Annotated in this window: 52 protein-coding genes and 1 tRNA gene (2 of these 53 only partly in view); 25 read left to right on the top strand and 28 right to left on the bottom strand. The window is 65.0% G+C overall.

The window, feature by feature from the left end:
- The 7 genes from JKL45_RS02330 to ispH all read left to right on the top strand — a co-directional run.
- On the top strand, positions 1 to 651 hold the 3' portion of the coding sequence (locus JKL45_RS02330) for an SAM-dependent methyltransferase (RefSeq protein ID WP_201859497.1). It extends 447 nt beyond the left edge of the window; only the last 651 of its 1098 coding nucleotides appear in the window; the start codon falls outside the window, past its left edge; its stop codon occupies positions 649 to 651.
- 82 nt (positions 652 to 733) lie between these two features.
- On the top strand, positions 734 to 2269 hold the full coding sequence (locus tag JKL45_RS02325; protein ID WP_201859496.1) for a phytoene desaturase family protein: 1536 nt from the start codon (positions 734 to 736) through the stop codon (positions 2267 to 2269).
- A gap of 95 nt (positions 2270 to 2364) precedes the next feature.
- Positions 2365 to 3105 (top strand): lysophospholipid acyltransferase family protein, encoded by a 741-nt coding sequence (locus tag JKL45_RS02320; protein ID WP_201859779.1) that lies wholly within the window; start codon positions 2365 to 2367, stop codon positions 3103 to 3105.
- Positions 3102 to 4214 carry a glycosyltransferase family 2 protein gene (locus JKL45_RS02315; protein ID WP_201859495.1) on the top strand — a complete coding sequence of 371 codons (1113 nt, stop codon included), beginning with the start codon at positions 3102 to 3104 and terminating at the stop codon, positions 4212 to 4214. The genes JKL45_RS02320 and JKL45_RS02315 overlap by 4 nt, the downstream gene beginning before the upstream one ends.
- Positions 4211 to 5869, top strand: a complete 1659-nt coding sequence (locus JKL45_RS02310; RefSeq protein ID WP_201859494.1) for a squalene/phytoene synthase family protein — start codon at positions 4211 to 4213, stop codon at positions 5867 to 5869. The genes JKL45_RS02315 and JKL45_RS02310 overlap by 4 nt, the downstream gene beginning before the upstream one ends.
- Positions 5866 to 7152 carry a hydroxysqualene dehydroxylase gene (locus JKL45_RS02305; protein ID WP_201859493.1) on the top strand — a complete coding sequence of 429 codons (1287 nt, stop codon included), beginning with the start codon at positions 5866 to 5868 and terminating at the stop codon, positions 7150 to 7152. The genes JKL45_RS02310 and JKL45_RS02305 overlap by 4 nt, the downstream gene beginning before the upstream one ends.
- Positions 7149 to 8117 (top strand): 4-hydroxy-3-methylbut-2-enyl diphosphate reductase, encoded by a 969-nt coding sequence (ispH, locus tag JKL45_RS02300; protein ID WP_201859492.1) that lies wholly within the window; start codon positions 7149 to 7151, stop codon positions 8115 to 8117. Before JKL45_RS02305 ends, ispH begins: the two co-directional genes overlap by 4 nt.
- On the opposite strand, the gene JKL45_RS02295 is transcribed toward ispH, so the two are convergent.
- Positions 8096 to 9517, bottom strand: coding sequence for an MATE family efflux transporter (locus JKL45_RS02295; protein ID WP_201859778.1), 1422 nt, complete (start codon positions 9515 to 9517; stop codon positions 8096 to 8098). The two genes, ispH and JKL45_RS02295, sit on opposite strands and share 22 nt — an antisense overlap.
- 132 nt (positions 9518 to 9649) lie before the next feature.
- Between JKL45_RS02295 and JKL45_RS02290 the strand changes: the two genes are divergently transcribed.
- Positions 9650 to 10627 (top strand): amidoligase family protein, encoded by a 978-nt coding sequence (locus JKL45_RS02290; RefSeq protein WP_201859491.1) that lies wholly within the window; start codon positions 9650 to 9652, stop codon positions 10625 to 10627.
- Entirely contained in the window at positions 10624 to 11325 is a 702-nt protein-coding gene (locus tag JKL45_RS02285) for a gamma-glutamyl-gamma-aminobutyrate hydrolase family protein (RefSeq protein ID WP_201859490.1), read from the top strand. The genes JKL45_RS02290 and JKL45_RS02285 overlap by 4 nt, the downstream gene beginning before the upstream one ends.
- Before the next feature lies 1 nt (position 11326).
- Here JKL45_RS02285 and JKL45_RS02280 read toward each other — a convergent pair whose 3' ends face one another.
- On the bottom strand, positions 11327 to 12841 hold the full coding sequence (locus JKL45_RS02280; protein WP_201859489.1) for a response regulator: 1515 nt from the start codon (positions 12839 to 12841) through the stop codon (positions 11327 to 11329).
- 294 nt (positions 12842 to 13135) lie between these two features.
- Here JKL45_RS02280 and JKL45_RS02275 point away from each other — a divergent pair, with 294 nt between their 5' ends.
- From JKL45_RS02275 to JKL45_RS02265, 3 genes are all read left to right on the top strand, one after another.
- Entirely contained in the window at positions 13136 to 15346 is a 2211-nt protein-coding gene (locus JKL45_RS02275; RefSeq protein ID WP_312896899.1) for a glycoside hydrolase family 3 N-terminal domain-containing protein, read from the top strand.
- An 85-nt stretch (positions 15347 to 15431) separates the two neighbouring features.
- Complete coding sequence (locus JKL45_RS02270; protein WP_201859488.1) at positions 15432 to 16223, top strand: YoaK family protein; 792 nt, start codon at positions 15432 to 15434, stop codon at positions 16221 to 16223.
- An 84-nt stretch (positions 16224 to 16307) separates the two neighbouring features.
- Positions 16308 to 17150, top strand: a complete 843-nt coding sequence (locus JKL45_RS02265) for a DUF1206 domain-containing protein (RefSeq protein WP_201859487.1) — start codon at positions 16308 to 16310, stop codon at positions 17148 to 17150.
- Between the two features lie 20 nt (positions 17151 to 17170).
- Here the strand turns inward: JKL45_RS02265 and JKL45_RS02260 are convergent.
- Positions 17171 to 17247, bottom strand: a tRNA-Arg gene (locus tag JKL45_RS02260).
- Positions 17248 to 17402: 155 nt separating this feature from the next.
- On the opposite strand from JKL45_RS02260, the gene JKL45_RS02255 reads away from it, so the two are divergent.
- The 4 genes from JKL45_RS02255 (at position 17403) to JKL45_RS02245 (ending at position 20282) form a co-directional block, all read left to right on the top strand.
- The gene (locus tag JKL45_RS02255) at positions 17403 to 17615 is read left to right on the top strand and encodes a sugar phosphorylase (RefSeq protein ID WP_201859486.1); all 213 of its coding nucleotides are present in this window, start codon (positions 17403 to 17405) and stop codon (positions 17613 to 17615) included.
- A gap of 130 nt (positions 17616 to 17745) precedes the next feature.
- The gene (locus JKL45_RS30435) at positions 17746 to 17880 is read left to right on the top strand and encodes a hypothetical protein (RefSeq protein ID WP_281401666.1); all 135 of its coding nucleotides are present in this window, start codon (positions 17746 to 17748) and stop codon (positions 17878 to 17880) included.
- A gap of 152 nt (positions 17881 to 18032) precedes the next feature.
- On the top strand, positions 18033 to 18854 hold the full coding sequence (locus tag JKL45_RS02250) for a thermonuclease family protein (protein ID WP_201859485.1): 822 nt from the start codon (positions 18033 to 18035) through the stop codon (positions 18852 to 18854).
- A gap of 6 nt (positions 18855 to 18860) precedes the next feature.
- Complete coding sequence (locus JKL45_RS02245) at positions 18861 to 20282, top strand: M48 family metalloprotease (RefSeq protein WP_201859484.1); 1422 nt, start codon at positions 18861 to 18863, stop codon at positions 20280 to 20282.
- An 81-nt stretch (positions 20283 to 20363) separates the two neighbouring features.
- On the opposite strand, the gene JKL45_RS02240 is transcribed toward JKL45_RS02245, so the two are convergent.
- The 6 genes from JKL45_RS02240 to JKL45_RS02215 all read right to left on the bottom strand — a co-directional run bounded on the left by JKL45_RS02240 (position 20364) and on the right by JKL45_RS02215 (position 27430).
- Positions 20364 to 21236 (bottom strand): RNA polymerase factor sigma-32, encoded by an 873-nt coding sequence (locus JKL45_RS02240; RefSeq protein WP_201859483.1) that lies wholly within the window; start codon positions 21234 to 21236, stop codon positions 20364 to 20366.
- A 164-nt stretch (positions 21237 to 21400) separates the two neighbouring features.
- Positions 21401 to 21982, bottom strand: a complete 582-nt coding sequence (locus tag JKL45_RS02235) for a CarD family transcriptional regulator (protein WP_190845493.1) — start codon at positions 21980 to 21982, stop codon at positions 21401 to 21403.
- A 358-nt stretch (positions 21983 to 22340) separates the two neighbouring features.
- Complete coding sequence (gene fdxA / locus JKL45_RS02230) at positions 22341 to 22679, bottom strand: ferredoxin FdxA (protein WP_201859482.1); 339 nt, start codon at positions 22677 to 22679, stop codon at positions 22341 to 22343.
- A 165-nt stretch (positions 22680 to 22844) separates the two neighbouring features.
- On the bottom strand, positions 22845 to 23147 hold the full coding sequence (locus JKL45_RS02225; protein ID WP_201859481.1) for an RNA-binding S4 domain-containing protein: 303 nt from the start codon (positions 23145 to 23147) through the stop codon (positions 22845 to 22847).
- 12 nt (positions 23148 to 23159) lie between these two features.
- Positions 23160 to 26366 carry a helicase-related protein gene (locus JKL45_RS02220; RefSeq protein ID WP_201859480.1) on the bottom strand — a complete coding sequence of 1069 codons (3207 nt, stop codon included), beginning with the start codon at positions 26364 to 26366 and terminating at the stop codon, positions 23160 to 23162.
- A 203-nt stretch (positions 26367 to 26569) separates the two neighbouring features.
- Positions 26570 to 27430 (bottom strand): DUF3108 domain-containing protein, encoded by an 861-nt coding sequence (locus JKL45_RS02215; protein ID WP_201859479.1) that lies wholly within the window; start codon positions 27428 to 27430, stop codon positions 26570 to 26572.
- 234 nt (positions 27431 to 27664) lie between these two features.
- Between JKL45_RS02215 and rpmB the strand changes: the two genes are divergently transcribed.
- A complete protein-coding gene (gene rpmB / locus JKL45_RS02210) occupies positions 27665 to 27955 on the top strand; it encodes a 50S ribosomal protein L28 (RefSeq protein WP_201859478.1) in 291 nt (96 codons plus the stop codon).
- A gap of 94 nt (positions 27956 to 28049) precedes the next feature.
- Positions 28050 to 28673 carry a queuosine precursor transporter gene (locus JKL45_RS02205; protein ID WP_201859477.1) on the top strand — a complete coding sequence of 208 codons (624 nt, stop codon included), beginning with the start codon at positions 28050 to 28052 and terminating at the stop codon, positions 28671 to 28673.
- A 9-nt stretch (positions 28674 to 28682) separates the two neighbouring features.
- Here the strand turns inward: JKL45_RS02205 and JKL45_RS02200 are convergent, their stop codons facing one another.
- The 5 genes from JKL45_RS02200 to JKL45_RS02180 form a co-directional block, all read right to left on the bottom strand.
- Positions 28683 to 29624, bottom strand: coding sequence for a D-alanyl-D-alanine carboxypeptidase family protein (locus JKL45_RS02200; protein ID WP_201859476.1), 942 nt, complete (start codon positions 29622 to 29624; stop codon positions 28683 to 28685).
- A gap of 262 nt (positions 29625 to 29886) precedes the next feature.
- On the bottom strand, positions 29887 to 30891 hold the full coding sequence (locus tag JKL45_RS02195) for an esterase-like activity of phytase family protein (protein ID WP_201859475.1): 1005 nt from the start codon (positions 30889 to 30891) through the stop codon (positions 29887 to 29889).
- Positions 30888 to 32786 (bottom strand): cobaltochelatase subunit CobT, encoded by a 1899-nt coding sequence (gene cobT / locus JKL45_RS02190; protein ID WP_201859474.1) that lies wholly within the window; start codon positions 32784 to 32786, stop codon positions 30888 to 30890. Before cobT ends, JKL45_RS02195 begins: the two co-directional genes overlap by 4 nt.
- 114 nt (positions 32787 to 32900) lie before the next feature.
- Positions 32901 to 33890, bottom strand: a complete 990-nt coding sequence (cobS, locus tag JKL45_RS02185; RefSeq protein WP_201859473.1) for a cobaltochelatase subunit CobS — start codon at positions 33888 to 33890, stop codon at positions 32901 to 32903.
- A 116-nt stretch (positions 33891 to 34006) separates the two neighbouring features.
- Positions 34007 to 34636 (bottom strand): J domain-containing protein, encoded by a 630-nt coding sequence (locus JKL45_RS02180; protein WP_201859472.1) that lies wholly within the window; start codon positions 34634 to 34636, stop codon positions 34007 to 34009.
- 89 nt (positions 34637 to 34725) lie between these two features.
- Here JKL45_RS02180 and JKL45_RS02175 point away from each other — a divergent pair, with 89 nt between their 5' ends.
- Positions 34726 to 34992 carry a BolA family protein gene (locus JKL45_RS02175; protein WP_201859471.1) on the top strand — a complete coding sequence of 89 codons (267 nt, stop codon included), beginning with the start codon at positions 34726 to 34728 and terminating at the stop codon, positions 34990 to 34992.
- Between the two features lie 128 nt (positions 34993 to 35120).
- On the opposite strand, the gene JKL45_RS02170 is transcribed toward JKL45_RS02175, so the two are convergent.
- Positions 35121 to 36287 (bottom strand): acetyl-CoA acetyltransferase, encoded by a 1167-nt coding sequence (locus JKL45_RS02170; protein ID WP_201859470.1) that lies wholly within the window; start codon positions 36285 to 36287, stop codon positions 35121 to 35123.
- Between the two features lie 135 nt (positions 36288 to 36422).
- Here JKL45_RS02170 and JKL45_RS02165 point away from each other — a divergent pair, with 135 nt between their 5' ends.
- Positions 36423 to 37001, top strand: a complete 579-nt coding sequence (locus JKL45_RS02165) for an LOG family protein (RefSeq protein ID WP_201859469.1) — start codon at positions 36423 to 36425, stop codon at positions 36999 to 37001.
- Positions 37002 to 37007: 6 nt separating this feature from the next.
- Here the strand turns inward: JKL45_RS02165 and JKL45_RS02160 are convergent, their stop codons facing one another.
- Both JKL45_RS02160 and JKL45_RS02155 read right to left on the bottom strand, forming a co-directional pair.
- Positions 37008 to 38165 carry a 2OG-Fe(II) oxygenase gene (locus JKL45_RS02160; RefSeq protein WP_246498237.1) on the bottom strand — a complete coding sequence of 386 codons (1158 nt, stop codon included), beginning with the start codon at positions 38163 to 38165 and terminating at the stop codon, positions 37008 to 37010.
- A gap of 66 nt (positions 38166 to 38231) precedes the next feature.
- Positions 38232 to 39134, bottom strand: a complete 903-nt coding sequence (locus tag JKL45_RS02155; protein WP_201859468.1) for an EamA family transporter — start codon at positions 39132 to 39134, stop codon at positions 38232 to 38234.
- 187 nt (positions 39135 to 39321) lie between these two features.
- On the opposite strand from JKL45_RS02155, the gene JKL45_RS02150 reads away from it, so the two are divergent.
- The 3 genes from JKL45_RS02150 (at position 39322) to JKL45_RS02140 (ending at position 42894) form a co-directional block, all read left to right on the top strand.
- Positions 39322 to 40722 carry a D-alanyl-D-alanine carboxypeptidase family protein gene (locus JKL45_RS02150; RefSeq protein WP_201859467.1) on the top strand — a complete coding sequence of 467 codons (1401 nt, stop codon included), beginning with the start codon at positions 39322 to 39324 and terminating at the stop codon, positions 40720 to 40722.
- 115 nt (positions 40723 to 40837) lie between these two features.
- Complete coding sequence (locus JKL45_RS02145) at positions 40838 to 41743, top strand: DMT family transporter (RefSeq protein WP_201859466.1); 906 nt, start codon at positions 40838 to 40840, stop codon at positions 41741 to 41743.
- A 5-nt stretch (positions 41744 to 41748) separates the two neighbouring features.
- On the top strand, positions 41749 to 42894 hold the full coding sequence (locus JKL45_RS02140) for a CobW family GTP-binding protein (protein WP_201859465.1): 1146 nt from the start codon (positions 41749 to 41751) through the stop codon (positions 42892 to 42894).
- Here the strand turns inward: JKL45_RS02140 and JKL45_RS02135 are convergent.
- The 3 genes from JKL45_RS02135 to JKL45_RS02125 form a co-directional block, all read right to left on the bottom strand.
- Positions 42891 to 43658 carry an ABC transporter permease gene (locus tag JKL45_RS02135; protein ID WP_201859464.1) on the bottom strand — a complete coding sequence of 256 codons (768 nt, stop codon included), beginning with the start codon at positions 43656 to 43658 and terminating at the stop codon, positions 42891 to 42893. The two genes, JKL45_RS02140 and JKL45_RS02135, sit on opposite strands and share 4 nt — an antisense overlap.
- Before the next feature lie 7 nt (positions 43659 to 43665).
- The gene (locus JKL45_RS02130; protein WP_210345647.1) at positions 43666 to 44457 is read right to left on the bottom strand and encodes an ABC transporter ATP-binding protein; all 792 of its coding nucleotides are present in this window, start codon (positions 44455 to 44457) and stop codon (positions 43666 to 43668) included.
- 158 nt (positions 44458 to 44615) lie between these two features.
- Positions 44616 to 45653, bottom strand: coding sequence for an ABC transporter substrate-binding protein (locus tag JKL45_RS02125; RefSeq protein ID WP_201859463.1), 1038 nt, complete (start codon positions 45651 to 45653; stop codon positions 44616 to 44618).
- 297 nt (positions 45654 to 45950) lie between these two features.
- On the opposite strand from JKL45_RS02125, the gene JKL45_RS02120 reads away from it, so the two are divergent.
- Positions 45951 to 46958 (top strand): TerC family protein, encoded by a 1008-nt coding sequence (locus JKL45_RS02120; RefSeq protein WP_201859462.1) that lies wholly within the window; start codon positions 45951 to 45953, stop codon positions 46956 to 46958.
- 43 nt (positions 46959 to 47001) lie between these two features.
- Here JKL45_RS02120 and JKL45_RS02115 read toward each other — a convergent pair whose 3' ends face one another.
- Positions 47002 to 47463 (bottom strand): Lrp/AsnC ligand binding domain-containing protein, encoded by a 462-nt coding sequence (locus tag JKL45_RS02115; protein ID WP_201859461.1) that lies wholly within the window; start codon positions 47461 to 47463, stop codon positions 47002 to 47004.
- Positions 47464 to 47577: 114 nt separating this feature from the next.
- Here JKL45_RS02115 and putA point away from each other — a divergent pair, with 114 nt between their 5' ends.
- Complete coding sequence (gene putA, locus JKL45_RS02110; RefSeq protein WP_201859460.1) at positions 47578 to 50676, top strand: bifunctional proline dehydrogenase/L-glutamate gamma-semialdehyde dehydrogenase PutA; 3099 nt, start codon at positions 47578 to 47580, stop codon at positions 50674 to 50676.
- Positions 50677 to 50803: 127 nt separating this feature from the next.
- Here putA and JKL45_RS02105 read toward each other — a convergent pair whose 3' ends face one another.
- From JKL45_RS02105 to JKL45_RS02075, 7 genes are all read right to left on the bottom strand, one after another.
- Positions 50804 to 51352: a 2'-5' RNA ligase family protein gene (locus tag JKL45_RS02105; protein WP_201859459.1), complete on the bottom strand. Its 549-nt coding sequence runs from the start codon at positions 51350 to 51352 to the stop codon at positions 50804 to 50806.
- 59 nt (positions 51353 to 51411) lie between these two features.
- On the bottom strand, positions 51412 to 51813 hold the full coding sequence (locus JKL45_RS02100; RefSeq protein ID WP_201859458.1) for a F0F1 ATP synthase subunit epsilon: 402 nt from the start codon (positions 51811 to 51813) through the stop codon (positions 51412 to 51414).
- 112 nt (positions 51814 to 51925) lie between these two features.
- Positions 51926 to 53368 (bottom strand): F0F1 ATP synthase subunit beta, encoded by a 1443-nt coding sequence (atpD, locus tag JKL45_RS02095; RefSeq protein WP_152710002.1) that lies wholly within the window; start codon positions 53366 to 53368, stop codon positions 51926 to 51928.
- Positions 53369 to 53391: 23 nt separating this feature from the next.
- The gene (locus JKL45_RS02090) at positions 53392 to 54264 is read right to left on the bottom strand and encodes a F0F1 ATP synthase subunit gamma (RefSeq protein ID WP_201859457.1); all 873 of its coding nucleotides are present in this window, start codon (positions 54262 to 54264) and stop codon (positions 53392 to 53394) included.
- A gap of 70 nt (positions 54265 to 54334) precedes the next feature.
- On the bottom strand, positions 54335 to 55864 hold the full coding sequence (atpA, locus tag JKL45_RS02085) for a F0F1 ATP synthase subunit alpha (protein WP_201859456.1): 1530 nt from the start codon (positions 55862 to 55864) through the stop codon (positions 54335 to 54337).
- Complete coding sequence (locus JKL45_RS02080) at positions 55864 to 56436, bottom strand: F0F1 ATP synthase subunit delta (protein ID WP_201859455.1); 573 nt, start codon at positions 56434 to 56436, stop codon at positions 55864 to 55866. Before JKL45_RS02080 ends, atpA begins: the two co-directional genes overlap by 1 nt.
- Before the next feature lie 209 nt (positions 56437 to 56645).
- Positions 56646 to 56732 carry the end of a histidine phosphatase family protein gene (locus JKL45_RS02075; protein ID WP_201859454.1) on the bottom strand. It continues 474 nt past the right edge of the window, so only the last 87 of its 561 coding nucleotides appear in the window; the start codon falls outside the window, past its right edge; it ends in the stop codon at positions 56646 to 56648.

Below are 56732 nucleotides of genomic sequence, written 5' to 3'. Positions count from 1 at the left end.
ACCCTGAGCCTCGACGGCTGGTCCCATACCGACGATGCCATCATCGAAGCGCAGGGCACCCTGACCCGGCATTGGACCACACGGGCCCTGCCGAAATTGAAGTTCCTGCCCGGCCTCGTGCCAAAGCTCGAAGCTCCCGGTGCGGCGCTTCTCGACGTGGGCGCGGGCGCCGCGGGCCTGTCCATCGCGCTCTGCCGGCAGTTCCCCCGCTTGCGCGCCGTGGCGCTCGAGCCGGCGCCGCATCCGGCGGAGATCGGCGAGAGGCATGTGCGGCAGGCAGGCCTGGCGGATCGCATCGCGATCCGCCGCGAGCGGGTGGAGGACTTAGCTGAAGACAAGGCATTCGACCTTGCCTTCCTGCCCCAGATGTTCCTGCCCGATGCTGTCATCGCGGAGGCCGTTCAGCGGATTTTCCGCGCTTTGAAGCCGGGCGGCTGGCTTCTGGTTGCAGCCCTCTCTCACGAGGGATCGGGCGCGGCCTCGGCGGTCAACCGGCTGAAGAACCTGCTCTGGGGTGGCAACACCCGCGACGTGGCTCGCATCAAGCCGCTTCTGGAATCGGCCGGCTTCGATCCGGTGATCCGGGCGCCAGGGCGGCAGTCCCTGCGCATGATCTGTGCCCGTCGCCCAAACCTGCGTGATCTGCCTTGAACTGGATCATGCCATTCCTAGAACCAACACAACTGGACACAGGCCTCGGAAAGAATAGGCTTGTGCCCTCCGGGAGGACATCGTGAGCGCTCAAGGTACTTCGGTTGCAGTCATCGGCGGAGGCCTGGGCGGCTTGGCGGCCGCCTGCGTTGCGGCCGCCCGCGGCCATAAGGTCACGCTTTACGACAAGAACGCCTGGATCGGCGGCAAGGCGGCGGTGCTGCACGAAGACGGATTCCGGTTCGACATGGGCCCGACGATCCTCACCGTGCCGCGGGTTCTGGAACGCATCTTCGCGGAAGCCGGACGTAACCTCTCCGACTATCTCGACCTCGTGCGACTCGATCCGCAATGGCGCTGCTTCTTCGACGACGGCACGCAGATCGACCTGCAGGAGAACATCGGCGCCATGGCCGAGGCCATGGACCGTTTCGCGCCCGGCAAGAACACCGGCGAGGGCTATAAGCGCTTTCAGGAGATCTCGGCTCATCTCCACGAGATCTCGAACAAGTTCTTCTTCTGGAAACCAGTGGAGGACCTGTTCGACACCATCAACATCCGGGCCAACATGAACCCCGGCACGCTGCGGGACGTCTTGTCCCTGCGCATGGGCTCATCGGTCGCCGGCACCATCCGGTCGAAGGTGAAGGACGAGCGTCTGGCGCAGATGCTCGACCACTTCACGCAATATGTCGGCTCGTCGCCTTATGGTTCGCCCGCGGTGCTCTGCGCCATCGCCCACATGCAGGCGGCGGACGGCGTGTGGTATCCCATGGGCGGCACACGCGCGGTGGCCGAAGCGCTGGCGAAGCTCGCGACCGAGCTCGGCGCCAGCATCAAGACCGACAGCGACGTGGCGTCTCTCAACATCGAGAAGGACGCCGTGACCGGCCTCGTGCTCGCCGATGGCGAAACCGTGTCTTATGACAACGTGATCTCCAACATGGATTCGATCCGCACCTATCGCGAGCTCGTCGGCGGCGAGGTGGGCGAGCATTACGCGAGAAAAGATTTCGAGCCGGCCTGCTCCGGCGTGGTGCTCTATCTCGGCCTCAACAAGCGCTACGATCACGTGCTTCACCACGACTTCGTGTTCTCGCGCGATCCGGAGGAAGAGTTCGACTACATCTACCGCCGGGGCGAGCCCGCACCGGATCCGACCTGCTATCTCGCAGCGCCAGCCGCCACCGACCCGAGCGTTGCACCGGAAGGCGGCGAGGCGCTCTACGTTCTGGTGCACACGCCATACCTTCGCCCGCACCATGACTGGTCGCAGATGTACCCGGCCTATCGTCAGGTGATCATCGACAAGCTGAAACGCACGGCCGGCATGGCGGATATCGAGGAGCGGATCGTCGTCGAGCGCCACCTCACGCCGCAGGACATCCACGACCGGTACAAGGTGCTCAACGGCGCCATCTATGGGCTCGCCAGCCACGGCAAGTTCATGGGCGCGTTCAAGCCGGGCAACCGCAGCCGCCAGGTGCAGGGCCTTTACCTCGCCGGCGGCGCGGCCCATCCCGGACCGGGCATGCCCATGGTGATGATGTCGGGCTGGATCGCCGCCGACGCTCTGGATGCGGACAGCAAGGCTGCGAATCTACGGAACGTGTCTTGAGGCAGGAAGCGAACACAGCCACCGGAGAACGCTCCCTGCCTCACCGGGCGGGATCGTCTCCCGTGGCGCGTCGCTCTCCCCTGATCCATCGCTTCATGGTCTCCACGTTCCGGCGTTATTTCACGCGGCACATGAATGCCCTGCGGGTTGCCTCATGGGGCCTGCCGGCCGTTCCGCAGAGCGGCCCGATCATCATTTATTCCAATCACCCAGCCTGGTGGGATGCGGCTATCTATATTCTGGCCGCGGACCATTTCTTTCCTGATTACGAAAGCTACGCGCCCATCGATGCCGCGATGTTGAAGCAATATGGAGTCTTCGGCCGCATCGGCGCGTTCGGCGTCGATCTCGACAGCCCTCGCGGCGCGGCGGAGTTCCTGCGCACCAGTGCCGAAATCTTATCGTCGCCGACTCATGCCCTGTGGGTCACCGCGCAAGGGCGTTTCAGTGATGTGCGCGAGCGTCCACTTGGCCTCAAAGCCGGCGTTGCGCGGCTTCCCGAACTCGCCCCCGACTGCACCGTGATCCCGCTTGCCATCGAATACGGCTTCTGGCTTGAGCGCGGAGCCGAGGCCTTCCTCGCCTTCGGCAAGCCCATGCATGGCAGGGACCTCTTAAATCTTGCGCGCCCTGCCCGCCTGGAGCGTCTCGAGGCGGAGCTCGCGACCACCCTCGACCGGCTGAGCGCCGATGTGCAGAGCCGCGACCCGGCGCGCTTCCGCGCCATGCTTGAAGGCCGCGCCGGGGTAGGCGGCATCTATGACCAATGGCGCCGGATGATGGCGACCGTGCGGGGCCGAGCCTTCGATCCGTCGCATGAGGGACGCCCCTCATGATCGTTCTCGGCCTCATCCTCTTAGGCCTCGCAGCGCTTTCCTTCGCGTTGGCTCTCGTGAACCTGAGCATCCTGCGCGCGACACCGGCGCATGCGCCCAAGGGAGACGTTCGCGTCTCGATCCTGATCCCGGCGCGCAATGAGGCGAAGAACATCGGTCCGGCGCTTGATGCAGCTCTTGCCAGTGTCGGCGTACCGGTCGAGATCCTGGTCATGGACGATGGCTCCACGGATGCTACCCCGGAGATCGTCAGACACTACGCTGCGCGCGATGAGCGCGTGCGCCTTCTCACGGCGCCTCCTCTCGCGGAGGGATGGACCGGCAAGGTCCATGCCTGCCATCATCTGTCCGAGGCCGCCACCGGCACACACTTCCTGTTCGTGGACGCCGACGTGCGCTTGGGTCCGCATGCGGCCTCACGTCTGGCAGGCCACGCGCAGGAAACGCATGCCAGCCTGGTGAGCGCCGTGCCGCGGCAGATCATGCGCACGCTCGGCGAGTTGCTGACAGTTCCGACGATCAACCTGCTGCTTCTCGGCTATCTGCCCATGGGCTTCATGCGCCTGTCGCGCGACCCCGGTCTCGGCGCGGCCTGCGGCCAGCTCATGCTCGTCGAGCGGGAGGCTTACCGTGCAATCGGCGGTCATGCGGCCATCCGCACGCGCATCCATGACGGCATTCAGCTGGCGCGGCTCTTCCGCCGCAAGGGCTTCATGACGGATCTCGTGCCGGGCGATCACCTCGCCTCCTGCCGGATGTACACACGCTTCGACGAGGCTTGGAACGGCTTTGCCAAGAATGCCCATGAGGGCATGGCGACGCCGGTTGCCCTGCCGATCTGGACAATGCTTCTTCTCGGCGGGCATGTGCTGCCCTTCGCGTTGCTTCCATTCGCCCCGACCTTTCCCATTGTGGCAGCGGCGCTCCTGTCGCTTGCAACCCGCACGCTCGTGACGGTGGCGACACGGGAGAACCCCTGGTCAATCCCCTTGCATCCCTTCACCATGCTGGTCGGGCTCGCGATCCAATGGAGCGTGCTCCTGCGGATCGGCACCACCCGCCGCGCTGGATGGAAGGGACGTCTCTATCCCGTGGGGGTGAAGTCATGATCCCGGACACCGCTCAGGCCACGAAGCGGCCGCGGGATGAGAATTTTCCGGTCGCCTCGCTGGTGCTCTCGCCCGAGCACCGGGATGCGGCACTCGCCTTCTATGCCTTCGCCCGCATGGCTGACGACATCGCCGATGCGCCCGAACTCAAAGCCGCCGAAAAGCTCAACCGGCTTGATGCGCTCGAGCAGGCGCTCGTTGCCGGCGACCCTGCGATCCCTCAAGCCGCGCGCCTGCATGCAGCCGACAGGCAGCACAAGGCCGGGATTGTGCAAGCCCGCGATTTGCTGCGCGCTTTCCGGCAGGACGTGGTGAAGGCCCGCTATAACGAGTGGGCGGAGCTGATCGAGTATTGCCGCTTCTCGGCCAATCCGGTCGGCCGTTTTCTCTTGGGCATCCACAAGGAGCGCAGCGCCGCTCAGGCTCCGGCCGACGCGCTGTGCACGGCGCTGCAGATCCTCAACCATCTGCAGGATTGCGGCAAGGACCATCGGGATCTCGGCCGCATCTACATCCCCTTACGCTGGATCATGGGAGCGGGCTCCGAGAAGGCCTTCTTCGATCCGGCCCAGACTGCTCTGCGCCGCAGCGTGGTCGATGCCATGCTCGACCGGGTCGATGCGCTGATCGATCAGGCGCAATCCCTGCCGGAGCATCTGCAGAACAGGCGCCTGCGCGCACAGAGCATCGCCACGATCGCGCTTGCCCGGCGTTTGAGCGAACGCTTGCGCAGCAAGGATCCGGTCCTGGAACGGGTGCAGGTGAGCAAGGCCGATGCCGGCATGGCGTTCCTGCGCGGACTTGCCGGCACGCTGCGCCAGCCGGTCAACACCGATCACCGCATCACCGCCGCCATGGTGCGGCGCTCCGGATCGTCTTTCCGGCTCGGCATGCAGAGCCTGCAGAGCGAGCGCCGGCGCGCCATGCATGCGGTCTATGCCTTCTGTCGCGCGGTCGACGACATCGCCGATGGCGCCGCGCCGCCCTCCGAGAAGCGTGTTTTCTTGAGCGAATGGCGGCGCGAGATCGACCGGCTGCATCGCGCGCCTGAAACGCCCATCGGGCGGGAGCTCGCCCGCGCCTCGTCTCTCTTCAAGCTGCCGGCAGGGGAGTATCTCATGCTCCTCGACGGAATGGATATGGACAGCGCGGAGCGGTTGCGGATCGCAAGCGATTACGAGCTCGGTCTTTACGGCCGCCGCGTGGCGGGTTCGGTCGGAGCCCTGTCGATCCGAATCTTCGGCGCACCCTCCGCCCATGATTTCGCGCTCAATCTCGGGCGCACCCTGCAGCTCGTGAATATCCTTCGCGATGTCGACGAGGATGCCGCCTGCGAGCGCGTCTATGTTCCGCTCTCGCGACTGGCGCAGCTCGGATTGCAGGATGCGCCGGCCACGATCCTCGTGACCGATCCACGCTTCGCCCGCGTCTGCGAAGGCTTGGCCGAGGAGGCGCATGCAGGCTTTGCGGCGGCGGACGCTGCCCTGATGCGCCTCGACCGCGCGGCATTGAAACCCGCGATCCTGATGATGGAAAATTATCGCCGCGTGCTTGTCCGATTGCAGGCGCGCGGCTGGGGCACCCGGCAGGGCCGGCTGCGCCTGAGTGCCGCCGACCGTCTGCACCTGATCACCCGCGCCATGAGGCCCGCATGACCCCACGGCGCACCCATATCGTCGGAGCGGGCGTCGCGGGCCTGAGCGCAGCCTTAGCCGTCACAGCCGACGGCGGCGAGGCCGTGCTCTACGAGGCGGCGCCTCATCCGGGCGGGCGCTGCCGCACGCTGCACCCGACCGATGGTTTCGATCACGACAATGGCACCCATGTGCTGTTCACCGCCAACGGGCGCGCGCTTGATCTCTTGCGAACGGTGGGTGCACGCGAGCGCTGGGTCGAGCCCGAGGCCAAGGGCCTTCCGCTCTATGACGGTCGCACCGGCGAAATGCGCCGCGTCGGCCTCTCGCCCTGGTCCTGGCTGCTGCCATCCCGCCGGCCGCAGGGGCTGACCCTCTCCGATCTCATGCGCATCATGCGCTTGGTTTTCGCCTCGAAGGATTGTCCGGTCGCGGCGATCATCGGCAAGCGTCCGATCATGGACAGCCTGATCGAGCCCCTGACGGTGGCGGTTCTCAACACACCGCCCGATCAGGCCTCCGCGCAGCGGCTCGCCTGTGCGCTGCGCCAGCTCATCCGCCCCGGCGCCGGTCGTCTCCTGGTGGCGAGGAACGGCTTGAGCCAGGACCTGATCGAGCCCGCCGTCGCGACCCTGCAGACCAGGGGCGTGCCCGTTCTGACGGGACAGCGTCTGCGCAACCTTCTCACCGTCAACGGGCGCGTCATCGGTTTGGCGCTGAGCGACCGCACGGTGATGCTCGGCCCCGACGACCGGGTGATCCTGGCGCTTCCCCCTTACGAGGTGGAGCGGCTCTTGCCCGCCCTTCCCGTGCCGACGCAGTTCGAGCCGATCATCAACGTGCATTACCGTATGGAAGGCCTCAAGCATCCGCGCTTCATCGGCTTCACCGGCACGCTGGCCCAATGGGCGCTGATCCGCGACAACCATGTGAGCGTCACCGTGTCTGCGGCTGACGCGGTGGTCGATCAGAACGCACCCGACGTGGCAGCCCGCATTTGGCGCGAGATCGCCCCCGCTTTGCGGTCCCTCGGCCTCGATGCGCATCCTGATCGGCAGCCTGAAATGCGGGTCGTGAAGGAAAAGCGCGCCACGATCCGTCAGGCCGCCGAGATCCTGCCGCAGCCGCCCCTGCGTCCGCTCGCGAATCTGGCCCTTGCCGGCGATTGGATCGGCTCGCTTCCCGCCACCATCGAGAGCGCCGTGATGGCAGGCGAGCACGCCGCCTCCATCCTGCACCATGCCCGCGGCACCCGGGCCACCCTGGTCAAAGATCGAGCCTTGAAGACGGAGAACGCGGCATGATTCAGGACCATCCGCCGCTCACCGTTCTACTCGCCGCACCGCGCGGCTTCTGTGCCGGCGTCGAACGCGCGATCCGGGCCGTCGAGGATGCGCTCGATCAAACGGGAAAGCCCGTCTATGTGCGCCACGAGATCGTGCACAACAACCGGGTGGTGGACGACCTCAAGCGCAAGGGCGCGGTCTTCGTCGACGACATTGCCGAGATTCCCGACGGGGCGGTTGCGATCTTCAGCGCCCATGGGGTGTCGCGCGCGGTGGAGCGTGAGGCGGCAGGACGCGGCCTCTCCGTGCTCGATGCCACCTGCCCGCTCGTGCGCCGCGTTCATCTCGAAGGGCAGCGCCATGCAAAGGCAGGCCGCGAGGTCATCGTCATCGGCCATCGCGGCCATGTGGAGATCGAGGGCACGACGGGGCAGATCGACGGGAACGTGCATGTGATCGAGAGCGTCGAGGAGGCGCTTAACGTGCCCGTCCTGAACCCGGAGCGCATTGCCTACATCACCCAGACCACGCTCTCCGTAGACGACACCCGCGAGATCATCGCTGCTCTGAAATCACGCTTTCCGGCCATCCTTGGCCCGGACGTCAAGACGATCTGCTACGCGACGCAGAACCGGCAGATGGCCGTGCGCGTCATCGCCAGGCGCGCGGAGCGGATCATCGTGTGCGGGGCGCGCAATTCCTCGAACACCAACCGCCTGTGCGAGGTGGCCATGGGCGAGGGCCGCCAGGCGCTTCTCCTGCAGGATCCGAAGGATCTGACGCTGTCCTTCATCGACGGTGCTGCCGTGATCGGCCTCACCGCCGGAGCCTCCGCGCCCGAGGATCTGGTGCAGGAGGCCCTGGCGCGGCTGGCGCAGTGGCGGCGCCTCACGGTGGAGGAAGTGACCGTGACCCGCGAGGATGCGCAGTTCGCCCCCGTGGATCTCTCGCGTCTCGTCAATCAGCTGGCGAATGCCTCCTGAACGTCGGCCGGCATGGCCGTGACCAGCCCGAGCCGGTCGCGGCGCAGCCAGCGCCACAGCATCAGCCCGGCCACGACGGCGAGCCCGCTGGCGAGCCCGATCCAGATCCCGATGCCACGTAGCGGCGTGTTGAAGGCCAGGATGATGCCGAGCGGCAGGCCGACGCCCCAATAACCCAAGGCCGCATAGACCATCGGCACCCGTGTGTCCTGGAGACCGCGCAACATGCCGGCACCGACTGCCTGAGCACCATCCACCAGCTGGAAGATGGCCGCCACCACCAGGAACGAGCGGGCCAGCTCGACCACGAGCGCATTCTTCGGATCGCTCAGGTCGAGGAAGGCGCCGAGGAGCAGGTGCGGGGCGAACATCATGAGCGAGGCCGTGATCACCATGAAGCCGGTGCCGAGCGCGAACGATGTCCAGCCGGCGCGGGTGACCCCTGGCGCATCCTGCGCACCATAGGCGCGGCCCACGCGCACCGTGACGGCCTGTCCGATGCCGAGCGGGACGGAGAAGCAGAAGGAGGCGATCTGCAGGGCCACCGCATGGGCGGCCAGCTCGCTCGCGCCGAGCCGGCCCATGAGCATGGCGGCCGCGTTGAAGATCGTCACCTCGAACATCAGCGTCAGCCCGATGGGAATGCCGAGACGCCACAGGGTGCGGTAACGCGGCCAGTCGGCGCGCCAGAAGCGACCGAAGACGTGATAGCGCCTCAGCTTCGGGTCGAGGACGATCACGAGGGCAAGCCCGAGAAACATGAACGTGCTCGACAGCACCGTGCCGAGACCCACGCCGATCAGGCCGAGGGCCGGCAGGCCGAATGCGCCGACCATCAGGGCATAGGCCGCGCCGAAATTCACCGGGATGGCGAGCAGGCCGATGAACAGCGCCCAGCCCGGACGCTCCAGCGCCGCCAGGAAGGAGCGCAGTACCAGGAAGAACAGGAACGGCAGCAGGCTCCATTGGAGCGCGCGCATGTACTGGCCGGCATTCTCGGCGAGCCGCGGCTCCTGGCCGATGGCCAGCAGAATCGCCTCTCCGTTCCAGGCCACGATCCAGATCGGGATCGCGACCGTCACCGAAGCCCACAGGCCCTGGCGAACCGTGCGCCGCACCTCGCGGACGGAATGGCGTTTACGGCCAAGCTCCTCGGCGATGATCGGCGAAGTGGCGTTGACGAGGCCGATGCCGAAGATCAGGAAGGCGAAGTAAAGATTGGTGCCGAGCGCACCCGCCGCGAGCGACTCCGAGCCCATCCAACCCATCAGAATGACGTCGGTGGTCATCAGGGCGTTTTGCGCAAGCGTAGCGAGAACAAGCGGCCAGCCGAGGGCCAAAGTCGCGCGGAGCTCCGCCAGCCAGGCGGTGCGTTCGGTCAGTGCGGTGCGGTGAATCATGGTGCGGGGCTTGTAGCCAACCTGCCGCCGGAAAGCCACCGCAGGAACCCTGACGCCGTGAAGGAACCTCACCTCAAGCGCATCCGTTCCCCTCCCTGCTCACATTTTCGTGTTGGTTTCCCGGAGTTTTTCATGGCGCAGCCGGCGCTCCTCACCGCAATCGACTTCGCCCTGCCGCCGGTCCTGCACAACGAGCGGGGCGAAATGCGCACGGTCGGGGTCGAGATCGAGTTCGTCGGCCCCTCGGCGGAGAAAACCGTGCAGGCCCTGCAGGAGGCGCTCGGGGGCCGGCTGATCGAGGAGGACCCTCATGCCTTCGCGTTGAAGGAATCGGCCATCGGCGACCTGACTGTGGAGCTCGACAGCCGCATCCTGCATCCGGGCAAACAGGCCGGCACACAGCGCGGGGTGCTGCCCAAGATCGCGGCTCTCTTCGGCTTTGCCGCAAGCTATCTCGTGCCCTGCGAACTTGTCACCGCCCCGACACCCATCGACCGCCTGGAGGAGTTGAACCGCATCCTGACGATCCTGCGCCAGCTTGGCGCCAAGGGCACGCAGGATGCGCCTTTCTACGCTTTCGGGCTGCACTTCAATCCGGAAATCCCGCGCCGGGATGCGGCCACCCTGACGGCCTTCATGAAAAGCTTCGCGCTGCTCAACTCATGGCTCCGGCGCGAGGCGTCCCCGGACGCGACCCGCAACCTCCTGGGCTTCGCAGACCCCTTCCCGGCCGAGTACGTGCGCAGGATCGTCCAGCCGGATTACCAGCCGGACATCGCCACCTTCATCGACGACTATCTCATCTTCAACCCGACGCGAAACCGCGACCTCGATCTCCTGCCGCTCCTGCACTACTTCGATGCCAAACGCGTGCGGGCCGTTCTGCCGAACGAGAAGATCAATGGCCGCCCCACGTTTCACTACCGCCTGCCCGATGCGCGGGTGAGCGATCCCGGCTGGAGCATCGCGCCGGACTGGAACCGCTGGGTCTGCGTGGAACGCCTCGCCGCCGATCGCGAGAAACTCGACGCGGTGGGCTCCGCCTATCTCACCTTCGAGGGGGAGGACAAAAGCTGGGCCAACGTGGTGGAGCAGGTCGTCCGCTCATGACCAGTCCCCTCATCGGCGTAACCACGTCTCGCCGCGGTGGCTGGCGCAGCTACCTCATGCACCGGCTGGCGCTGTATCGCGCAGGCGCGCGCTCCATCCGGCTCGTACCGGGCAGCTCGCTGCCGGAGGAGCCGCTCCATGGCCTCGTCATCGGCGGCGGCGACGATATCGGGGCGGAGATCTATGGCGGAAAGGTTCTGCCCGACGTGCGCATCGACCCCGAGCGCGACAAGCTGGAGCTCGGGCTGCTGAAAGCGGCTCTGCCGGTCGGCTTGCCGGTGCTCGGCATCTGCCGAGGATCTCAGATGATCAACGTGGCGCTCGGCGGCACGCTGCACACGGACATCTACGAGGTTTATGTGCAGGCGCCGAAGATGCGAACAGTTCTGCCGCGCAAGACGGTAACCGTCGAACCGGGATCGCGCCTCAACGGCATCCTGCGCTGCAACCCCTGTCTCGTGAATGCCCTCCATCACCAATCGGTGGACCGGCTCGGCCAAGGCCTCAGGATCGCGGCCCGGGACGAGAGCGGCATCGTGCAGGCCATCGAGAGCGAAAGCGCGCCGTTTCTGCTCGGCGTGCAATGGCATCCGGAACTGCTGGTCTGGAAAAGGCCGCAGCAGCGGCTGTTCGCGGCTTTGACCGAGGCCGCCCGCGAGGCGGCACTTCCTCTGTCAGCAGCGCCGCTTGCCACCTAGATCAGCGGGCACGTTTCGATGCGCGAGGGAAAAGCGGGATCACCTTGCCGTTGCTGGGTGGATTCAGGTGCCGCTGGATCGCCGCGTGCAGGTCGCGGCTGACGATGGGCTTCTGCAGCAGCGGGAACTCGCTCTCCTCGCCGGCTGCTCCGGGATTGCCCGTGATCAGCAGAACGGGCAGAGCGGGTGCGATCTGCCGCACCTCACGGGCCAGCATGACGCCGTTCATCGTGCCCGGCATGGCGATGTCCGCCAGTACCAGCGCTGGCCTGCGGGTATTCAGAGATCGAATCGCCTGCGCGGCATCGGTGGCGATGCTGGCCACGTAACCGAACTCCTCCAGGCTCGACTGCAGCGCGAGCGCCACTTCGAGTTCGTCGTCCACCACGAGAACCTCGGTGTGGTTCGGCACCGGCTCTTCGGGTGCCTCGTCTTCGCTCGGCGGGCCGGGCGGCAGCAGGGTCGCGGCCTCGGCCCGCGGCAGGTAGAGGATGATCGCCGTGCCGGTTTCGTCCCGACGCACCTCCGAGGCGCCGCCGAGGCCCTCCAGGAAATGCAGGCTCTGCCGCAGCGACAGCCAGGACGAGAGATCGAGATTGCGCAGCACGAAGGCCTGCTCGAGATCGGCCTCGGGTGCGTGGCGCCCGTCCTCGGGTCCTGAGCTGCGGATCGTCAGCTGCACGAAATCGCCCTCGCGCGACAGGTCCGGCAGCGATCCTCTCTCGACCGCAACATTATGAGCCTCGAGCGTGATGGTGCCTCCCTGAGGCAGGGCATCCCGGACATGTCCGCTGAGCGTCACGATGGCCGTCTGGATATCGTCCGGATCGGCCTCCACGGGCCAGAGATCGTCCGCCAGGGACAGCCGCATGTCGACGGTATCGCGCAAGAGCGAACGGCTCATCAGTTCGGCCACCGAACTCACCTGCTCGGCGATGTTCACATACTGAACCTTCGCCTCGCCCTGACGGGCAAAGGCCGTCGACCGGGCGATGAGCTTGGCGGCCTGATCGGCGGCCACGAGGGCCGACAGCAGCTTGCGCTGCAGGATCGGCTGCTCCTTCAGCTGGCGTGCCGCAGCGTCGATATTGGCGCTGATGACCATGAGGCGGTTGTTGAGGTCATGGGTGATGCCGTCGCGCAGCCGATCCACGGCCTGGGCCTTCTGGAGGCGGCGCAGGGCGTCGTCCTCATCCGATGCGGGCGTCACTTCGGGAAACGCATCCTCGGCAAAAGCGAACGGGACGGCGGACTCCTCGATCAGGTCGGCCGTGACATCCTCGAACACGGAGAATTCGTCGGCCTCGTCAGCCCCCTTGCCCCGCAGAGCCTCCCGGATCTGCCGCCCAATCAGCAGCGGAGCACCGGCCGCCAGCAGCAGGAAGAACCCGGCCGCTGCGGCGATCAAGGTGGAATCCCTGAAGAAGGCAGCACCGGCCAGCGCGAACCCCGACAGGATCACGGCGCAGGACACTGCCAGCAGAGACAGCTTCAACAGGGCAGGCAGCACAGGCACTCAAGCTTCCCGAAAATATGAATTGACCCGGCGCCCCTCAGACGCCACTTGCAACGGCTATCTTGTGTAACACGGACCGAGGGCAAGCGCGGTTGCCTCGCGATAAAGTGTTACTACCTGACAAAGGAGATGATTGTGCGGCTTTCTGATGTCCATGGATTGGCGCGGCTAGAGCATCGTGCGGAAAAGTGGACCCGGTTTTCTGGTCACACGATGCTCTCATTCAAGAAGAAAGCTTCGGATTGGTCCCAAAAGTGCAAATCCACTTTTGGGTCCGATGCTTTAGCGCTTGCGGTGGTTTTGACGGCCTCTTTCGTCCCGCAGGCCAAGGCTCAGGAAACCGCCGCGCAAACCATCGAACGCCGCGTCAACGAACTCCTCGGGCAGATGACCCTGGAGGAGAAGGTCGGCCAGCTGAACTTAGTGTCGCACGGTCCGCCCCTACGCTGGGAGGACATTTCCGAGGGCAAGGCCGGGGCCCTGCTCAATTTCAACAGCGCTCCCGATGTCGCTCGCGCCCAGGCGCTCGCGCGCCAGAGCCGCCTCAAGATCCCGCCGCTCTTCGGCCTCGACGTGCTGCATGGGTTTCGTACCCAGTTTCCGCTCCCCTTAGGGGAGGCGGCAGCCTTCAGCCCCCGGGTCTCGCGCCTCGCATCCGAATGGGCCGCCAAGGAAGCGGCCTATGTGGGCGTGAACTGGACCTTCGCGCCGATGGCCGACCTCTCCCGCGACAGCCGCTGGGGCCGCATCGTCGAAGGTTTCGGCGAGGATCCCTATCTCGGCTCCGTTCTGACGGCTGCCCGCGTGGAAGGCTTCCGCCAGGGGGGCCTTGCCGCCTCGACGAAGCATTTCGCCGGCTACGGCGCACCGCAGGGCGGGCGCGATTACGACACCACCTACATCCCGCGCGCTGAGATGTACGACACCTATCTGCCTCCCTTCCGGGCTGCTGTGGAGGCGGGTTCGGCAAGCTTCATGGCCGCGTTCAATGCGCTCAACGGCGAGCCCTCCACGGCCAATCCCTGGCTGCTGACGGACGTGCTGCGCAGGCAATGGGGCTTCGACGGCTTCGTCACCTCCGATTGGGTGGGCATCGGCGAGCTGATCAACCACGGCATCGCGGCCAATGGCGCGGAGGCCGCCCGCAAGGCAATCCTCGCCGGTGTCGACATGGACATGATGGGGCTCCTCTACATCAAGCACCTGCCGGACGAGATGCGCGCCGGCCGAGTGCCGGAGAGCGTGATCGACGAGTCCGTGCGCCGCGTGCTGCGCACCAAGTTCCGCATGGGCCTCTTCGATAAGCCGGACATGGACCCGTCCCGCTCCGACACGGCCTTCCCGAATGCGGAGTCGCGCCAGGCGGCACGCGAGGTCGCACGAGAAACCTTCGTACTGCTGCAGAACCGCGGCGACGTGCTGCCCTTAGCCTCCAGCGCCCGCTCCATCGCGGTCATCGGCCCGCTCGCCGATGCGCCGCACGACCAGATGGGGCCGCATGCCGCCCGGGGGCACAAGGAGGACAGCGTCACCATCCTGGAGGGCATCCGCCGTCGCGCGCAGGGTGCCGGCATCACGGTGCGCCACGCCCCCGCGTGCGATCTCTTCTGCCGCGATACGGCGGGCCTGCCCGCAGCCCTTGAGGCCGCTCGCCAGTCGGATGTCGTGATCGCCGTCTTCGGCGAGCCGCAGGAGCTCTCTGGCGAGGCCGCTTCCCGCGCGCATCTCGAACTCAACGGAAAGCAGATCGAGGTGCTGGAAGAGCTTGCCAAGACAGGCAAGCCGGTGGCGCTCGTGCTGATGGGAGGACGGCCGCAGGTGCTCGGACCGGTGGCCGAGCGCATCCCGGCGATCCTGATGACCTGGTATCCGGGTACGGAAGCCGGACCGGCCGTGGCCGACGTGCTGTTCGGCGACGTGAGCCCGAGCGGCAAGCTGCCGCTCACCTGGCCCCGCGCCACCGGACAGCTGCCGCTCTACTACAACCGACTGCCCACCGGTCGGCCGACGAAGCCGGAGAATCGCTTCACCCTGCAATACATCGACGAGGCGATCACGCCGCTCTACCCCTTCGGCTGGGGCTTGAGCTACACGCAGTTTTCCTACTCGGATGCCGCGATGGCGCAAAAGCAGCTCAACCAAGGCGGGGTGCTGGAGGTCTCGGTGAGCGTGAAGAACACTGGCGCCCGTGAAGGCCAGGAGGTCGTGCAGCTCTACACCCGGGACCCGGTGGCAAGCCGCAGCCGACCTTTGCGCGAGCTGAAGGCCTTCGAGAAGATCGCGCTGAAAGCCGGTGAGACGAAGCGCGTGACCTTGCGGGTGCCCGTGGAGTCGCTCGGCTTCCATCTCGACGACGGCACCTATCTGGTCGAGGCCGGCGCCATCGAGGTCTTTGTCGGCGGCTCGTCGCTTGCCGAACCGGCCGGGCAGGCCGAGGTCATGCAAACCTTCCGGATCCCGCCCATGGAGCGGCGCGCCTCCGCGTCGACAAGCGTCGCTCAGTGATGGAGCATCGGCTGCCCGATCAGCGACGTTCGGGCAGCCCTCTGCCGCATTGGATCTCTTAAACAATCGGCGCTAGGCTTGCGCCATGAACGCCCAGTCGTCCAAGCCGGAGCCCCGGGACTTCACCATCCGTTCGGTGAAGGCCATTGTGGCCCATGAGCGGACGGGCGCAGCCGATACCCTGCTCGGCATGGCTCTCACCTTCGTGGCGGGCGCGATCAACGCCGGCGGCTTCCTGGTCGTCGGCCAGTATACGTCGCACATGTCGGGCATTCTTTCGGGCGTGGCCGACAATCTGGCCCTCGGCTCCATCAAGCTTGTTGGGTTCGGGCTCATGGCCTTCCTGCCCTTCGTCGCAGGAGCCGCCTGCTCGGCCATGCTGATCAACTGGGGGCGGCGCCATCATCTCGGCAGCCGCTATGCCATGCCGCTGATGCTTGAAGCCTTTCTGCTACTCGGCTTCGGCATCCTGGGTTGGCTCGCCCATCCCTCGCCGGCCTTCGTGACGCTCGCCGTGCCCCTCCTGTGCTTCATCATGGGCCTGCAGAACGCCACCGTCACCAAGATCTCGGGCGCCCGCATGCGCACGACCCACGTCACAGGGATCGTCACCGATATCGGCATCGAACTCGGAAAATTCCTGTACTGGAACCGGAACCCGGACAATCCGGACCGGGTTCTGGCGGACCGGGCCAAGCTGCGCCTGCTCGCCCTGCTCCTCGCCTCCTTCTTCATCGGCGGCGTGACCGGCGCCATCGGGTTCAGCCAAGCGGGTTTTCTGTTTGCCCTACCTTTCGCGCTCCTGCTGCTCGTGCTCGCCGGGCCTCCCCTGGCCGAGGACACCTCCACCCTGGTCCGGCAACTGCGGAAGCGCTGAAGCCCGTGCGCCACGTCTCCTTCGCCGAACGGAACATCGATGGAGGCTTGGCGGTTCACTCCTGACAGAGTGGAGCCGTCACCCATGCCCGATCTCAGCCGCAATCCTGTCGAAACCCTGGCCCGGTTCGGCTATGGGGCAAGAGGCGTGGTCTATGGCCTCGTCGGTGCCCTGGCGCTTCTCGCCGCCATCGGTTCCGGCGGACAAACCGGCGGCAGCCGCAGCGCTCTGCAAACCCTCGTGTCACAGCCGTTCGGCAAGGTCTGGCTCGTCCTGATCGCCATCGGGCTGTTCGGGTTCTGCGCCTGGCGCGTGTGGGAGGCACTCACCGATGCCGACAATCGCGGCTCCGACATGAAGGGCTGGGCGATCCGGGGCGCACATCTCATCAGCGGCGTCATCTACGCAGGTCTTGCAATCTCTGCCCTGAACCTCGCCCTTGGGCGCAGCCAGGGAGGCGGCGGCGAGGATCAAGGCGCCCAGGACTGGACGGCCTGGCTCATGAGCCAGCCCTTCGGCCGGTGGCTGGTGGGCCTCGTCGGCTTTGTCGTGATCGGCGTGGGCCTCGCCTTCATCGTGAAAGCCTGGCGCGGCCGCGTGGCGGACCGCCTGTCCCTGCCGACCGACAAGCGGGATTGGTTCATCACGATCGGTCGCATGGGGTTTGCAGCGCGCGGCGTCGTGTTCCTGCTGATCGGCGGCTTCCTGGTTCTTGCCGCCCTCCACGCCTCGTCGTCCGAGGTGCACGGGCTCGGCGGGGCGCTGGAGGCCCTGCAGCAGCAGCCCTATGGCTGGGTGCTCCTGGCGCTCACCGCGCTCGGCCTCTTCGCCTTCGGCCTCTTCGGCCTCATCCAGGCCCGCTACCGCCACATCGACGCCCCGGATCTCGACGACGCGAAAGCCGCCGTCGCGCGGGTCGGGCGATAAGCAGATTGCCACGGAAAAACTGGCGATCCCGGGAAGACTCGAACTTCCGACCTTCGGTTTAGGAAACCGCTGCTCTGTCCTGCTGAGCTACGGGACCGCTGAAGATGCGGGATTTAGCACGGTCGGCAGGGGCATTCCAGTGGGTTGCATCAGCGAAGGCAGGATCAGGCGGATCCTTGGCATGATTGCAGCGCCAGGCTGACGGAACTCCCCACGGCCAAGCCGGTTGGTGAAGGCAACTGGAGGCACATCATGGCGCAGACGCTTCGCGATTTCCTGAAACAGGTCGAGAACCGTCCCCCCGACACCCTGGTCTGCGTCGCTGAGGTGGATGAGGCCTTCGCCGCCCATGTGGCGGAGATCGAGGTCATCGAGGACGCGAAGTCTCAGAACCCGAAGGCGGAGGGAATCGAGGCGGTGGAACTCGGCAACGGCAAGGAACGGGTTGTGGTGATCCGCTGGTAGCCTGCAACGAGGTGGGTTTTCGCCCGAAATACCCTTGATCTGGCCGCAACATTACTTTGACTTTGCAACTGGCCCCTGAGGCAGCACCCCCGCCCCTCCAGGAGGCAATATGCGTCGGTCAGGATCGTTCATGACGGAGAACATCTCAAGGCCCCCGCAGGAGGGCCATGGCGGCTCGAACACTCGCGGCACGCAACCGCAGCAATCCGAACCAGACGCGCATCGCGAGCACGATGGGCCCAACGTCAACATGAGCGGTCAGTAGGGCGATGGGTCCCATGGGGAGAGCCGCGACCACAACAAGCACAACGACTCAGGGCAGAGCGGGCGCAGGCCGCAGCAGCACGAGCAGGAAAAGCACTGATCCGGCTCTTCCAAGCGTAGCCGTTTCGGCCTGAGCGGGTATGATCCCGTTCCATGACGGGATCGATCTTGCGGATGCTGCTGGCCCTGTGCTTCGGACCTGCCCTGGATATTGCCATCCAAGAGGCCATCGCACAGCCATTGCCGGCGCCTCGCCGGACTGCCGTATGCATCGGCGAGGCTCGGAGCGACCGGCTGCAGGGCCTCACGCCGGAAGGCGACCTCATCCTGGGCGCAGGGCAACTGGCCCGTCTGGCCGGGATCCGCCTTCCCGACGCTCCTCCTCATCGCGAGAATGCCCTCTCCTGGCTCAAAGCGCGAAGCGGTGAGCCGGCCCTCGTCCAGGGGACTGACAAGCACGACCGCTGGGACCGAATCTCCATGCGGATCAAGTCGCCCGGCGGCCCGCCGCTCGATTGGGCCCATGGATTGGTCGAGGCCAGCCTCGCTCTGGTCGATGCCGGGCTGGACAGCGTATTCTGCCAGCCCGAACTCCTTGCCCTCGAGGCCACGGCCCGCGAACGACGCCTTGGTGTTTGGGCCGATGACCGCTATAAGCCTCTCGATGCAAATCAATCCGAGCGCCTGCGCGAACGGGTCGGCAGCTTCGTGCTGGTCGAAGGCCGCGTCAGGAGCATCGGCGAGCGCAGGCAGCGCGTCTATTTGAACTTCGGGGGGCTCTGGGCAGAAGACTTCACGATCATCATCCCTAGGACAACCTGGAAGCAGATGCTGGATCGCGGCCTGGGCGTTGAGGCGCTCAAAGGCCGGCGGATCAGGGCCCGAGGCATTTTGCAGCCTTGGCAAGGGACGGCTTTCTCCATTGGAATGCCGGATATGATCGAACGTCTCGAGGGCGACCGCCCGGCACGATGAACGAGCATGAGCAGAACAGGTCGAACAGGTAGCTTCGGGATTGTCGGCAGCGTGATGCTCGCAGCCGTCCTGGCCGGCTGCTCGGGTTTTGGCGGGGATGTGTCGCTCCCGGCGAACGCCCCGCGGGTGATCGGCCCGGATCGCGACCGGGATCATGTGCGCCTCGTCAGGGCCTTCGGCGGCGAAGGCCGGGCACCGCAGCTCCAGCAACTCCTGACCGATGTGACGAACCGGCTCGTCATGGCCACCGACCGGCCGGACGAAGCCTTTCAGGTCACGATCCTGAACTCGCCCGTGGTCAATGCCTTCGCGCTGCCGAACGGTCGCCTCTACGTGACCCGCGGCTCGCTGGCGCTCGCCAACGACACGTCCGAGGTGGCGGCCGTCCTGTCCCATGAGATCGCCCACGTCACCCTGCGCCACGCCTCCCAGCGCAGCGAGCTGCAGGCCCGCTCGGCCCTGATCGAGCGCGTGGCCGAGAACGTGCTGAACGATGCCGAGGAAGCGGCCATGGCGCAGAACCAGGCCCGCTCGACGCTTGCCAGCTTCTCGCGGGCGCAGGAGCTCGAGGCGGACCAGACCGGCGTGAAGGTTCTGGCCCGCGCCGGTTTCGATCCGTTCGGAGCCCCGCGCTTCCTCACGTCGCTCGGGCGGTCGGGCACGAGTTCCGACGGACAGACAGGAGACCGGCTGGCCTCGCATCCGAGCACCAACGATCGCGTCTCACGGGCCCTGCAGGCCGCACGGCGGACGGAACTGCCAAACGGCGAGACCGGGCGGCTTGCCTATCTCAGCGCCCTCGAAGGGCTCTCCTATGGCGACGATCCGGCCGATGGCGTCGTGAAGGGCCGCCGCTTCGTTCATTCCCGGCTCGGCGTCGCTTTCGAGGCTCCCGATGGCTTCAGCCTCGAGAACACCTCCCAGGCCGTGCTCGGATCCTCCGCCGACGGCGATCGCCGCCTGCTCTTCGATGCCGCCGATACGCCCGAGGGCCAGAGCCTGGAGGACGTGTTGCGCTCCACCTGGACCGACACCATCGAGCCCGGCACCCTCACGACGGGCACGGTGAACGGCCTTCCCGTGGTCACGGCCTTGTCCAACGGCAAGGAGTGGACCTTCCGTCTCTCGGCCGTTCGGATCGGCAGCACCACCTTCCGGCTCATCATGGCGACCCGGGGCAACAGGGGCGATCTGGAGTCCATCTTCCAGCAAACCCTGAACAGCGTCCGTCAGGTGCAGCCCGAGGAGGCCCGGCGGATCAGACCCCTGAAGCTGCAGATCGTGGTGGCCCAGCGGGGCGACACCGCGCAGAATCTTGCCGCCCGCATGCCCATCGACCGGCCTCTCGAACGCTTCCTGCTCATCAACGGGCTCGACCGGAACGCCTCCCTAAAGGTGGGCGAGCGCTACAAGATCGTGGTGGAATAAAGCCGACGCCTGCAAGCCATAAAACGGCATCGGCGAGGCAGTTGCCTGCCTCGCCGAGCACGATTCAGAAAATCCCCTGCCTTAGACGAAAGCGCCGGAAGCCTGGGGGTAGCGCTCCACCAAGGCGCGCTTGAGCTTTTCCAGGGCGCGGTTCTCGATCTGACGGACACGCTCCTTCGAGATCCCGAGGCGGTCGCCCAGGAACTCCAAGGTCACCTGCTCGTCGTCGAGGCGGCGGGCGCGCAGGATGCGCAACTCGCGCTCATTGAGCACTTCGAGAGCCTGCTGCAGCCAGCGCACGCGGCGCTCGGTGTCGATGGAGTCCGTCACGGTCTCGTCGGGCAGAGGGCTGTTGTCGACGAGGAATTCGACCCGCTCGGCGGAGTTCGATGAATCGGCATCCAGCACCGGTGCATTGAGGGACGTATCCGGCCCCGACAGCCGGGCATCCATGAGCGCCACATCGGCTTTCGACACCCCGATCGCCTCCGCAATCTTCGCATGCACTTCAGAGGAGATGCGCTCTTCCCCACCACGGGTCAGACGGGCGCGCAGGCGGCGTAGATTGAAGAAAAGGGCTTTTTGCGCGGAACTCGTTCCGCCGCGGACGATTGACCAGTTACGAAGGATGTAATCTTGCACGGAGGCGCGGATCCACCAGGTCGCATAGGTCGAGAAACGAACCTCCCGTTCAGGCTCGAACCGGGCCGCGGCTTCGAGAAGGCCCACATGGCCTTCCTGAACCAGATCGGCCATAGGCAGGCCATAGTGACGGAAACGAGCTGCCAGCGCGATGACAAGGCGCATATGGGCAGCGGTCAGTTGATGCAGCGCCGCCTCATCGCGGTTTTCTTTCCAGCGCACGGCAAGAAGGTGCTCCTCTTCTCTTTCGAGAAAAGGCGCATTCATGGCAGCGCGGACGAACCGGCGGCGAACCCCTGAGATTTCTCCCATTGTGTGCTCGCCCTTGGCAGAGACACAACGAGCGAGGCCGCAAAAAGTTCACCTCCAGCAGCCAAGTTCGGCAAAATAGATTCCGGTCTTTGAAAAACAAGGTTCCGGACACAAAAAAGCCCGGCCTGAGGCCGGGCTTTCGAGGCATTGAGACAGGCGGCCGATCAGGCGGCCTCTTCCTGCATATCGTCGCCTTCCCCATCGCCATCCTCAGCGCCCTTAACGCGGCGCGGTGACTTGGCGAGGCTCTGCTCGATGAGCTTGAGGGCTTCCGTATCGGTGATCTTGTTCACGGCTGCGATCTCGCGCACGATCCGGTCGAGGGCGGATTCGTAAAGCTGACGCTCGCTGTAGGACTGCTCGGGCTGGGCCTCGGAGCGGTAGAGATCGCGCACGACCTCAGTGACGGCGATCAGGTCGCCGGAATTGATCTTGGCCTCGTATTCCTGGGCGCGGCGCGACCACATGGTGCGCTTCACCCGGGCACGCCCCGTCAGAACGTCCAGAGCTTTTTGGACCAGTGCCGGTTCGGCAAGCTTGCGCATGCCGACGCTGGAGGCTTTACCCGTGGGGACACGGAGGACCATTTTGTCCTTGTCGAAGGAGACGACGTACAGCTCCAGTTTGAATCCCGCGATTTCCTGCTCTTCGATGGCCGTGATGCGGCCAACGCCGTGAGCGGGATAGACGATCGCTTCACCGGACTTGAACCCAAGACGCTGGGCGGACTTCTTGGCGGTTGTCATGCGAGAGAGGCCTCCTTGCATGGCCCTCGCCTGAACGGCGAAGGGAGCTGTTGTCTCACCGGGCAGGGTCCCGGTGGAACGAGGATAGGATGTGAGTGTCACGGAAGTAGACGGTTCCGCTCGTCTCCCTGAGTCAGCCAGCGGCTACAAACGCTCATGCCCTTGACCAAGGCAGCAACGCTCCCTTAAGTCAAAGGATGCGAATCTTTGCTTCATTATGTGAACCGCCGGTCTGCAGAGACGGTGCACGGCTTGAGCGCAAGCGACGGCATTCACGGACCCTATCACAGGCCGGCCGAAAAAGCAAAAATATTTCAAAGCACAGCGTTAAGACAGCCCGTTCAAGCCAGGCTTGAACTCAGTCGCCTTCGCCGGGATTGGGCGAGAAATGCGCCTCGAACTTGCCCGCCACGCCGTCGAATTCCTTGGCGTCGGCAGGCGCATCCTTCTTGAGGGTGATGTTGGGCCAGCTCTTGGCCATGTCGGCATTGAGCTTCAGCCATTGCTCGAGCCCCGGCTCCGCATCGGGCTTGATGGCCTCGGCTGGGCATTCCGGCTCGCAGACGCCGCAATCGATGCACTCGTCCGGATGGATGACGAGCATGTTCTCGCCCTCGTAGAAACAATCGACCGGGCATACTTCCACGCAGTCCATGTATTTGCACTTGATGCAATTTTCAGTGACGACGTAGGTCATGCAGGGTCCTTCGCAGGTCTGTTTCAGGCGAGAGATGTATATGGTGCCGCACAAGCGCATCGTGCGGAAAAGTGGATCCGGTTTTCCGGTCCACACGATGCGCTCTTCAAAGAATGGAGCATCGGATGGATCCCGAAAGTGGAACCCACTTTTGGGTCCGATGCTCTAGCCCTTGTCAGGGTCGCTGACAAGCGCCGCATTGTCCTGGCTTAGATCCAGGTAGAGCAGCCTTGCTTCCGGTGCAGGGCCCCGGCGTTGCCCGAGCCCCTCAATCCGGACCACCAGGGTGGCCCGAGGAAGCGCGATGGTCACCACGTCCCCGACAGCCACCGCCTTGGCGGCGCTGTCGGTGCGTTGTCCATTGAGGCGAACATAGCCGCTGGTCACCATCTTGGCGGCCAGCGTCCGGGTCTTCGCGAAGCGCGCGAACCACAGCCACTTGTCGAGCCGCTGACGGTCCTCACGCATGCACTCAAAACCTCACTTCTTGTTATCCTCGAGCTGCGCCTTGAGGGCCATGAGCTTGGCGAAGGGCGAGTTCGGGTCCGGCTGCTTCTCGCGCCGATCGCGGCCACCATCCTGGCGGTTATCCGGGCGCTTGTCGGGCCGCGGCCCGCGGCGCTCCTCGCCACGGCGGCCTTCACCATGACCGGGTCCACGCGGCGGACGGTTCTGCGGGCGGCTGCCCTCCCCTTGCGCGTCCCGACGCTCGGGACGCGGCCGGCGCTCACCGGCCTGATCGCCCTGGCCCGCCCCGTGACGCGGGCGACGGTCGCCGCGATCCTGGCGCTGCTCGGAACGCTCGCCGCGCTCGTGACGGCCGCCACGGGCATCGCGGCCCTGGCGGGCCTGCGCGCCGTCGTGGTGGCGCCGGCCCTGGCGCCAGACCTCGATCATCTCGGGTTCGGCGGGAGCGGCTTCCGCAGGGGCAGTCTCAGCTGACGCATCGACTGGGGCCATCGCCTCGCCCTCGGGCGACGCCACGGCCTCGGCGGCGCTGGCCTCGACCTCCTGCTCGGAGACGGACGCCTCGGGAGCCTCGACGGCAACCGCACCAATTTCCTCGGTGCCTACCGCAGCTTCGGCTGTGTCAGTGGGAGCCCCCTCGGACGAGGCCTCTTCGGCCGGAGCGGCAGCCTCGCCCTCGGGGGCTGGGGCCTCGCCCGCCGGAGGCGGGGTCTGGGGCTCGATAGCCCGTGGGGCTTCCACCAGCGGCACGGTAATCGCCGGACCGGGTCGGCGGTCCATCACGTAGCCGAGCGACTTCAGGATCGTGGCGAAGTCCTCGCCGGCGCAGCCCACGAGAGACGTCATGGCAACGGTCGGCACGAAGCCCTCGCCGTCGGCGGTGCCCGCCGGCGGCTCGCCGGGGGTGATGCCGGGACGATAGGAGATTGCCGGGCGGATGAGGTCTGCCAGGCGCTCCAGGATATCGACGCGCACGGCGCGGCCGCCGAGCACCCGGAAGCCCGCAGCCCGATAGAGGCCATGCCCGATTTCCGGATCGACCGGAATCGAGGTGCGGCCGGACTGGGCGAGATGGGCGATCTCGTCGATGCCCTTCTGGTCGAGGCCGCCGTTCTGCAGCGCCCAGAGCTGGGTTGCGAGCACACGGGGCGCCGGCTTCAGCAGGGCAGGCAGGTAAAGATGATAGGCACCGAACCGCACGCCCGCCTTGCGCAGGGCGCTCCGGGCCTCCTGATCGAGGCTGCGGACGTCGTTGAGGACCTTGGCGCGCTCGAGCACGCCGAGCGCCTCGCCGATCTGGAAGCCGATGCCCCGGGCCAAGCCCTGCAGCTCCTGACTGTCCTCGAGCTGCAGCAGGGGCCCAAGCAGGCGCACCACATAGGCCTTGAGCCAGGCGCGCAGGCGGGTGTCCACCTTGTCCCGGGCCGGACCCGTGAGATGCTCGTCCGAGAGGATGCGAAGCTTGGGATCGAACAGCTTGTCGCCCGGCTCCAGCTTGGCCACCGGGTCGCCCATCCAACGGATGGTGCCGTCGTTGGACAGCACGAGCATCGTGTCGGGGGTTTCGGCGAATCGGTCCGCCCGCGCTTCGATCTCGCCGGCCAGCGCCTTGCCGGCGGCGTTGCGCAGGGTCTTGACCTCCGTGGTGTCGGCCTGGGGATCAGGCACGAAATGGAAGCCGTGCAGGTGACCGATATGCTGACCCTCGACAGTGACGTCGCCGGTGGTCGTAATTTCCGCTTCGAGCATCTTGTTCTCTCTCAAGCGCCGCATGAGAACGCTCGTCCGCCGGTCGATGAACCGTTGGGCGAGGCGTTCATGGAGCGCATCCGATAGCTTGTCCTCTACCTGACGCGCAACATCCTGCCAATGCTCCGGATCCTTCAACCAGTCGGGACGATTGGCAACGAAGGACCAAGTTCGGACCTGGGCGATGCGGTTGGAGAGGGTATCGATATCCCCATCGGTCCGATCCATAGCGGACAGATGGCGGGCAAACCAGTCGGCCGGGATGGCCCCGTCCTTCATGAGGAAACGGTAGAGCTGGCCGACAAGATCCGCATGGGTCTGCGGAGAAACTTTTCTGTAATCCGGCACCTGGCAGATCTGCCAGAGCCGCTCCACGGCATATTGCGAGCGGGCCATGGCCTGGATGTCGTCTTCACGGACCAGAACCTCGAGGGAGAGGATGTCCTCTCCCGTGGGAGCCCGCACGAGCCCATGCTCCCGCGGCTGCACCCCGAGCGAATCGCGCAGGCGGGCGAGCGACGAGAAATCGAGATCGGGATTGCGCCATTGCAGGATGCGAACCGGGTCGAAAACGTGGTTTTCGAGCGCCTGGACCGTCTCCGCATCGAAAGGCGGGCAGCGGCCGGAGGTGCCGAAGGTCCCGTCGCGCATGTAGCGGCCGGCACGGCCGGCGATCTGGGCCAGCTCGGAATTGTTCAGCTTGCGGAACTGGAACCCATCGAATTTCTTATCGGACGCGAAGGCCACATGGTTCACGTCGAGGTTGAGGCCCATGCCGATGGCGTCGGTGGCGATGAGATAATCCACGTCGCCGTTCTGGAAGAGCTCGACCTGGGCGTTGCGGGTGCGGGGCGAAAGCGCCCCGAGCACCACGGCCGCGCCGCCGCTCTGGCGGCGGATGAGCTCGGCGATGCCATAGACCTCCTCGGCCGAGAAGGCCACGATGGCCGAGCGCCGGGGCAGGCGCGAAACCTTCTTCTCGCCGGCGAACGAGAGCTGCGACAGGCGCGGCCGGGTGACCACGTGAACGCCTGGGATCAACGCCTCGATCACCGGGCGCATGGTGGCCGAGCCGATGAGCAGCGTCTCCTCTCGCCCACGCTGGTTCAGCAGTCGGTCGGTGAAGACGTGGCCCCGGTCGAGGTCGCTGGCGAGCTGGATCTCGTCCACGGCCACGAAGGCAACGTCGAGATCCCGGGGCATCGCCTCGACGGTGGAGATCCAGTAGCGCGGCCGGTCCGGCTTGATCTTCTCCTCGCCGGTGACGAGGGCGACGTTGTGGGCGCCCGCCTTCTCCACCACCCGGTTGTAGACCTCGCGCGCAAGCAGGCGCAGCGGCAGGCCGATCATGCCGCTGTCATGGCCGAGCATGCGCTCGATGGCCAGATGGGTCTTGCCGGTATTGGTGGGGCCGAGCACGGCCGTGACGCCGCGCGAACGCACCTGCGGGGGAAGGGAACGACGGGCCATGCCTGGATGACGGGTAATGCTTGAACGTCCCGGAGTAACGAGAGGCTGTACAGGCCGAACGCCGGAGCCGGAAGCCTTCTCTTCGAGGCAGCCCGGCCCTCGCGGCCGGCTGCGGGCTATGCCCTTATATGGGCGCGAACGCCGCTTTCGCTACCCGTGGCGGGTGCTTTCGCCAGGGATTCTCTGGGCTTCATTTTTAAAGCCTACTGTATGGTCCCTGCCTGGACGGCCTCATCCGCCCGCACGGCCCGGCGCATCGGCCGGGCTGCCTTGCCATCCCCTTCCAGCGACCAGAGCGAGGCCTGCATCTCGCCAACGCCGATCATCGTGCGCACGGAGACCTTCAAGGGGAAGAGCAGGCGCGGGCCTTCGACAGGAGCAAGCCAGACCGACATGTCCCGGTTTTCCTGCATGAACTTGGTGGCCGGCCGCTCGGGCCGATGGCCGGAGACCGGCACGTAGCGCGCATTGCAGACCAGAACCGGGCCGGAATAGCCCTCGACCTCGACATTCTTGGTCTCCGCATAGGTGAGAACCACGTTCATGCGGGAGGCACCGTCGAAGACGGGGATGGTCCGGTTACAATTGTCCGGATCGGTCAGGCCTTTCGACGCCACAGCCGGCATGAGCAGCGCACTCATAGGATCGACCACGCCGCGCTTGTCGGCGGGCTTGACCGGGATCCGGTCTTCCTTGGGCTCCAGCGGCGGATCGATCTCGACCTCGGCCACCCGGCCGCCCTTCAATCCCATGCGGACACTGCGCTGGTTGTCGGAGGTCTTCGATACGACGGCGAAGTTCCTTGAGCGAGGGCCGGCCTCAACGAGGGTGCCTGACGCGGAAGCCTCACCCTTCCCGCCGGTCAGGATCATAGCAAGGCCGGTCAGCTTCGCATTGCCCTGCATCTCGTACTTCTTTCCCTTGAAGGACGAGATCAGATCTGCTTTCCCTAAGGGCAATCCGGCGAGAGAGAGATCGTACGTCACCTTGAGGGTCTGCCCCTGAGCGAACGAAGCCGTTCCGGCAAAGGCTAAGGTGACGAGAGCTGAGGCGATGAGGCGCATAGGGCTGTTCCGATAGTCTATTCTGTTGCATCGCACGAGATTCGGAATAAATCGTGACCACGACGCCGAAAAAAAAGAGGGTGCGACGTCGTGCTATTCTTGACCCACACCCCTGTTTCGGCTTATAGGCTCGCACCTTCCAAGGACTTCTGGTGTCCGGCCGCGTGGGATCTGCGATCAAGCAAACCCGCGAATTGTGGTCGCGACCCTCACACGACGAATAGGATTGAACCCATGTCGCGCCGTTGCGAACTGACCGGCAAGGCCGTGCTGAGTGGCCACCTGGTGAGCCACTCGAACCGCAAGACGAAGCGGAAGTTCCTGCCGAACCTCTGCAACGTCACGCTCCAATCTGACGCTCTGCAGCGCTCCTTCCGCCTGCGCGTCACCGCCAGTGCGCTCCGCTCGGTCGAGCACCGCGGCGGCCTCGACGCCTTCCTGACCAAGGCCAAGGCTGAGGAGCTCTCCACCACCGCCCTGACGGTGAAGCGCGAGCTCGAGAAGAAGCTCGCCGCTGCGAGCTGATCTCTGATCGCTAAAAATCTGCTTGCGGGCGGCCCTGGTGCCGCCCGTTTTGCGTTGTCTCAAGGCTTAAGCATTGTCGGGTAGGGCCCAATCCATGACCCAGATCGATCGCCGCGACTTCCTCATTGCACTCACCGCAATGACCCTGGTCGTCCTCTCGTCGAACATCCTGGTTCAGCATCCCTTCACCCATTGGGGCATGGGCGATTACCTGACCTGGGGCGCCTTCAGCTATCCGTTTTCGTTCCTGGTCACCGACCTGTCGAACCGCCGCTTCGGAACCCAGGGGGCCCGTCGCGTGGTCTATGTGGGCTTCGTGCTGGCCGTGGCCCTCTCCGTGATCCTGGCGACGCCGCGCATCGCGATCGCGTCCGGCGCGGCCTTTCTGACGGCCCAGCTTCTCGACATCAGCATCTTCGCCCGCCTGCGCAACAAGGCCTGGTGGATGCCGCCCTTCATCTCCTCGGTGATCTCCTCGGGACTCGACACCGCAATCTTCTTCTCGTTCGCCTTCTATTGCGGCGTGGTGCCGGGCTTAGGCCTCACCATCAGCGAGATGCTGGGCCAGACGGGGATCGTGGACGAGTGCATCGCCCTCCCGTGGGTCAACTTGGCCATCGCGGATTACGGGGTGAAGCTCGCCCTGGCTGCCATCGCAATTGCCCCTTACGGCGCTATCCTGGCGCTCATGCGCCCGCGGCTGCAACGGACCGCCTGATCGCCATCGTTAATCGCGACGTCGTGAGACATCCGTACGCTTGGCGTCTCCACCGGCAACGACGGCACCCGCGACTGCGGGACCCTGCCGACCGCATTTGAGGCGGCGCAGATCGACACCGGGCGTAGGCCAGTTGGCCTTCAGCGTGCGGAGATTGCCGATTGGAGAGGTGTCTCCCGAGAGCCCGGCATCGAGCAGGTCCTTCGTAATCCGCGTCCGCACGGCCGCGCTGGGGGACCCGAGAACCACCGCGATGACGCGCCTGCCGCCGCTCACGGCCGAAGTGGCCACGTTGAAGCCGGAGGCGCAGACATAACCTGTCTTGGTCGCCTCGAGGGAGGCATAGTCCTCGATCAGCTTGTTCGTGTTCTTCAGCGTGCGTCCGTTGACCTCAATCGCCGGCGTCCTGAACAGGCTGGTATAGGTCGAATGATAGCTCAGCACGGCCAGCATCAGGACGGCCATGTCGCGGGCGTTGGTCACCTGGCGATCATCGTGCAGGCCGTTGGCATTGGCGAAGCGCGTTCCGCTCATCCCAAGGCGCGCGGCTTCCGCGTTCATCGCGGCGACGAAGGATGCCTCGCTGCCGCTCACGGCCTCCGCGACCGCGACCGCCACGTCGTTGGCGCTCTTGACCAGCATCACGGCCAAGGCATCCTCCAGGCGGAGAGACGTGCCCGCCGGAACGCCCAGCTTGCTGGGGGCTTGGGACACGGCCCAGGCACTCAAGGGCACGGACGTATCCATGGAGAGCCTGCCGGACCGGACTGCCATGAGGGCAAGATGCGCCGTCATCAGTTTGGTCAGCGATGCCGGGTGCCAGGAGCGAGTGGCTTCCTTGGCCGCCAGGATGTTGCCGGAAGAGGCATCCACCAGCAGCACGGGCGAAGCGCCGACGGGGGCGCTTGCCAGGGCAAGGCCGGCAGTCAACAGGATGGCGATCACCTTCATGGGCCAATGGCTCGGTGGGAGTCCCTGCTCTGGCCGCCATGGCCACTCATCTCATTCAAGATCACGCATTCTGCCATCATCGGATCCTCTCAGCCTCCCGCGGGGCAACGGGCAAATCTGCATCAGACGTGTCTGAAGAAAGCTTAGTTGCCTAAAGCTCAGGTCTTCAAGAGCTCTTTGAAGGTATCCGAAGAGATCCCGACGGCCATGAACGTGAGGAGAAGAACATCTGCTCATTCGCGAGGCAGCGCTCTCGGCCGCCTCATTCGGACAGCGCGAACTCCAGCAGGACGGTTTTCTGCAGGGAACTGAAGTTATTGTCGGAGATCAGCGACAGAACCGTCTCGCCGCCCTCGCGGTGAACGGCCAGCCCTTCCATGTTGTCGACCTGATGCGAGGACTCGCTTTCGTAGAGCACATCCCCGTCGATGCGTGCTCCCGGTCGGATCGCCGCCGCCGCGACACGGCGCAGGCGGCACGCAAAGCCGCCGAAGAGCGAAAAGCGGCGCTCCAGAATCACGGCATCGCCATCGGGCAGGAAGACCAGGTCGGTGACGTTATAGCCGCCAGAGAGGGCCACCTGGAAGTCTCCCTGCCGGGATCCTGTGAGAATGAATCCGCTGCCGCCCTCAGCAATGCCGATGAGCGCGCCGCTTAAGACTGAGCGTTGCGGCGCAACGGCAAGCGCCTCCAGGCCGCCATTGCTCGGCAGATCCCTCAGGGCTTTTGGAACGGGAATCGGAACGCCCCGGATGATGCTGCCGGCAGGATTGCGCTCGAAGCGGATGATGGCGTGGTTGCGCTCCGCACCGATGAAGACCGCGTTGCTCGAGAGCGCGAAGCTCTCCGTATCGTAGTAGCGAGAGCGCCGCATCGGGACGCCGTTGCCCAGGATCAGGGGAGACAGGACCGGACCGGACAAGCCCGAGAGACGCCCGTCCGCAGTTTCGATGCGGGCCTTCAGGATCTGCGCATTGTCCGCAAGGGCAATGATCTCCTGCCCGGTGCCGGAGCGCCACAGGCCGGAAAAGCCGCCGAAGGCCGACACATCGGAGCGCAGGATGGCCCCGGAGCGGAACATCAGCCTGCCGAAGCGGCTGCGGTCGGGGTCCGTGACCGAGAGGCGGCTGATCGGCTGCGCCTCGACGCGGATGGCGGTCGCGCCTCGAAAAGCCTGCGGGCGCTGCGCCAGCGCGACGCCCGTACAGGCGAGTGTCGCGGCAGTGGCCCCGCCGCCGATCAGGAAGTTGCGCCGGGTGAGCCTCAAGCAACGGCCTTGCGGCGCGGAGCCCCACGGGCCGGCGGTCCGGCATTCTCCTCGAACAGCTCCGCGAGCTTTTCGGTCATGACGCCGCCGAGCTCCTCGGCATCGACGATGGTCACGGCGCGACGGTAATAACGCGTCACGTCGTGGCCGATGCCGATGGCGATGAGCTCCACGGGCGAGCGGGTCTCGATCTCCTCGATGACATAGCGCAGGTGCCGCTCGAGATAGTTGCCGGGATTGACCGACAGGGTCGAGTCGTCCACCGGCGCGCCGTCGGAGATCACCATCAGGATGCGCCGCTGCTCGGGCCGGCCGAGCAGGCGCTTGTGTGCCCAGTCGAGAGCCTCGCCGTCGATGTTCTCCTTGAGCAGGCCTTCGCGCATCATGAGCCCCAAGTTCTTGCGCGCGCGCCGCCAAGGCGCGTCCGCCGACTTGTAGATGATGTGGCGCAGGTCGTTGAGGCGGCCCGGATTGGCCGGCTTGCTGGCCTGCAGCCACGTCTCGCGCGCCTGCCCGCCCTTCCAGGCGCGGGTGGTGAAGCCGAGGATCTCGACCTTGACGCCGCAGCGCTCGAGCGTGCGCGCCAGGATGTCGGCGCAGGTGGCCGCCACGGTGATCGGGCGTCCGCGCATGGAGCCGGAATTGTCGAGGAGCAGCGTCACCACCGTGTCGCGGAAGTTCGTGTCCTGCTCCTGCTTGAAGGAGAGCGGCTGGTACGGATCCATGATGATGCGCGGTAGGCGCACGGGATCCAGCGTCCCCTCCTCAAGGTCGAATTCCCAGGACCGGTTCTGCTGCGCCATGAGACGGCGCTGCAGGCGGTTCGCCAGACGCCCGACCACGCCCTGGAGATGGGCGAGCTGCTTGTCGAGATAGGCACGCAGGCGCGTCAGCTCATCCGCATCGCAGAGATCCTCCGCGTGGATGATCTCGTCGAATTTCTGAGTGTAAGCCTTGTAGTCGGGCCCACGCGCTTCATTGGAGCGCGACGGCGGGCGCCAGGATTCGCCAGCATCCTCCGAGTCGGCTTCTTCGGATTCCTCAGGCATCTCGCCGGAAGGACCGTCGGCCTCTTCCGTGGCGCCGTCTTCCATCTCGTCGCTGGAATCCTCGCTGATCTCCGTTTCGGCCCGGTCGCCCTGGCTTTCCTGCTCGGATTCGCCTTCGCCCTGCTGCTCCTGCTGCTCGGATTGGTTTTCGTCCTCGTTCTCCTCATCCTCGGAATCGAGAGACGCCTCGTCGGCCATGTCGAGGGAGGAGAGCAGGTCGCGGATGTTGCGGGCGAAGCTGCGCTGGTTCTCGATGTTCTTGAGCAAACCGTCGAGGTCGCGCCCGGCCCGGTCCTCGATGAAGTCGCGCCAGAGATCGACGATCTTGGCCGCCGAGGCGGGCGGCTTCTGTCCGGTCAGGCGCTCGCGCACCATGAGGGCCACGGCATCCTCAAGCGGCGCATCGGCCCGGTCCGTGATCTCCTCGTACTTGCCGCCGCGATGGTAGCGGTCCTCCAGCATGGCTGTGATGTTGGACGAGATGCCGGCCATGCGCCGGGAGCCGATGGATTCCACACGCGCCTGCTCGACCGCGTCGAACACGGCACGCGCCGCCTGGCCCTCAGGGGCGAGCTTCCGGTGGAGAGTGGTGTCGTGGCAGGCGAGCCGCAGGGCCATGGCATCGGCATTGCCGCGCAGGATCGCCACGTCCTGCGAAGTGAGCCGCCGCGGCGGCTCCGGCAGGCGGGCCTTGTCCTGGCCCATGAGCACCGGGCGGTCGGACGCAAAGGCGACCTCAAGATCGGGCTTGCGGGCGATCGCCTTCATGGTGCCGGCGATGGAGCGCTTCAGCGGCTCCGCCGGCGCTTCCTTCTTCTCACCTGGCTTGCGGTTCGAGATGGACATCGAATTCCTTCATCCGTCATCCCGGCTAGAGCATAGTGGAGAGCCGGGATCGCTTAAACCAGCGAAGCTCCTAACGATCCCGGATCGCGCCCGTGGCGCGTCCGGGATGACGCCTTATGACAGCACCATGTTGACCGCGCTCTCCGGCAATTCCTTGCCGAAGGAGCGCTGGTAGAACTCGGCCACCAGGGTGCGCTCGAGCTCGTCGCACTTGTTGAGGAAGGTGACCCGGAAGGCGAAGCCCGTGTCGCCGAAGATCTCGGCGTTCTCGGCCCAGGTGATCACCGTACGCGGGCTCATGACGGTCGAGAGATCGCCGTTCATGAAGGCCGAGCGGGTGAGATCGGCCACGCGCACCATCTTGTTGACGATGTCCCGACCGGCCGAATCCTCCTGGTAGTGCTTCGCCTTGGAGAGGACGATGTCCACCTCCTTGTCGTGCGGCAGGTAGTTCAGCGTCGTCACGATGGACCAGCGGTCCATCTGGCCCTGGTTGATCTGCTGGGTGCCGTGATACAGGCCCGAGGTGTCGCCCAAGCCCACCGTGTTGGCGGTGGCAAACAGGCGGAAGGCCGGGTGGGGCCGGATCACGCGCTTCTGGTCGAGGAGCGTGAGCTTGCCCGACTGCTCCAGCACGCGCTGGATCACGAACATCACGTCCGGCCGGCCGGCATCGTACTCGTCGAACACGAGGGCAACGTTGTTCTGCAGGGCCCAGGGCAGGATGCCGTCCTGGAAGGCCGTGACCTGCTTGCCCTCCTGGAGCACGATGGCGTCCTTGCCCACGAGGTCGATGCGGGAGACGTGGCTGTCCAGGTTCACGCGCACGCAGGGCCAGTTGAGGCGGGCGGCCACCTGCTCGATATGGGTGGACTTGCCGGTGCCGTGATAGCCGGTGATCATCACGCGGCGGTTGCGCGCAAAACCCGCCAGGATGGCCAGGGTCGTATCCCGGTCGAAGAGGTAGTCGGGGTCCAGATCGGGCACATGCTGCTCGGCTTGCGAGAAGGCCGGGACTTCCAGATCCGAGTCGATGCCGAAGACCTGTCGCACGGACACCTTCATGTCAGGCGTCAAAGTCGCTGTCTCGGTATGTGCCGTCATAAGGGGCCTCTTGTTCGGATCGATGTCGTGAAGGTGTCATGGGCTTCTTAAACCCCATGACGGAATGGTGCAATTTCCTAATCGGCCTATCGACCCTCCCTGAAAGGATATTGTCTTCAGCAGAGACCGGCACTTTTGAGGGTGTCGTGCGCCTTGATGATGTCGCGCAGGCGCTCCTCGAAGGAGCGGTCGCCGCCATTGGCATCCGGGTGGAATCGCTTCACCAGGGATTTGTATTGAGCCTTGATGGCGGGCCCATCGGCGGTATCGTCGAGGCCGAGGATGTCGAGGGCCCGGCGCACCGCCCCCGTATAGCGCGGGCGCTTCGGCTCAGGCGAGGCCCGGCGCGTGCGGGCCTGGGTAAAGTCCTCTCCCCGGAGAACGCCGAGCGGATCGACATATTCCCACTCGCGGGGCTCGGCCTTGGCACCCTGCCCTTCGCCAGCCGCCGCGGAGTTTACCCCCATGGCCCAGGTCGGCCGGTGGCCGATGATGGAATCCTTCTGGAATGCCGCCACGGCGGTGTCGGACATGCCGGAGAAATAGTTGTACGACGCGTTGTACTCGCGCACGTGCTGGAGGCAGAAGCGCCAGTACTGGCCCTCCCGGTCACGCCCCTTGGGTGCGCGGTATTCGCCGGCGGCCTTGCAGGCAGGATGCTCGCAGACAGGCCCCTTGGTCTCCTGCGGCTCGTCACCGGAAGACTTGATGCGGATGCGGTCGAAAAGAGGCGAGTTGAGATCCATGATTCAGCGATTATGAGTGTCTTGAGGCTTTGAGCCAAGGCCTGAGCGCTTTTGGCCGCAGACCCGTTCAAAAAGGTTTACAGATCAGAATGACCCTCACCCACTGGATCACACAGACGCTGCAGGAGAACCTGCAGCCGACCGAACTGACCGTCACCGACGAATCAGAGAAGCATCACGGCCATGCAGGATGGCGGGAGGGCGGTGAAACTCACTTCCACGTCTATATCGTGTCCGACGCCTTCTCCGGCAAGAGCCGCGTGGAGCGTCACCGCCTCGTGAACGGCACGCTGAAAGGCGCCTTCGACAGGGGCCTGCACGCCCTGGCGATTCAGGCCAAGGCGCCAGGGGAGTAGGCGGCTCAGATCAGTGTCATTCCCGGCCGGAGCGTCAGCGCAGAGGAAGGGAATCCACCCGACACTCAGGGCCATGGATCCCCTTCCCTCGCTCCGCTCGCCGGGGATGATAAAGCCCTAGAGCTTTGTCACTTGATCCGCTCGAGCACGCTGACGTAGTTCGCCACCGCGGCGCCGCCCATGTTGAAGATGCCGCCGAGCGCCGGGTTCTTCACCTGAATGCCGCCGGCTTCCTCGCAGAGCTGCATGGCGGACAGCGCGTGCATGGACACGCCCGTGGCCCCGATGGGATGGCCCTTGGCCTTGAGGCCGCCGGAGGGGTTCACCGGCAGCTTTCCGTCACGATTCGTCCAGCCTTCCTTGACGGCGATCGCGCCCTGGCCGCGAGGGGTCAGGCCCATGGCCTCGTACTCGATGAGCTCGGCGATGGTGAAGCAGTCGTGGGTCTCGACGAAGGACAGGTCGGAGAGCTGGATGCCGGCCTGGGACAGGGCCTGGCGCCAAGCCTCCGTGCAGCCCTCGAACTGAACGATGTCGCGCTTCGACATGGGCAGGAAGTCCTGCGCGTGGGCGGTGGCGCGGAAAGCGACCGCGCGCTTCATCCGCAGCGCCGTCTCCGTGTCGGCCAGCACCAGGGCGGCGGCGCCGTCGGAGACCAGCGAGCAGTCGGTGCGCTTCAAGGGACCGGCCACGAACGGGTTCTTCTCGCTCTCGGCCCGGCAGAAATCGAACCCCAGGTCCTTGCGCATCTGCGCGTAAGGATTGTCGACGCCGTTCTTATGGTTCTTGGCCGCGATCATGGCCAGCGCATCGGACTGGTCGCCATGGCGCTGGAAATACGCGCCCGCGATCTTGCCGAACACGCCGGCGAAGCCGCCGGGTGTCTCGCCATCCTCGGGCAGGTAAGAGGCCTTCAGCAGGTTCTTGCCGATCTCAGGCCCCGGCGTGCGGGTCATCTGCTCGACGCCCACCACCAGTACGGTCTTGGCACGCTTGGCCTCGATGGTCTTGATGGCCTGATGCACGGCGGCCGACCCCGTGGCGCAGGCATTCTCGACACGGGTCGCCGGCTTGAATCGGAATCGGTCATTGGCCTGGAACACCAGGGAGGCGGTGAAGTCCTGGGCGGAGAAGCCGGCATTGAAATGGCCGAGCACCACCTCGTCTACATCCTCGGGTCCGATCCCGGCATGCTCCAGCGCCTCATTGGTGACGCGGACGATCAGGCTCTCGACGGTCTCGGCGTCGAGCTTGCCGAAGGGGGTATGAGCCCAGCCAACGATGCAGGCGGTCATGGAGGTCTCCTCAAGGATTGTGCTGTTGGGCACAAGGTGGCCCTCTTTGGGTCATTCAGCAAGTCGGATGCCATCTTGAGATTGACGCCAAGCTGCGGTTCATCATGGCGCGAAGCGAATCATGAAGGACGGCCCATGCGCCTGTGCGTCTTCTGCGGCTCGAATGCCGGTCAGGATCCTGTCTATCTCAACAACGCCCGCGCCCTCGGTGAAGCCTTGGCCGCAAGCGGGATCGGCCTGGTCTATGGCGGCGCCTCGGTCGGGCTCATGGGTGCCGTTGCCGATGCCGTTCTCGACAAGGGCGGCGACGTGATCGGCGTGATGCCGAAGGCGCTGGTGGACAAGGAAATCGCCCACAAAGGTCTGAGCGACCTTCGGGTGGTGGGCTCCATGCACGAGCGCAAGGCCCTGATGGCGGAGCTCGCCGACGGCTTCATCGCCCTGCCCGGGGGCCTCGGCACCTTCGAGGAGCTGTTCGAGGTGTGGACTTGGGCGCAGCTCGGCTACCACCGCAAGCCCTGCGCGCTCCTGAATGCCGGCGGCTTCTACGACAAGCTGACCGACTTCCTGGACGACGTGGTGGAACGTGGCTTCGTGAAGCCGATCCACCGCGCCATGCTGATCGTGGAGAATGACCCGGCGGTTCTCATTCAGGCCATTCGTGCTTACGAACCGCCGCAGGTCGACAAGTGGATCAAGGCAGGCGAGCGATAATTCCAATCACGCTCTGTAGGCGCCGACGCCCTCGCCGAGATGGGCGTTATTCGCTTCACGCACCTTCGCGGCCTCCTCGTCATAGAGGAACGGCAGGAAGGCAAAGCGGCGGCCTTTCGTGACGCGAGAGACCGCGTGCAGAAGCGGGCAGGAGAACACCACGGCACCGCCGGGTGGAGCCTTGTAGCTGCGTGGCCCATATTCCGGGAAGCTCACCTCGCCACCCTCGAAATCGCCATTGAGGTTGATGGACACCGCAAAGCGGCGATGGGCCGTGCCGCTCGTGGTGTTGTCGCGATGGGCGCGGAAATGCCCGCCATCCTCCGCCGCATAGCAGGAGACAATGTAGCGCTCCATGCGTGAGGGCTTGAAGAAATGCACCCGCTCGATCTCGGGATTGATGCGGCGGATGATGCGGTGCTGCACCTGCCGGATCAGGTTCGGGTCGGCGATGGTGTAGTCCTTGCGGCGCTTGTGGTTGGGATCGTGCGCAGCAACGGTCTTGCCGTTGACCTCGCGCATGAAGCCCGATTCCTCGCCGCCATGCTCCTCGTAAAGACCGATCAGGTGCTGGCAGAACTCGGGCTCGAACACGTCCGGAATGACCAGCACAGGCGCCGGCAGCTCGAAACCGGCATAATGGCTGACCGGCGGCAGGTCGCGCAGGTAGGCCATCACCTTCTCACGGTCGCTGCCATTCTCCTCGAAGGGAAATATGGCGCGCACGCGCAAGGAAGGATTGAGCACCATCCAGAAGCGTCGGATCGGGACGGGCCCCTGCCCTGGCTGGACATTGCGCGGCAGGGCGCCATAGAGGCGTCCGACCGTGCCGTCGAAATCCCAGAAATGGCGGATGCCCGGGACGATCTGTCGGGCACGATCCTCGGATTGGTCCGACGGATCGACGCTCACACCGAAGAGGGCGATCTTGTCGTCGTCGAACAGGGAGCGGTGCTCGCCCTGGAATGACGCCAGGGTTGCCCGCCCGACCTCGTCCGAGCCCATGCCGTAAAAGCACAGGACGATGTAGCGGCCCGCCACCGTGTCGAAGCTGAAATTCGGATTACTGGTCGAGTTCTGTTTGAACCATGGAACCGGATCGCCCACCTGGAGAACGCGATAGGCAGGTTGCAGGGTTTCGGGAGCAGCAGCGTCTGTCATCATCAATCCGAAATACGTTCACGACTTATGTAACGTTGTTCGTTATCATGCGACTGCCGCAGCGACAAGCTAACCTTGGAACAGGAGGAGCAGGGCAACTCCTGTAAGAATGAGCAGCATTCCAGCCAGTTCGCGCTTTGTTGTCGCCTGCGCCAGGAAATGATGGGACACAGCCTGCGCCATCAGCACCTCCACCAAGGCGAGGGTGCGCACATTGGCCGCCGTGGTGAGCGCAAAGCCGATGAACCAGAACTGGGACGCCAGCGCTCCGAGGAACCCTGCTCCCAGGGAGGGGCGCCACGCCGCGAAGCTCGCCATCAGCGCCTTGCGATCGAAAAGGCCGAGCCAGACGAGGAGAATGGCGGTCTGCAGGCCGAGGCCCCAGACTAGGGTCGTGGAGGCTCGGATCAACGGGGAGCTCCCGTCGAGGGACAGGATCGCGCCGCGAAAGCCGATGGCGGCCAAAGCGAAGAAGGCCCCCGAGGCGAGGCCGAAGAGAATGGGCCTCAGGCCGGATGAGGTCAGGCTCGTACCGGGCTTCACCGACATGAGCAGCACGCCGCCTGTAGCAACCGCGATGGCGAGCGCCATGGCCAGGGTGAGCGGGTCCCCTAGGAGCACCAGCCCGAAGAGGGCCACCTGCACCGGCTCCGTCTTGGTATAGGCCGTGACGACGGAAAAGGCGCGCTCCCGCATGGCCGAGAGCATCAGCGCGGTGGCCAGGATCTGCGTGAGAGCGCCCATCAGCGCATAGCCGAAGAAGGCTGCATTGGGCGCCGGCGGCGTTTCACCGGTGAAAAGGCTCATGGCCGTCAAGGCGAGGAGCGCGAAGGGAAAACCGTAAAGGAACCGGACCTGGGTTGCCCCCACGGTTCCGATGGTCTCGGTAAGGCGGCGCTGGGTGGCGTTGCGGCCGGTTTGCGCTGCTGCGGCTAGAATGGTCACCGGAATCCAGAGAAGGGATGCGCTCATGTCGACCTTTAATCCGCGCGGCTCTTGCCACTCTCTTGCCATGGAATTCGTTAAGAAGGGGAGACAAGCAACCAACAAGGGGCCAAACCTAGCCAAGGCCAAGGTTTGGCACTACAAATAGCCCAGCTTACAGGCGGGGCCGATCCATCCTCTCCTATCGTCGAACGAAGCCAAGGAGTCGTTCCGCATGAACGTTAGCCGAGCCCTCCGCGTGACAGCCTTTGCCCTTGCCGCCCTGATGAGCGGTTCGGCGCTGGCTTCCGGCGGCCCTGCTCTTGTCGTCGAACTCGAATCCGGCCGCGTTCTCCACGCCGAGCGGGCGACCGAACCCTGGTTTCCGGCCTCCATCACCAAGCTGATGACGGCCTATGTGGCTCTCGAGAAGGTGCGCTCCGGCCAGATGAGCATGGACACGCTGCTCATCGTGTCCGAGGGCGCCGCCGCCCTGCCCCCGTCGAAGATGGGCTTCAAGCCCGGTACGGAAATCCGGCTCGACAACGCCCTCAAGATCATGATGGTGAAGTCGGCGAACGACGTCGCCGCCACCATCGCGGAGAATATCGGCGGCTCGATCGACGGGTTCGCCGAGCTGATGAACGCCCACGCCCAGCGCCTCGGCATGGTGAGCAGCCGCTTCGCCAATCCCCATGGCCTGCCCGACGATCGCAACCAGACCACGGCCCGCGACATGGCAATCCTTGCCCGCGCGCTGCTGACGGAGTTCCCGGACCACAGGGACCTGTTCGATATCGGGGCCGTTCAGTTCGGCCGCCGCATCATGCGCAACACCAACGGCCTCATCGGCCGCTATCCCGGCGCGGACGGCATGAAGACCGGCTTCATCTGCTCGTCCGGCTTCAACGTGGTGGCGAGTGCCCACCGCGACGGCCGTCATCTCATTACGGTCGTGCTCGGTGCCCCCTCGTCCAACGAGCGCACCATCAAGGCCGCCGAGCTGTTCGACCGCGGCTTCAGCAGCAAGGTGAACTTCACCAATCCGGAGCTTGCGGCGCTGCCGGTCTCGGCCAATACCAGCCCGCCGGACATGCGCCCGGTCATCTGCGACCGCCGCGGACCGATGCCGCAGGAAGATGACGCTCCGGCCGTCGCCGAAACCGACAGCAACATTCCGAACCTGTTCTCCTCGGAGGTCATGGCTTTTGCCGGCGCTGCCGCCAACAAGCCGGTGCGCACCGTGCTCGGGCCCCGTACCGCCGTTGAGCCGGAGAAGGTCTGGGTGGGGTTGAATCCGCCCAGCGAGGCCGAGATCGCCGCACAGGCGGCAGCCGAAGCTGCGGCCGAGCAGGCGCGCAGGGCGAAGACCAAGAAGGCGGCTGCTCCCAAGAAAGGCAAGGCAGCAGCCAAGCAGGAAGAAGCCGCGGAGCAGGATGACGAAAAGGCTGCTGAAAAGGAGCCCGCAAAGGCAACAGTCAAGAGCACCGACAAGGCCAAGACCCCGCCGCGGGTCAGCGTTACCGTGAAGCCGGTGACGGGCGCCAAGCCAGCGGCAAAGCCCGCAGCGGACACCAAGGCAAAGGCGCCTCAGAAGGCCGATGCGGCCGGGAAGCCGAAATCCGTCGCGAACTGATCCGCTGGATCACCATGTGTGAGCAACGCCCGGTCCTCGACCGGGCGTTTTTCTTTAGCCTTGCAATTCGTGCCTGTCCGGGCAAACCCTTCGGGCCCGTCATGCAAGTCCTCCCATGAATCACTCCTCCCCGGCCAGCGGCCTGCTCTTCGCCCTCGTCTCGGCAAGCCTCTACGGCTTCAATATCGTCTATGCCCGCATGGCCTCCTTTGCGGGTGCAAGCGGCTCTGCCATCGTGGTCTACCGGGTGTTCCTGATGCTGGTGCTGGTCGGCATAGTGGCGGCCGTCATGAGGAAATCCCTCAAGGCTGCCCGTGAGGAGCGCGGCACCCTGCTCCTGCTCGGCGTCGCCACGGCGTTCGTGGGCATCTGCTATCTCTCGTCCGTCGCCTATATCCCGGTCACCGTGGCGGCCGTGGTGTTCTACACCTTCCCTATCCTGATCGTACTGGCGAGCCCCTTCGTGGAGGGCACGAGGCTCACGCCGACATTGCTGGGGGTCGTGGCCGTTGCAACTCTCGGCGTGGCTCTCGTCGTCGGCCCGGCCTTCGGCGGTCTCGACTGGCGGGGCCTTGCCCTTGCCTTCGGGGCGAGCATCGCCACGGCCATCCAGTTCTTCGCCGCCGCGCGCTGCCGCAGGACTGGCGTCATGGCCAAGACGTTCTGGATCCATGTGCTTGTCCTGCCGACAGCTGCGCTCATCAGCCTGGCGGCCGGGCAGCTTGCGCCGCCCTCCTCTCTCGCTGCCGCGCCTTTCGCCGTTGCCATGACGGTCGGCGGCTACATCTTCGGCTTCGTGCTGCAGTTCCTGGCGCTCGGGCGCATCACGGCAGTGGCTGCCGGGATCATATACTGCACAGAACCCGTGGTGGCCGCCATCTCATCGGCTCTCATCCTCGACGAGGTCCTGTCACCCCTGCAGATTGCGGGCGGCGCCCTTGTGCTGGGAGCCATCATAGCCAACGTTGTGCTGGAGCAGCGCCGTCTTAAAAGTGCACCCCTGGTGCCGATTGCGGATTGAACACGATGACGAACAGCCCGATGATCCCACCCGCTCCCCTTCCGCTCACCATTCTCACGGGCTTTCTCGGCTCGGGCAAAACCACCCTGCTCAACCGGCTCTTGAAAGATCCGGCGCTGCGGGACAGCGTGGTGATCATCAACGAGTTCGGCGAGATCGGCCTCGATCATCTGCTGGTGGAAAAGGTCGACGAGGGCATGGTGCTGCTCTCCGCCGGCTGTCTCTGCTGCACCGTGCGCGGCGATCTCATCGCGACGCTGGAGGACCTCCTGCGCAAACGCGACAACGGTCGCATCATGCCGTTCAAGCGCGTGATCATCGAGACCACGGGTCTCGCCGATCCGGCGCCGATCCTGCACGCGGTGCTCTACCATCCGTATCTGTCCATGCGCTATGCGGTGGAGGGCGTGGTGACCGTGGTCGATGCGGTGAATGGAACTGGAACCCTCGATGCTCATCGCGAAGCGGTGAAGCAGGCCGCTGTGGCCGAGCGCATCGTCCTCTCGAAAACCGACCTCGTGACCGATGTGTCAAAGCTCTCAGAGCTGCGGGAGAGGCTGCGTCAACTCAATCCCGGCGCAACGCTCCTGGAGGCTGATGCGTCCACGGAGGCTATCATCGCGGGTGGCCTCTTCGATCTCGACGGCAGGATTGCCGATGTGGCCGAGTGGCTGAAGACGGAGGCTGTCGAAGCGGCCGAGCGGGAGAGCCACACACACCAGCACGGGCACCATCACCACCATGACGGCCATGATCATCACCATCATCACGATGTGAACCGGCACGATGAAAAAATCCGTGCCTTCTGCCTCACGAGCGACCAGCCGATCCGCCAGGGCACGCTGGACATGTTCCTCGACCTCCTGCGCTCATCGCAAGGCGCGAAGCTTCTGCGCGTGAAGGGCTTGGTGGCCCTGGCCGAAGATCCGGAGCATCCGGTCGTGATCCACGGCGTGCAGCACGTGATCCACGTGCCGGCCGTGCTGCAGCGCTGGCCAAGCGAAGACAGGCGCAGCCGCATCGTCTTCATCGTGGACGATCTCGAACGCGACACGGTGGAGAAGCTCTGGGACGCCTTCCTCGGCAAGCCAGCTGTCGATCAGCCAGACGCGACGGCACTATCGGATAACCCGCTGTCGCTCCGGCGCTAAGCCGCCATCTGCGAGCGCTGCGCCCAACCGGTCATGGAGCGTTCCGCATAGGCCGTGATGGCATACATGATCACGCCGAGCACCGCGAGAACCACGAGGGCGGCCCAGACGAGGGGCACCTCGAAGGCGGCCGAGGCCCGCGTGAGCAGGTTGCCGATGCCCACATTCGAGGCGTTCTGCTCACCGATCACGGAGCCCACATAGGCGAGCGTGATCGCGACCTTCAACGAGCCGAAGAAATACGGCATGGCGCGGGGCACGCCGACCTTGAACACGATGTCGCGCTTCGAGGCGCCGAGCGCCCGGAGCACGTCCTCCATCTCGGGCTCCACCGTGGCGATGCCGGTCGCCACATTCACCACGATAGGGAAGAACGAGATCAGGAAGGCGGTCATCACCGGAGGGACCCAGCCGACGCCGAACCAGAACACCAGGATTGGCACCACGGCCACCTTGGGGATCGAGTTGAAGCCCACGAGCAGCGGATAGGTGCCTGCATTGATGAGCCGCGAGGAGCCGAGCACCATCCCGAGCAGGAGGCCGAAACCGACTGCGAGACCGAAACCCGCCAGCGTCATCCAGAGGGTGTGCATGGCGTGGTAGGCGAGCTGGCTGCGGTATTCCCACACGGCCCACATGATCGTCGAGGGCGCCGGCAGGATGAAGCTCGAGATCTTCAAGACATGGCAGAGGATCTCCCACAGGGCGAAAAACCCGACGGTAAAGACCCAGGGCGCCAGGGCGAGCTTGTTCTTGGTTTTCATGGGTTCCTCACGCCGCCTGGCGCGCCTGCGCGATGTGGCCTCGCAGCTCGTGAACGAGGGCCGAAAATTCTGGCGTATAGGTGATCTCGAGATCACGCGGCCGCGGGAACTCCACCTCCCGCTCGGCGACGATGCGACCAGGCCGCGCGCTCATGCAGAAGATGCGGTCCGCCAGGAATGCCGCCTCGCGCAAGTCGTGGGTGACGAGAATGATCGTGACCTTCTGGGCTGCGTGGAGGTCGCGCATCACGCACCACAACTCCTCGCGGGTGAAGCTGTCGAGCGCGCCGAAAGGCTCGTCGAGCATCAGGAGCTTGGGTTCGTGAATGAGCGCGCGGCACAGGGAAGCGCGCTGCTGCATACCACCGGACAATTGCCAGGGAAACTTATGACCCTGTCCTTTGAGGCCCACCTGGGCGAGCAGGCTCTCGGCCTTTGCCACATATTCTGCCTTGTGCCGCCGCAGTCGGGAGCGGTGAGGCTCCACGATCTCGAGCGGCAGGAGGATGTTGTCAAGGGTGGTGCGCCAGGGCAGCATCGTCGGGTTCTGAAACGCCATGCCGGCGAGCTTCACCGGCGCGCCGACCTGCTTGCCGTCCACGATCACGGTTCCCTCGACGGGAAACTGCAATCCGGTGGCAAGCTTCATCAGGGTGGACTTGCCGCAGCCCGAAGGGCCGACGATGGCGGCGAACTCGCCTTTGTTCACTTTAAGATTCAGGTTCTGGACCGCCGGCAAGCCGTCCTCCGCCCGCGCATAGACGTGGGTCACGTCGTGGATGTCGACGAAAACAGACAAAGGGCGCTCCGTGGTCTCACCCTCCCCTTGAGGGAGAGGGTCGGCCGTCAGGCCGGGGTGGGGTGGGATGCGCGACTTTGAAGAACGTTGCGTTTCCACCCCACCCCGCTCGCTTATGCTCGCGACCCTCCCCCTCAAGGGGAGGGTAAGGGAAGATCTCAGTTCACCTTGCGCTGATCGGCGGCGGGAAGGAACTCCTCCGTGAACACGGCTTCCACACTGGGCTTGGCCTTGTAGGTGAAGGTCAGGCCGATCTGGTCGAGAGCCTTGGCAAAGCGGGCCTTGTCGATGCCGCCAAAGCCGTTCTCCTTAACCCAGGGGGTGATCATGTTCTGCTCCAGCACCATCTTGAGGCGCTCGAGCTCCACGTCCTTCTTGGCCACGTCGTTGCGCTTGATCACGGCATCGACTGCGGTTGCGGGATCCTTCACCGTGTCCTGCACGCCCTTCATGATAGCGCGCAGCAGGCCTTTCACGGCCTCTGGCTTCTCCTGGGCGAACTTCTGCGAGACGATGATCGTGTTGCCGTAGAGATCGACGCCGTAATCGCTCATCTGCAGGACGACGATGTCCTCCGCCGGCACGCCGCGGGACTTCAGGTTGATGTAGGACGACATGGAGAAGCCGAACACCGCATCGACCTCACCTTGCGCCAGCATGGGCTCGCGGACCGGAAAGCCGACATTCTCGAACTTCATGGTGGAATCGTCGATCTTGTTCACGGTCTTGAAGATCGGCCATTGCGCATAGGCGCCATCCGCGGCCGGCGCCCCGAACTTCTTGCCCTGGAGGCTCGACACCTCCTTGCTGATGCCACGGCTTTTGCGGCCAATGAGGGCGAAGGGCGGCCGGTCGTAGATCACCATCACGGCCTTGATGTCGGTGCCAGGATTCTCATCGCGGAAGCGCACGAGGGAATTCACGTCACCGAAGCTAACGTCATAGGTGCCGGAAGCCACACGGGAGATCGGTTCGCGGGAGCCCGCCGCCGGATCGATCGTAACGTCGAGGCCCTCGGCCTTGAAGTAGCCCTTGTCGATAGCAACAGCGAAGGGGGCCGCCGGCCCTTCCCAGCGCCAGTCCAGGGAGAACCGCACCGGGGTCTGGGCCTGGGCCGCCGCGGATCCGAGAAGCGCGGCTGCGCCCGCCATCATCCCCGTGATCCACTTGGCCTTGGTCGAACGATCCGCAAACATCACCGTCACCTCTGTTTTATGTTCGGGAGCCTTGTGGCGCCATTTCAGCCACCTGCCCTGTTCTTGACCATGCAATCAGATCGGCGCCTCGGGTCAAGTCTCTTGCCATGGCATTCCTGCCTCCCGGACAGGCATCTGGCAGAAAATTGAGCAGAAATTCTCAACCTTGAGACCCTTGACGGTCTTGAGAGCGCTCCCCACGTTGGACCCATCGGTGACCGGGCCCCTCTGGCAGGACGCTAGCGCGACTGTGATGTCGGAGCCGATGCTTGAACATAAGCAATCATAGGTCCGGTTATGCCAGAATTCCTTCTCATGGAATGGCTGGGAAAGCCCGTCTGGATGTGGACGGCCTTCCTGAGCCTTGTCGTTTTTCTCCTCGCCTTCGATCTCGGTGTCCTGAACAGGAAGGACAAAGAGCTCGGCGTGAAGGAGAGCCTTCTCCTGTCTGCCTTCTACATCGGCATCGCGACCGCTTTCGGTGCCTATATCTGGTGGTCGTTTGAAACCGGCCTCCTGGTGACAGAGGACGGGACCCATGCGGGTATCTCCTACTTCACGGGCTTCCTCATCGAGAAGTCTCTGTCGATCGACAACGTCTTCGTGATCTCGCTGATCTTCAGCTACTTCGCGATCCCCCGAAAATACCAGTACCGGGCCCTTGTGTGGGGCATCATCGGCGTCATCGTTCTGCGCGGCATCATGATCGCCGTGGGCGCCGCCCTGGTGCAGGAATACGCCTGGATGCTCTACATCTTCGGCGCCTTCCTGATCGCGACGGGCATCAAGATGCTGATCGTTCCCGAGAGCGATCCCGACATCGAGAAGAACGCGATGGTTCGCTTCCTGCGCAAGCACATGCGGGTGACGAACCGCCTTCACGACCAGCGCTTCTTCGTGCGCGAGACCGACCCGAAGACGGGTAAGCTCGTCACTTGGGCGACGCCGCTCTTCCTGGCCCTCGTGGTGATCAACGTCGCCGACCTGATCTTCGCGGTGGACTCGGTGCCGGCGATCTTCGCCATCACCACGGATACCTTTGTGGTCTATACGGCCAACATCATGGCGATCCTGGGTCTGAGGGCGCTCTACTTCGCGCTCGCCGCCATGGTGCACCGGTTCCACTACCTGAAATATGCCCTGGCGCTGGTGCTCGTGTTCATCGGTGGCAAGATCTTCTGGAACCAGCTCGTGGGCAAGCTCGATCCCACCATCTCGCTGGGCGTGACCCTCACGCTCATCGCGGGTGGCGTCGTCTACTCGCTCTGGAAGACGAAGGACGAGCAGGAGACCGTTGCCGGCTAAAGCTTAAAGACGGGAGAGGCGGCGAAAGCCGCCTCTTTCACGTTTAAACCGGCAACATCCCGTCGCTCTTCACCTCCTCCATCACCGCATAAGTGCGGGTCTCCTTCACGCCCGGCAGGGCAAGAAGAATGTCGCCGAGGAAGCGGCGGTAGGCGGCCATGTCGGCCACGCGGGTCTTCACCAGATAATCGAAGCCGCCCGCCACCATGTGGCACTCCAGAACTTCAGGCGCCCGCTTCACGGCCTCGGCGAACTTCTCGAAGACATCCGGCGTCGTCTTGTCGAGGGACACTTCTACAAAGACAAGAAGCCCGAGCCCGAGCCGGTGCGGGTCCAGCCTCGCCCCATAGCCGGCGATGAAGCCCTCCCGCTGGAGGCGCTTGACCCGGTCACTCGTCGAGGTAGGAGACAGACCGACCTTTTCGGCCAAGTCCACATTGGCGATGCGACCATCCGCCTGAAGGGCTTTGAGGATCTTACGATCCGTTCTGTCCAGATCCGTCATTTTCACGGCCTTCTACATTCTTGTCCGGGATCCATAAGGCAGAGTCCGGTATTTTGCCATCGAAACACGGTCAGTGGCCTCATATATTCCGGGGAACATCCAGAGGAAATCACAATGACCCCTGCCCTCGGCGCTGCCCTGCCCTTCAACCCTCCTTTTGCGGAAGACGACAAGGCCATTGCGGCCCGCCTCCTTGCCAGCTCTCGCCTGTCGCCGGAGCGGGAGAAGCGCGTGGACGAGCAGGCGGCCCGCCTCATCGAGGCGATCCGCGCCAAGGGTGGCGGGCTCGGCGGCGTCGAGGAGATGCTGCGGGAATATGCGCTCTCCACCAAGGAGGGGCTGGCCCTCATGGTGCTGGCCGAGGCGCTGCTGCGGGTGCCCGATGCCGCCACCGCCGACCGGCTCATCGAGGACAAGCTGGGACAGGGCGATTTCGCCGGCCATGAGTCGAAGTCCGATGCCTTTCTCGTTTCGGCTTCGGCCTGGGCACTCGGCATCACCGCGCGGGTGATTCAGCCCGGCGAGACGCCGGAAGGTATTCTCCGCCAAGTCACCAAGCGCCTTGGGCTTCCAGCGGTGCGCACGGCAACCCGCCAGGCCATGCGGGTGATGGGCAACCACTTCGTGCTCGGCCAGACCATCGAGGAAGCCCTCAAGCGGGCAGGATCCTCGAAGGGCCGTGTGTACCGCTATTCGTTCGATATGCTGGGCGAAGGCGCCCGCACGGCCGACGATGCGCGCCGCTACTTCGCTTCCTATGCCTCGGCCATCGATGCCATCGGCCGCTCTGCCGGCAACGAGCCTCTGCCGAACCGTCCCGGGATTTCGGTGAAGCTGTCGGCCCTGCACCCGCGCTACGAGGCCACGAGCCGGGAGCGGGTCATGCGCGAGCTCGTGCCGCTCGTGATAGAGCTGGCGCAAAAGGCCAAGTCCTACGACCTCAACTTCACCATCGATGCGGAAGAGGCTGACCGGCTCGAGCTCTCTCTCGAAGTCATCGAGGCCGTGCTGACCGATCCATCGCTTGCCGACTGGAAAGGCTTCGGACTTGCGATCCAATCCTACCAGAAGCGCGCCGGCTCGGTGATCGACGCCATCGCGGCTATGGCGGAGAAATACGACCGCCAGCTCATGGTGCGCCTCGTGAAGGGCGCCTATTGGGACACGGAGGTGAAGCGCGCCCAGGAGCGCGGGCTCGACGACTACCCGGTCTTCACCCGCAAGGCGATGACGGATCTCCACTACATGGCCTGCGCCGAGAAGATGCTGAGCTTGCGCCCACGCATCTACCCGCAATTCGCCACGCATAATGCGCTCACCGTCGCGTCCATCATCGAGCGCGCCGGCGGCACGGAAGGCTACGAGTTCCAGCGCCTGCACGGCATGGGCGAGGCGCTCTATGCGCGCCTTCTGGAGGACAATCCCGGCCTCGCCTGCCGCGCCTATGCGCCGGTGGGGGGCCACCGCGATCTCCTCGCCTATCTCGTGCGCCGTCTTCTGGAGAATGGCGCGAACTCGTCCTTCGTGTCCGTCGCGGCGGATCCGAACGTACCTGTGCGGGACCTGCTGAAGCGCCCTGCCGACATCATCGTGTCCGCCGACAAGGCGCGCCATCCCAAGGTGCCCTTGCCGCGTGATCTCTATGGATCCGAGCGCGCCAATTCGAAGGGCGTCGAGTTCGGCCATGAAGCCTCGCTCGATGCGCTTCTGGCGGAGATCAGAAAGAGCGGCCAGCAGAGCTTCAAGGCGGAAGTTCTCATCGACGGCAAGGCGGCCTCAGGCGCGTCCCGCCCGGTCGTCAGCCCCATCGACGGCAGCACCGTTGCCGGCCACGTGACGGAAGCTTCGCCCGAGGTGGCGGATCGCGCCATGGCGGCTGCGCAGGCGGGCTTCGCCAAGTGGAGCCGCACAGACGCGGACATGCGCGCCAAGGCGCTGCAACGCGCTGCCGATCTCCTGGAGGAGCGTCGCGGGGCGCTGCTGCACCTGCTGCAGGTCGAAGCCGGCAAAACCCTCGACGATGCGCTCTCCGAGGTGCGCGAGGCAGTCGACTTCCTACGCTATTACGCCGTTCAGGGCCGCACCCTCTTCGGCAATGGCGACCTCATGCCGGGACCGACGGGCGAGAGCAACATGCTGCGTCTTCGCGGCCGCGGCGTGTTCGTGGCAATCTCGCCCTGGAACTTCCCGCTCGCCATCTTCATCGGCCAGGTGAGCGCGGCGCTCATGGCCGGCAATGCCGTCGTGGCCAAGCCCGCGGAGCAGACGCCCCTGATCGCGGATCTCGCCGTGCGCATCCTGCACGAGGCCGGCGTCCCGAAAACAGCCCTTCATCTCGTCCCCGGCGATGGACGCGTCGGTGCGCGTCTTGTGGAGCATGAACGTGTGGCCGGTGTGGTGTTCACTGGTTCGACGGAAGTCGCCCGCATCATCAACCGCACGCTCGCGAACAAGGACGCGGCCATCGTGCCGCTGATCGCCGAGACCGGCGGCATCAATGCCATGATCGTCGACGCCACGGCTCTGCCCGAGCAGGTGGCGGACGACGTGGTGACCTCCGCGTTCCGTTCCGCCGGCCAGCGCTGCTCGGCACTTCGTCTGCTCTGCGTGCAGGACGATGTGGCCGACCGCATGATCGAGATGATCGCCGGCAATGCCCGTGAGTTGAAGCTCGCCGACCCGCGCGAGATCTCAGCCCATGTAGGCCCGGTGATCGACCGCGAGGCCAAGGACAAGCTCGACGCGCATATTGCCGATATGAAACGGCGGGCGAAGGTGCATTACGCCGGCGAGGCGCCTGCGACCGGCACTTACGTGGCACCGCATATCTTCGAGCTCAACCGGCCGCACGATCTTGCCCAGGAGGTGTTCGGTCCGGTGCTGCACGTGGTGCGGTATAAAGCAGACCGCCTTGAAGATGTGCTGCAGGCCATCGAGGGCACAGGCTATGGCCTGACGCTCGGCGTCCATTCCCGCATCGATTCCACGGTCGAGCGTGTTGTCGAGGCCTTGTCTGTCGGCAACGTCTATGTGAACCGCAACATGATCGGCGCCGTGGTCGGCGTGCAGCCCTTCGGCGGCCATGGCCTCTCCGGAACGGGTCCGAAGGCAGGCGGCCCGCACTACCTTCTGCGCTTTGCCACCGAGCAGACGGTGACGATCAACACGGCGGCAGCCGGCGGGAACGCCAACCTGATCGCCATGGGGGAGTAGAGCCTCGTGAACTCCCTCTCCCGTTTGGGAGAGGGTTGGGGTGAGGGAAGACCAGTGCCAGCGGTAGTGCTGCGGGTGACGTGCTGCCGTAGAGATGATCGAGCCTGGCTGGTCAACCGCCATGCCCTCACCCCTGCCCCTCTCCGAAACGAGAGAGGGAAGAGGGCGCTTTGAATCCGAAGGTCCTGACCATCTCCCATGGCCCACCGCGATACCACCACAGGTCCAGCGCCACACCTCTGGCTAGAAACGGCTGAAAGCTTTCGCTCAGATCCTCCAGCAGAGCTCTCGCCTGTGCCGGATCGACCTTGTTCTGCACGGTGACATGAGGGTTGTGGTTCTGCCGGTCCTGGGGCTTGAGCCAGTCATTCCATTTCAGCGCGAGATCACGGCGCATTTCTGACAAAGCAGGAGACCTCAGTGTATAGGCGACGCCTCGTCCAAGAGAGCGCGGGCCTGTCACGTCGATGGCAAACGGCTGCTGTTCGGAGGCGTAAACCTCGATATCTCGTTGAATAACCGGAAGATGCTCGCCTGGCAGATGATGGAACAGCGTGAGATGGGCCGGAATGAAGTTCCGCTCGCGAGGAAAGTAGCGCCGCCGCTGCTCATCGAAGAATGCGAAGGAGCGCTCGTCGAGGCGGAGCGTGAGGATGAGAGGCGCTGTCGTATCCATGGAAAAAGAAAAACCCGGCTCGGGGCCGGGTTGTTTCAGGTCTCAAGCTGTAAATCGCTTTAGAAGTTCAGCGCCGCCTTGGCTTCACGCAGCTGCGCGACCGCCGATTCGGCGGCATGCTTGGTGGCCGGGTCGTTGCTGGCATCATAGGCCATTTCAGCCTGGAGGATCTCGTGATCGAGGATCTCCTGCGTCAGTTCCTCGGCCGGAAGCGCCCGCTCGGCCAGAACCGTGAGGCCGTTCTGGTTGACGTCGGCGAAGCCGCCGCGCACCAGAACCCGCCGTCCGTTGCCGGGAGTGCTGGTGATGACGAGGAACCCGGTCTTGAGGGCGGTCATCACCGGCGAGTGGCCGGCCAGAACCGTCATGTCGCCTTCGGTGGCCGGCAGTACCACGGCGTCGACATCGCCGGAGAACAGCACGCGCTCAGGAGAGACGAGTTCGAAGTTGAAGGTAGCCATCTATCTGAGCTCCTCGTCATCCCAATCACGATCGGGAGTCGTTTGGGAGATACGCTTAAACGCGTCATCCCGGAGCGTGCTGACACGGCTCCGGGATGACGCGAGACTCGAATTAAGCAGCTTCGGCGGCGAGGCGCTGGGCCTTCTCGACAGCTTCTTCGATGCTGCCGACCATATAGAAGGCAGCCTCGGGCAGGTGGTCGTACTGGCCTTCCACGAGGCCCTTGAAGCCCTTGATGGTGTCTTCGAGAGCCACCAGCTTGCCCGGCGAGCCGGTGAAGACTTCGGCCACGAAGAACGGCTGAGACAGGAAGCGCTCGATCTTGCGGGCGCGGGCCACGGTCAGCTTGTCCTCTTCCGAGAGCTCGTCCATGCCCAGGATCGCGATGATGTCCTGAAGCGACTTGTAGCGCTGCAGGATCTGCTGGACCGAGCGCGCCACGTTGTAGTGCTCCTCACCGAGGATCGCGGCGGAGAGCATGCGCGAGGTCGAGTCGAGCGGGTCCACGGCCGGGTAGATGCCCTTCTCGGCGATCGAACGCGACAGCACGGTCGTGGCGTCGAGGTGGGCGAACGATGCGGCAGGAGCCGGGTCGGTCAAGTCGTCGGCGGGCACGTAGATGGCCTGCACCGAGGTAATCGAACCCTTGTTGGTGGTGGTGATGCGCTCCTGCAGCATGCCCATGTCGGTGGCCAGCGTCGGCTGGTAGCCCACCGCCGAAGGAATACGGCCGAGAAGCGCCGACACCTCGGAGCCTGCCTGGGTAAAGCGGAAGATGTTGTCCACGAAGAACAGCACGTCCTGGCCCTGGTCGCGGAAGTTCTCGGCGACCGTCAGACCGGTGAGAGCGACGCGGGCACGGGCGCCCGGGGGCTCGTTCATCTGGCCGTAGACGAGCGCGCATTTGGAGCCTTCGCCGCCGCCATGCTTGTTCACGCCCGACTCGATCATCTCGTGATAGAGGTCGTTGCCCTCGCGGGTGCGCTCACCGACGCCGGCGAACACGGAGTAGCCGCCGTGTGCCTTCGCGACGTTGTTGATGAGCTCCATGATGAGCACGGTCTTGCCGACGCCTGCGCCACCGAACAGGCCGATCTTACCGCCTTTGGCGTAGGGAGCGAGCAGGTCGACGACCTTGATGCCGGTGACGAGGATCTGAGCCTCGGTGGCCTGCTCGGCATAGCTCGGAGCGGGCTGGTGGATGGCGCGGACGCCTTCCGACGGGATCGGGCCGGCTTCGTCCACCGGCTCGCCGATGACGTTCATGATGCGGCCAAGCGTTCCGGCGCCGACCGGCACCGAGATCGGCGCGCCGGTGTCGGTAACCGGCTGGCCGCGCACGAGACCCTCGGAGGTGTCCATGGCGATGCAGCGGACCGTGCTCTCGCCGAGCTGCTGAGCGACTTCGAGCACCAGGCGGTTACCGCCGTTGGTGGTCTCGAGAGCGTTCAGGATCTCCGGCAGATGGCCTTCGAACTGCACGTCGACGACGGCGCCGATGACCTGGGTGATGTGACCGGTTGCAATGCCCGGGGTAGTGGCGGTGTTGGCCATAGGTGGCTCCTCTCGGATGCTGGTCAGAGCGCCTCGGCGCCCGAAATGATTTCGATCAGTTCCTTGGTGATCATCGCCTGACGCGACCGATTGTAGGTCATCGTCTGCTTCTTGATCATCTCGCCCGCGTTGCGGGTCGCATTGTCCATGGCGCTCATGCGGGCGCCCTGTTCGGAGGCGGCGTTCTCAAGCAGCGCGCGGAAGATCTGCACGGTGAGGTTTCGCGGCAGGAGCGTCGTCAAGATCTCGCCTTCCTCGGGCTCGTAATCGTAGACCGCGTCGGACGAGCCGGTGCTGGCTTCGATCTGGGCCGGGATGATCTGCTGCGCCGTCGGGATCTGGGCGATCACCGAGCGGAAGCGCGAGTAGAACAAGGTCGCCACGTCGAACTCGCCGGCCTCGAAGCGTGCGAGCACCTTCTGGGCGATCATGTCGCCCTGCTCGAAGCCGAGCTGGCGCACGGAGCGCAGGTCGATGAGCTCGATGATCTGTTCGGCGAACTGGCGACGCAGGATGTCGTAGCCCTTCTTGCCGACGCAGATGATCTTGACCGTCTTGCCATCCGCCATCAGGCGATTGGCGTGGTCGCGGGCGAGACGCGCGATCGACGAGTTGAACGCACCGCAGAGACCGCGCTCCGCGGTGCAGACGATCAGCAGGTGAACGCGGTCGGAACCGGTGCCAGCGAGCAGACGCGGCGTCTCGGGCCCGACGGTGATGCCGGACGCGAGGTTGCCGAGCACCGCGGACATGCGCTCCGCATAGGGACGCGCGGCTTCCGCCGCGGTCTGCGCGCGGCGCAGCTTCGCGGCGGCCACCATCTGCATGGCCTTGGTGATCTTCTGCGTCGCCTTGACCGAGGCGATGCGGTTACGAAGGTCTTTTAAGCTCGGCATCGAGCGGCCCTACCCTCTCCGGAAATCCGGCTGGATCTTACGAGAACGCAAGTCTTTACGAAAAAGACCTTTACGAGAAAGACTTGGCGTAGCTCTGGACAACGTCCTTGAGCTTCGCTTCCGAGTCGCTCGACAGGTCCTTCGAAGCGCGGATGGCTTCAAGGAGATCGGTGTGCTTGCCACGCAGGAGCGAGAGCAGACCATCCTCGAAGGCGCGCACCCGGTTGAGGGGCAGGGCGTCGAGGTAGCCGTTCACGCCGGCGTAGATCACGGCGACCTGCTCTTCCATCTTCAGCGGCGAGAACTGCGGCTGCTTCAGGAGCTCGGTTAGACGCGAACCGCGGTTCAGCAGGCGCTGCGTCGTGGCGTCGAGATCGGAGCCGAACTGGGCGAAGGCCGCCATTTCGCGGTACTGGGCCAGCTCGCCCTTGATCTTGCCCGCGACCTTCTTCATCGCCTTCGTCTGGGCCGAGGAGCCCACGCGCGACACCGAGAGGCCGACGTTCACCGCCGGGCGGATGCCCTGGTAGAACAGGTCCGTCTCAAGGAAGATCTGGCCGTCGGTGATCGAGATCACGTTGGTCGGGATATAGGCCGACACGTCGTTGGCCTGCGTCTCGATGACCGGCAGAGCGGTGAGCGAACCCGAGCCGTTGTCCTCGTTGAGCTTCGCGGCGCGCTCGAGCAGACGCGAGTGCAGGTAGAACACGTCGCCTGGATAGGCCTCGCGGCCCGGAGGACGGCGGAGCAGGAGCGACATCTGGCGGTAGGCGACGGCCTGCTTGGACAGGTCGTCATAGGTGATCACGGCATGCATGCCGTTGTCGCGGAAATACTCGCCCATGGCGCAGCCGGCGAAAGGCGCCAGGAACTGCATCGGGGCCGGATCGGAAGCGGTGGCCGCAACGATGATGGAGTATTCCAGAGCGCCGTTCTCTTCGAGAACCTTCACGAACTGGGCAACCGTCGAGCGCTTCTGACCGATGGCGACATAGACGCAGTAGAGCTTCTGGCTCTCGTCGTTGCCCTGGTTCAGCGGCTTCTGGTTGAGGATGGTGTCGAGGGCGATGGCGGTCTTGCCGGTCTGGCGATCGCCGATGATCAGCTCGCGCTGGCCGCGGCCGACCGGGATCAAGGCATCGATGGACTTGAGGCCCGTCGCCATCGGCTCATGCACGGACTTGCGCGGGATGATGCCGGGAGCCTTCACGTCCACGCGGCGGCGCTCGGTGGCCACGATCGGGCCCTTGCCGTCGATGGGGTTGCCGAGCGCGTCGACGACGCGGCCGAGCAGGCCCTTGCCGACCGGCACGTCCACGATGGCGCCCGTGCGCTTCACGGTCTGGCCTTCGGCGATCTCACGGTCGGAGCCGAACACCACGATGCCGACATTGTCGGTCTCGAGGTTGAGGGCCATGCCCTGCACGCCCGACTCGAACTGCACCATTTCACCGGCCTGGACATTGTCGAGGCCGTAGCAACGGGCAATGCCGTCGCCGACGGACAGAACCTGTCCGACTTCGGTGACTTCAGCTTCGGTGCCGAAGTTCTTGATCTGCTCTTTGAGGATCGCGGAGATCTCAGCGGCTCGAATGTCCATCAGTGGACCTCTTTCATCGCTAGACGAATGGAATTGAGTTTGGTGCGCACCGAGGCATCCACCATGCGGGAGCCCATCTTCACGATGAGACCGCCGATGAGGCTCGGGTCGATTTTGACGTCGACAGCAACGTCAGCCTTGGCGACGTCGCGCAGCGCCGCCTTGATTTCGTTGAGAACGGTGTCCGACGGCGCCTCCGCCAGAGTGACCTGCGCCCGAACGATGCCCTTCGCGTCGGACACGAGGTCCTGATAGGCGCGGATCATGTCCGGCAGAGCAAAGAGCCGACGCTTGGTCGCCACGAGACGGATGAAATTGCCCGCAAGGCCCGAAATGCCGGCCTTGTCGAGAATGGCTCCGATCGCGTTCGACTGCTCTTCAGCCGTGAAAATGGGGTTCCGGATCAGGCGCTGCAGGTCTTCGCTGCCGCGGATCAGCTGGTCGAAGCGAGCGAGATCGCCAGCCACAGCGTCCACCGCCTTCGCTTCGCGGGCGAGTTCGAACAGCGCCGAAGCATAGCGCAACGCTACGCCCGACAGGAGGGGTCCTTCTTGGGAACCGCTTTGCGCCACGTAACCATCTCTCTCGTGTCATAACGGGCCTCGGACCGGAAAGGCCTGCAAACGCGGCATCCGGGAGACCCGTCAGGTGTGGAAATGAGCCCGGGACGGGAGCCTTCTCCGCCCGTCAGGCGAGGGTGCACTAGCATGGGTTTTTCTGAGGCGCAAGGCGAGCTGAGCCCTGTTCGGACCGGAAAAACCGGGCACCGCTCGAGGCGGGCCTAAAGTTCCAGGGCGGCGACTTCGCAATTTGTGAGGAAGCGCCCGACGAGCCTGCTGAAAAAAGTGCCGTGGCCCACGACCGCGAT

Source organism: Microvirga soli (assembly GCF_016734765.1).
GTDB lineage: Bacteria > Pseudomonadota > Alphaproteobacteria > Rhizobiales > Beijerinckiaceae > Microvirga > Microvirga soli.
The sequence above is the reverse complement of the archived record's forward strand: the minus strand, read 5'-3'. Positions and strand labels throughout refer to the sequence as shown.

Coding starts and splice junctions, on each gene's coding strand:
- cobT (WP_201859474.1), bottom strand. CDS start 32,786: ATGTCCATCTCGAACCGCAAGCCAGGTGAGAAGAAGGAAGCGCCGGCG.
- JKL45_RS30435 (WP_281401666.1), top strand. CDS start 17,746: ATGACGGAGAACATCTCAAGGCCCCCGCAGGAGGGCCATGGCGGCTCG.
- JKL45_RS02265 (WP_201859487.1), top strand. CDS start 16,308: ATGCCCGATCTCAGCCGCAATCCTGTCGAAACCCTGGCCCGGTTCGGC.
- JKL45_RS02240 (WP_201859483.1), bottom strand. CDS start 21,236: ATGGGAGAAATCTCAGGGGTTCGCCGCCGGTTCGTCCGCGCTGCCATG.
- JKL45_RS02170 (WP_201859470.1), bottom strand. CDS start 36,287: ATGACCGCCTGCATCGTTGGCTGGGCTCATACCCCCTTCGGCAAGCTC.
- atpA (WP_201859456.1), bottom strand. CDS start 55,864: ATGGACATTCGAGCCGCTGAGATCTCCGCGATCCTCAAAGAGCAGATC.
- rpmB (WP_201859478.1), top strand. CDS start 27,665: ATGTCGCGCCGTTGCGAACTGACCGGCAAGGCCGTGCTGAGTGGCCAC.
- JKL45_RS02320 (WP_201859779.1), top strand. CDS start 2,365: ATGGTCTCCACGTTCCGGCGTTATTTCACGCGGCACATGAATGCCCTG.
- JKL45_RS02140 (WP_201859465.1), top strand. CDS start 41,749: ATGACGAACAGCCCGATGATCCCACCCGCTCCCCTTCCGCTCACCATT.
- JKL45_RS02295 (WP_201859778.1), bottom strand. CDS start 9,517: ATGATTCACCGCACCGCACTGACCGAACGCACCGCCTGGCTGGCGGAG.
- JKL45_RS02310 (WP_201859494.1), top strand. CDS start 4,211: ATGATCCCGGACACCGCTCAGGCCACGAAGCGGCCGCGGGATGAGAAT.
- JKL45_RS02205 (WP_201859477.1), top strand. CDS start 28,050: ATGACCCAGATCGATCGCCGCGACTTCCTCATTGCACTCACCGCAATG.
- JKL45_RS02150 (WP_201859467.1), top strand. CDS start 39,322: ATGAACGTTAGCCGAGCCCTCCGCGTGACAGCCTTTGCCCTTGCCGCC.
- JKL45_RS02250 (WP_201859485.1), top strand. CDS start 18,033: ATGACGGGATCGATCTTGCGGATGCTGCTGGCCCTGTGCTTCGGACCT.
- JKL45_RS02180 (WP_201859472.1), bottom strand. CDS start 34,636: ATGGATCTCAACTCGCCTCTTTTCGACCGCATCCGCATCAAGTCTTCC.
- JKL45_RS02255 (WP_201859486.1), top strand. CDS start 17,403: ATGGCGCAGACGCTTCGCGATTTCCTGAAACAGGTCGAGAACCGTCCC.
- JKL45_RS02120 (WP_201859462.1), top strand. CDS start 45,951: ATGCCAGAATTCCTTCTCATGGAATGGCTGGGAAAGCCCGTCTGGATG.
- JKL45_RS02115 (WP_201859461.1), bottom strand. CDS start 47,463: ATGACGGATCTGGACAGAACGGATCGTAAGATCCTCAAAGCCCTTCAG.
- JKL45_RS02125 (WP_201859463.1), bottom strand. CDS start 45,653: ATGTTTGCGGATCGTTCGACCAAGGCCAAGTGGATCACGGGGATGATG.
- JKL45_RS02245 (WP_201859484.1), top strand. CDS start 18,861: ATGAGCAGAACAGGTCGAACAGGTAGCTTCGGGATTGTCGGCAGCGTG.
- JKL45_RS02105 (WP_201859459.1), bottom strand. CDS start 51,352: ATGGATACGACAGCGCCTCTCATCCTCACGCTCCGCCTCGACGAGCGC.
- JKL45_RS02225 (WP_201859481.1), bottom strand. CDS start 23,147: ATGCGTGAGGACCGTCAGCGGCTCGACAAGTGGCTGTGGTTCGCGCGC.
- JKL45_RS02305 (WP_201859493.1), top strand. CDS start 5,866: ATGACCCCACGGCGCACCCATATCGTCGGAGCGGGCGTCGCGGGCCTG.
- cobS (WP_201859473.1), bottom strand. CDS start 33,890: ATGACGGCACATACCGAGACAGCGACTTTGACGCCTGACATGAAGGTG.
- JKL45_RS02135 (WP_201859464.1), bottom strand. CDS start 43,658: ATGAAAACCAAGAACAAGCTCGCCCTGGCGCCCTGGGTCTTTACCGTC.
- JKL45_RS02200 (WP_201859476.1), bottom strand. CDS start 29,624: ATGAAGGTGATCGCCATCCTGTTGACTGCCGGCCTTGCCCTGGCAAGC.
- JKL45_RS02270 (WP_201859488.1), top strand. CDS start 15,432: ATGAACGCCCAGTCGTCCAAGCCGGAGCCCCGGGACTTCACCATCCGT.
- JKL45_RS02285 (WP_201859490.1), top strand. CDS start 10,624: ATGACCAGTCCCCTCATCGGCGTAACCACGTCTCGCCGCGGTGGCTGG.
- JKL45_RS02160 (WP_246498237.1), bottom strand. CDS start 38,165: ATGATGACAGACGCTGCTGCTCCCGAAACCCTGCAACCTGCCTATCGC.
- JKL45_RS02215 (WP_201859479.1), bottom strand. CDS start 27,430: ATGCGCCTCATCGCCTCAGCTCTCGTCACCTTAGCCTTTGCCGGAACG.
- putA (WP_201859460.1), top strand. CDS start 47,578: ATGACCCCTGCCCTCGGCGCTGCCCTGCCCTTCAACCCTCCTTTTGCG.
- JKL45_RS02175 (WP_201859471.1), top strand. CDS start 34,726: ATGACCCTCACCCACTGGATCACACAGACGCTGCAGGAGAACCTGCAG.
- JKL45_RS02100 (WP_201859458.1), bottom strand. CDS start 51,813: ATGGCTACCTTCAACTTCGAACTCGTCTCTCCTGAGCGCGTGCTGTTC.
- atpD (WP_152710002.1), bottom strand. CDS start 53,368: ATGGCCAACACCGCCACTACCCCGGGCATTGCAACCGGTCACATCACC.
- fdxA (WP_201859482.1), bottom strand. CDS start 22,679: ATGACCTACGTCGTCACTGAAAATTGCATCAAGTGCAAATACATGGAC.
- ispH (WP_201859492.1), top strand. CDS start 7,149: ATGATTCAGGACCATCCGCCGCTCACCGTTCTACTCGCCGCACCGCGC.
- JKL45_RS02090 (WP_201859457.1), bottom strand. CDS start 54,264: ATGCCGAGCTTAAAAGACCTTCGTAACCGCATCGCCTCGGTCAAGGCG.
- JKL45_RS02290 (WP_201859491.1), top strand. CDS start 9,650: ATGGCGCAGCCGGCGCTCCTCACCGCAATCGACTTCGCCCTGCCGCCG.
- JKL45_RS02165 (WP_201859469.1), top strand. CDS start 36,423: ATGCGCCTGTGCGTCTTCTGCGGCTCGAATGCCGGTCAGGATCCTGTC.
- JKL45_RS02155 (WP_201859468.1), bottom strand. CDS start 39,134: ATGAGCGCATCCCTTCTCTGGATTCCGGTGACCATTCTAGCCGCAGCA.
- JKL45_RS02315 (WP_201859495.1), top strand. CDS start 3,102: ATGATCGTTCTCGGCCTCATCCTCTTAGGCCTCGCAGCGCTTTCCTTC.
- JKL45_RS02235 (WP_190845493.1), bottom strand. CDS start 21,982: ATGACAACCGCCAAGAAGTCCGCCCAGCGTCTTGGGTTCAAGTCCGGT.
- JKL45_RS02220 (WP_201859480.1), bottom strand. CDS start 26,366: ATGGCCCGTCGTTCCCTTCCCCCGCAGGTGCGTTCGCGCGGCGTCACG.
- JKL45_RS02145 (WP_201859466.1), top strand. CDS start 40,838: ATGAATCACTCCTCCCCGGCCAGCGGCCTGCTCTTCGCCCTCGTCTCG.